A 57,671-nucleotide genomic window follows, 5' to 3' on the forward strand; every position below is an offset into this window, starting at 1 on the left:
CTCCTTTACTTAAATGTGAGGTTGAAAAACATTATAAATAGCTCCGTAAATTATTACTAAACTGTAGGTTCCCACCCCGGCTGATACTTGCGACCCCATAATTCCATTGCCTTTGGGTCTGATACTATATTACCGTTGGACTGGTCAATATTTAAAGTATGACCTACCCGTTGTGCAATATTTCCTAACTGCACCCAAAGCGTACTTTTAAAACCAACTGCTACATCTGCATTCGGAACTTTGGATAAACGAATACTATCTAAAAAGTTTGCTATATGTACACTATCAAGGCTCTCGCCGGGGCTCGATGTATTGCGGCCTTCAAGAACAGCATTTGACTTAATATCTTTTAAAACCTTTCCATCCTCGTTATAAATAATGTATCCGTCGTGACCGGTCAGCAGCACTCCCTTGTCTCCATAAAACAAAACACCGCGATCCAAACCTTCTGTCTTAAATTGGTTACAACTTCGACCTTCCCAAAGGACAGTAGCGCCGGGACAATCAAATGTAATAAGTTGCGTATCTGGCGTTTGCCAATCATCCTGGAAATAATATCTTCCCCCTGTGGAATTAACACGCAAGGGATAATCAATTCCGAGTCCCCAACGCGCAACATCTACTTCATGGGTGCCATTATTTAACGCCTCTCCCGTTCCCCAATGCCAGAACCAATGCCAGTTATAATGAATGAGGTTATCTTTATAAGGCATTCTGGGTGCAGGTCCTTGCCAAAGATCATAATCAAGGCCCCGCATTATTGGTGTTTCCCTACCAATACCGATTGATTTTCGTGAATTTGTATACCAGCATTTTGCAAGATGAACCTTCCCTATCGCACCTCCCTTCAATTCGTTAATACCTTCTGTCAGCAATTTCCATGACCGACGTTGTGATCCCATCTGCACTACCCTTTTATATTTTCGTGCCGCCGCTATCGCCATTTCTCCTTCATGCGGATTGTGTGATAATGGTTTTTCTACATAAACATGTTTGCCGGCAGCACAACAGATAATGGTAGCAGGTGCATGCCAATGATCTGGCGTAGCGATGTAAACTGCGTCCACGTCTTTATTTAGCAGGGCCTTTCTAAAGTCATTTTCACCTTTAGGCGCATCTTTTCCTGCTTTTACCACAGCATCAATTCCCTTTTGCCTAGCCTTCTCTTCTACATCACATATGTATATCACTTCTGTGTTGGCTTGTTTTGCAAACGTTCCGGCCATACCGGAACCCCGACCGTTAGAACCTATAACAGCTACTCTTATCCGGTCATTTGCACCAATAATATTTCCATAGCTTTTTGATGAAAAGCCTACACCAATACCACCAAATGCAACAGCAGTAGATCCGGCGGTCATATTTTTAATAAACCTTCTTCTGGAATTTTGCATCGGCATACCTTTAGATTTAAAGTTCTTTGATTTTTATATTCTTATACCAAACTTTATCTCCGTGTGCCTGCAGTAATATAGGAGAAGAAGTAGCTTCCGAAAAACCTTTAATATCTTTGAACTTACTAAGAGAAATCGCATGTTTAAATTCATTACTTCCCCTTTCATATTCTAATATTTTTGTTCCATTTAACCAATGCTCAACGTGATTACCCTTTGAAACAATACGGGCAGTATTCCATTGGCCTGCACCCTTAAAAGGTTTGTTAGCATTAGCAGGAATAAGGTCATAAAGTGCTCCTGTCTTACGGTTTCCGTTTACACCCAATTTTGCATCAGCATGCCTGCTGTCATCTATTATTTGAAATTCGCAGCCTAAATTAGTGTCAGGCAAAAGAAAATATTTTATGCCACTATTACCACCTTCAGAAATTTTAAAATCGACCGAAAGATCAAAATCTTTAAATGACCGGGTAGTAATTATATCACTTCCATGACCTTTTGATGGGTCGAATGATATTTCTCCATTCTCAGCGCTCCATGAAATACCCGGGGCGGTATCACGCGTGGCCAGTCTCCAACCATTAAATGTTTTTCCATCGAATAATGACTGATAATCATTTTCAGATTTTGTTTGGGCATTTGTAATACTGGTCGAGGCAAAAAAGAGTGCTACGAATAAATAAATTATCAATTTCATTTTGCTATTTTTTATTTCTGGATTTGAATGGCTTTCGAAGAGCTTTTATTTAAAGCATAACGGTGCTTACTGTTTTATTAAAGTATTTTTCTAAAATTAATAATTACAATTTTTGCTTTAAATATGAATTAATTCACTAAATATATTTCAGAAAAACCGAAATCTTTTCAAACAAATTCAAATACTGGTATAAAACCTCTACATATCGGTCGTTATCTTCTTGTAACTGGCAGTTAATCCTTTTATCAAAGACGAACTAAAGCCCTGGTGCTCCATTTCGTTGAGGCCGGCAATTGTACAGCCTTTAGGAGTAGTTACTTTATCTATTTCCTGCTCGGGATGAGAATTATGTTTTAGCAGAAGGTCAGCAGCACCTTTTACTGTTTGAGCCGCTATTAAAGATGCAACAGATGCACTAAAACCAATTTCAATGCCTCCCTGGATATTTGCCCGGATATAACGCATAGCATAAGCAGTGCCGCATGCCCCTAGCACGGTTGCAGCATCCATGAGTTTTTCATCAATAGTTATTGTTTTACCCAACTGGTCAAATGTATCTTCAACAAATTTTATCTGTTCGGGAGTAGCAGATTGATTACAAATACAAGTCATACTTTCACCAATAGCAATTGCGGTGTTGGGCATAGCACGAAAAACAGGTAGTTGTTTTTCTATAATCGAGTAAATATCTTTAATATAAACACCTGTTACTACAGAAACAAGCATGTGTTTGGTTTCTTCAAGAGAAGCTTTAATACCCAGCAACACTTCCTGCAACTGGAAAGGTTTTACCGCAACAATGATTACTTCACCAAACCGCACTGCTTCATTATTGTCGCTACTAACATTAGCTCCTTTCTCTACCAGGGATTTTAATGTATGCAGGTTTCGTTTTGTGATGAGAATATTTTCAGGTGAGCTAAAACCGCTGCTGATGAGGCCTTCGGCTATAGCTGTGCCTAAATTTCCGCCGCCGATGATTGCAATTTTTTTATTCATTTTTTATGATGGAGAATAATTAGGAATATGAATAACAACTTCTTGAAATAAGATTTTAATAAATCTTTCCCTTACTTAAATAATTTCTCACATAGTCTTTTACACCTTCTTCTAAAGAATAGAAATTACTGTCATAACCTGCTTCTTTCAATTTCTGCATATTGGCCTCAGTATAATACTGGTACTTATCACGAATATCTTCCGGCATGTCAATGTACTGAATATTGGTGTCCATGTCCAAACCGGCAAAAGTAGCTTTTACGAGGTCTTCAAATGTTCTTGCTTCACCGGTTCCTAAATTATAAATGCCAGATGAAAGATGACGGTTAACAGATAAGGAAGAACTTCCTTCTCCTGAACTAGCAACAAGCGACTTGTACTGCTCCATCATCCAGTAAATGACTTTTACGACATCTTTTACATAAATAAAATCTCTCAGTTGTTGACCGTCTTTGTAGCCTGCCTTGTGACTTTTAAAAAGTTTTACAACTCCATCTTTCTTTATTTGATTGTATGCATGAAAGATTACACTTGCCATTCGCCCCTTATGATATTCATTTGGACCGTAAACATTAAAAAATTTAAGCCCTGCCCAAAATGGAGGCGTTTTTTCCTGTTGAAGCGCCCATTTATCAAATTCGTTTTTACTAACTCCGTAAGGGTTTAGAGGGTGAAAATTAGCGAGGTCTTTCTCTTTATCATCATAGCCTGATTCGCCACCGCCGTATGTTGCGGCAGATGAAGCGTAAATTAATGGGACTTGGTTATGCGTACAATACTTCCAGACATTCTGCGAATATTCAACATTCAGCTCCTGGTGAATAGCATAATTAAATTCAGTTGTGTCAGTTCTTGCACCGAGATGAATAACAAAATCAACAGAAGGATTATTTCTTTCTAACCAATCAAATAAATTGTATCGTTCAACAATAGCTTCAAATTTTTTCCGTTCCCAATTTCGCCTCTTGCCTTCTACACCAAAATCATCCACTAAAACGAGGTTTTCATATCCTTGCTCATTCAGGTATTGCACCATACAGCTACCAATAAACCCGGCGGCTCCCGTTATTATAATTACAGGCTGGCTTGGGGATGGCAGAGGAGAACCAGCACTTGTGTCCTCCTCAAATAAAGAATAAACCTTTTTGTTACAACTAATATTCATATGTTAGAGTGGGAGGCTTATATTAAAATCCCTTCACTTCTCCCTTTTCTTTGTTAGCTTCATCTCTTATCTGTTCTTTTAGAGTTGGAGATTCTCCACTTATGTTTGAAGTGTCTCGTTTTACTTCTCCTGACGTTACTAACATTCTTTCTATTGCGGTATCATATAGCGTGCGCCATTCCTCGATATGTCCCCAATATTCTCCTTCCATATCTATGTTACTTTCAGTAACTATTCCCAAATACTCATATGGAATGTTTAAAGCATTTAATTGTGCCAAAACTTCTTCTGCATTTTTCAGTGTGCAACTTATAACTACACGGCTTTGCGCTTCACCGAACCAATAAGCATCTTTGCGAATATCAGTAGCACTTTGTTGTACATCGAAACCTAGACCACGGTTAAACCCGCTCTCAAGTAGTGCAGTAATTAGTCCGCCTTCACTTATATCGTGTACACTTTGAAGCAACTTGTTTTTGATTAATTGCTTAATGCTTTGATGTAACCTGTATTCTTCTTCTATATCAAAGTAAGGAGCGGGAGAATATTCTACCCGGTTCAGCTTATGCAGGTACTCAGATGAATTTATATCGTTGCGACTCTTCCCGATCAGATAAATAACATCACCCGGTTGTTTAAAATCTAATGTCATTCTATCTTCCAGGTTATCAAGAACGCCAACCATTCCTATTGTCGGCGTAGGGTAAACAGCGCCATCAGGGTTTTGATTATAAAAGCTGACATTTCCACCTGTTACAGGGGTATCAAACTTGCGGCATGCATCACCCATTCCCTTTACTGCATATACAAACTGGTAATACAATTCCGGGTCAAAAGGATTTCCAAAGTTGAGGCAATTGGTAATGCCCAAAGGCTCTGCACCTGAACAGACAATATTTCGGGCAGCTTCAGCCACAGCTATCATTCCACCTTTGTAAGGGTCTGCGAATACGTACCGACTGTTACAATCAACAGTAATGGCAAGTGCTTTACCTGTACCCTTTGCCAAAACGATTGATGCATCACTGGGAGCATTGGTGCTGAGGTTTGCAGCGCCTACCATGCTATCATATTGAGTGTAAATCCATCTTTTATTAGCTATGTTTGGAATTTGAATTAGCTTTTTAGCTACACTTTTTAAGTCGTGGGGAACATCAATACTATCCGGGTCAAAAGCTTTGATCTTTGAAAAATAAGCCGGTTCCTTATATTCCCTGTCATTTTGTGGAGCACCGCCACCAAGCACAAGACTTTCTGCATTTAATTCACCTTCCAACTCTCCATTCATATAAAAGCGGAGAAGGCCAGTATCAGTAACGGTTCCTATCTGCATACACGGCAGATCCCATTTTTCGAATATATTTAAAACACTAGCCTCTTTGCCCTTTTCAATAACAATCAGCATTCTTTCCTGGCTCTCACTTAGGAGCAGCTCCCATGCTTTCATATTTTTTTGACGGGTCGGTACTTTGCTGAGGTCAATCTCCATGCCCACGCCACCTTTGGCACTCATTTCAGCCGTTGAGCAAATAATTCCTGCTGCACCCATATCCTGCATACCTACAACCGCTCCCGTTTTTATTATTTCAAGGCATGCTTCCAGTAACTTTTTTTCCTGGAAAGGGTCACCAACCTGTACTGCCGGTAATTCTTCAACACTTTCTTCGGTTATATCGGCACTTGCAAATGAAGCACCTCCCATTCCGTCTTTACCCGTGGCGCTTCCTACGATAAATACCGGATTGCCAATGCCTTCTGCCGTTGCACTTATTGTTTCACCGTTTTTGACTATACCTACACTCATAGCATTTACTAGTGGGTTGGTATGATATCTTTCTTCAAAATAAACTTCTCCCCCAACTGTAGGTACACCAAAACAGTTACCATAATGACCAATACCGTGTACAACACCTGCTACCAAATGTTGTGTTTTTGCTTCGTTGAGGTTTCCAAAACGGAGACTATTAAGCGCCGCAATAGGCCGTGCGCCCATTGTAAAAATATCACGGTGAATACCGCCGACTCCCGTTGCAGCGCCTTGAAAAGGCTCAATTGCGCTGGGATGATTATGACTCTCAATTTTAAAAACAACACCAAATCCGTTTCCAATATCCATCAGGCCAGCATTTTCCTCGCCAGCTTTTACAAGCATTTTTTTGCCTTCGCGAGGAAGCATTTTTAGCCACTTTATAGAATTTTTATAGCTACAATGCTCACTCCACATAACACTATAGGCGCACAGTTCTGTGAAATTAGGCGTGCGGCCCATTATTTTTTTTATATGCTCAAATTCTTCGTCCGTAAGCCGAAGTTGCCGGGCAGTTTGTACGTTTATTTCCATAACGCTGCGAAGGTAAGAAAGTGCAGCATGTAAAACATGGGTGCACCTCCTTTACATCATCTACCTGTCAGAAGTTTTTAGTTAAAAAAAGGAAATAGTATGATAAGCTAAAGCAGAATGCTACCTTAAGTCTACCTTTAAATGTTTACATTTTGAATATCAGGTAGCTCGCTAATCAATACTTCAACGAGTAAAACTTTAGAATACTAAGAAATTCTTTTGCAAAAATGCACCACCGGGGGATAAAATAACTGGATGAATAATTAATGTATTTTCCTTCGCTTCAACTCTTCTTTTATAAGAGACAGTTCTCTACCCGTTTGCCCACTTACGCTGCTGTTCTCCTGGGCACGGCGCATCAGGTAGGGAATAACTTCTTTAAGGGGGCCAAAAGGCAAATACTTACTTACGGAAAAACCTGCCTTCGCAAGGTTAAAGGAAATATGGTCACTCATACCATACAACTGGGAAAAATGCAGATGTGGATGATTTAAAGGAAGACCTTTTTTTTCCATCAATTCTACTGCAAGTAAACAGCTTTCTTCATTATGAGAAGCAACTATACAAGCGATGTTTTCGATATTGTTAATACAAAATGCTACGGCGGCATTATAGTCTGTATCAGTGCTTTGTTTATTAATATGAATAGGCGACTGTACACCTTTTTGCGACGCCCTTGCACGCTCCTTTTCCATATATGCGCCTCTTACCAACTTAACAGCTAAAATAAAACTCTTTTGCCTGGCAATGCTATAAGATAACTTCAGGAAATGCAACCGGTCATGACGATAAAGTTGAATGGTATTATAAACAATAGGTTTTTCTTTATTGAATATTTCCATCATTTCAATAGTAAGCCGGTCAACAGGATCTTGTATCCAGCTTTCTTCTGCATCTACCAGTACACCTATATTTTTTTCTGCAGCAACACTGCAGATGCGATGCATTCTTTCTCTTACTCTTTTCCATTCTTCCTCCTCAGCTTCATTGTCGTGTATGCCAGACCTCAGCCGCGGCGCCTCATGCAGTCTCTGCAACAACTTAAATCTTGCAAAAGCTGTTATCTTTACGCTGACGTAAGGAATATGTGGTTGTGTAGCAGCAAAGTTTATAACGTTTATAAACTCCTGCGTAACACGCTCAAAGTTTTCCTCTCCTTCTTTGCCTTCAATACCATAATCAAGAATGACATCTACACCATATTTTGCAAGAGTATTTGCTACAACGGCTGTTTCCTCAAGCGTCTCGCCGCCTACAAATTGTTTAAAAATCGTATCACGAATAAGTCCTCTTACCGGCAAACCCGTTTTCATTGCAAAAGGGGTAAGTCGAACACCAGCGTCCACCACCCACTGATAGTTCATAGAAGTAAAAAGCAGCTTAGCTCTTTTCAGGTCTTTGACTGATTTATAAGCAAACGCATTTTCAGTATTGTCAAAAGAAATATTCATAGATATAGATGGAAATTCATTGCGAATATCGGCAGTTGATGCTTAATAAAAAATTCTTTACTACAATACTTTCAACTACTTGCTACCCTTCAATGGCTTTCAGATTTTGCAATCGTTTTATATTATTTTTTTTTCCCAAACCAACATTGTACTGCAATTAATGTTCCAATTAGCAAGAGTTTATTGATAATGAAAAGGCTGCATTTAATAAAAAGCACCCGGCTATTTTTTCTCCTCGATCAGTATTCGCCAAGCCCTTATGCTGCGCAAAGAAATATTCTTTATAGAAAAAAAACTGCTTTGTTACAAATCCCCGATCGATTGCCATTACAACAATAAATCGTGCTGGGTACTTCAAAAGTTCGAACTGCTTTATATATATTATCTAGAGATTTTTATCACCGTCATTTGTTCTTCGTAGCATCATCATTGCGACGCTCCTTTTAAACTATAGATCCACAGATCCATTATCATGCTTTTTGAGATATTTTGATTTTTTTAAATAAGTATTGTTCTGCCTGCAACCTGTTTTTATTCAACTAACTTCGCAAAAATTCTCTGAATGGAAGGAAGGAAAGCAAGCGACAGCTTTATTATAATGAATGAATTTGTATTACCAAATGATACAAACACTTTTGGCAACTTAATGGGCGGGCGGTTGATGTATTGGATGGATATTGCGGCAAGTATGGCTGCAACACGGCATTGCAACTTTCCTTGTATGACAGCGAGTGTAGACAATTTAAGTTTTAAAAACCCGATAAAACTAGGAAATGTTGTACATATAGAGGCAAAAGTATCAAGGGCTTTCCACACATCTATGGAAGTTCACCTGAAAGTATGGGGAGAAGACATGCTTCACCAACACCGGTATGAAAGCAATGAGGCTTACTTCACGTTTGTGGCACTAGATCCCGGAGGAAAACCCAGACCTGTTCCGCCAATTATTACCGAGACAGAGCAGGAAAAAATACTGTACGAGGGGGCACTTAGAAGAAGACAAGTGAGACTGGTACTCAGCGGAAAAATGATGCCGAATGACGCCAGTGAACTTAAAGCGTTATTTATAAAAGATTAAAATTAGACGAGAGTCTAAAAAATTTATTTTGCGAGGTAGAAGTTATTCAAGAGTATTATTGGTTGCAGGCAGTGAGGTAAACTTAAACTGACTCACCTTTACCAGATACCTTATTTTCTGCAGCTTTCATTCGGTGGTGCTTGCCTTGAAGCATAAATTTTTTACTTTGTTCGATGGCATCCATTACCTGCTCGAGTATTACATCTACCGGTTGTGAATAATCTATTACCAAAGGCTCTTTTATTCTAACTGTTAATAACGAACCTTTCTTTTTAAAAGCCAGGCCTTTTTTATTGAAAGCCCTCCAAAATCCATTTATAACAACCGGAACTACAATTGGCTTATGATTTTTTATGATGTACGCTGTTCCTTTTCTCGCAGGAGCAAAAGGCTTGGTAGTACCCTGGGGGAAAGTAATGATCCAGCTCGTCTGCAGTGCCCGTTCAATTTTTCGGGTGTCAGAAGGATCAAGGCCGCGTCTTACTTCTGTGCCTTCTGACCTCCACGTTCTCTTTACAGTCAGCGCTCCGCCCAAGGTAAATAATTTACTGATCCAGCTACCTTTCATCGTTTCTTCGGCAGCTACATAATAAACATTTGTAAAAGGATTTAATAAATAAATGGGAAAACCTAATCGATTTCGCCTGCGCCATTTTACAGCACAAAAAATATGCAGAAAAGTAATAACATCTGCAAAATATGTTTGGTGATTACTTACAAATAGAACATTGCTTTTTGGAAGATTTTCTATATTTTCAGTGCCTTCAATTTTGAGTTTATTCACCATAGCAAGCATGGGGTACGAGATGACGCCCACAATGAAATACACTATAGCACGTATTATTTTAACATGTTTTAATTTTTCCACCAGTTGGCTCATATAGTTGATTTAGGCTCCAGCAATCAATTGATGCAAAATAACGAATGTAAACGCAATGTTAAGAACTCAACGACTAAAATTTATTTTATGTAATTGCACAGGTTATTTAATCATTATTTAAATAAATAAAGTTATGAAAAGAATTATTACAGGCTTCGTTGTTTTTTTTAGCCTATACGGCTTGCATGCCCTAAGCCAGGAAACAATTAAACAGAAAACCATAAATGCATCAGGAATTGCCGAAATGGAAGTGGTTCCAGACGAAATTTACGTGCAGGTGCAGCTTAGAGAATATGATAAAAAAGGAGGCTCTAAAATAGACATAGAGTCAATAAAAAATAATTTTTTGAAAGCAGCCACAAGTATAGGACTGGGTGAAAATGACATCAGTGTGCAAGGTTACCAGGGTTGGGATGGAAATTTTTGGTGGTATAAAAAAAATAAGAAGAAAAACCCGGATATGAAAGCTAGCATAACCTACCAGGTAAAGCTATCGAGTACCAAAAAAATGGATGAACTTGTACAGAAGTTAGATGATGAGGCCACCGAAAATTTCTTCATTTCGAAAGTAAGCCACAGCAAACTACAGGAGTTTAAAAAGCAACTGAAGATACAGGCGGTTAAATCAGCAAAAGAGAAAGCGATTTATCTTGCTGATGCAATAAATGAAAAAGCTGGTGAAGCCCTTACTATAAACGAGCCTAATGAAATAAATCCTTTTCCTCAGCCCTTATATAACAATAGAATGATGGAGGCAAAAGTGGCAATGAATGGCGGAGACGAGCAAACTCCAAACATTGATTTTAAAAAAATGAAACTTCAATATGAAGTAAATGTTGTTTTTGCACTTAAGTAAATATTAGTTTTTTCAATACTTATCAAATAAAACAGTTTTTTAATTTTTACAATTCAAGAAATGACACGGTGAAAGTTATCTTTGCGCCCCCAATAAATATAATAGATGGATCTAAATACGGTAATTTTTGATATGGATGGTTTGCTTATAGACAGCGAACCATTGTGGAGCGAAGCTGCAACGGAAGTATTTGCATATTATGGAAAAAAAATGACTCCTGCTGATTTTGCATCAACGACGGGGTTACGTACAAGCGAGTTTGTCTCTTGGTGGCTACGGGATTATAAGTTTGATAATACAGAGCTGGAGAAGGCGGCAGAAAAAATAGTTGAGCTGCTCATTAAAAAAATTCGGCTACAGGGAAAAGTAATGCCGGGTGTTGAGTATATTCTTGATTTTTTTCATCAAAGAGGCTATAAAGTCGGGTTAGCTACTTCTTCTCCTATGCGGGTTGCTGACACTGTAATCAACCTTTTAAAAATAGAAAAATATATACAGGTAAAAACATCTGCAGAAAAAATGGCGTATGGGAAACCGCATCCGCAAGTTTATCTCGACTGTGCTGCCGCTTTACAATCTTCTCCTCTTGAATGTATTTGTTTTGAAGATTCAGTTAATGGGATGATTGCCGTAAAAGCAGCAAGAATGAAATGCGTTGTTGTGCCAACATATAGCCAGCAAAAAGACGAAAAATGGAGCATTGCTGATTTGAAAATTTCGTCATTAAAGAACTTCAGTTCACTGCATGTAAACCTTTTATAGGCTTTAAAAAAGAGTTTTGTTAAACGCGCTTTTTATTACTTACACAAGTCCAGCTATTGTTTTGAGAATTCCAATTTGTTACTTAAAAATGTTGATATCCATTACATTCTATTAGAAAAACAAAGTTGTTGTGCAATAGAAATAGAACGATTTAATGGAAATGCTTACAAGGCAATAATACTTTTTAGCTTATTAAAAAACGCTGCTACTGCTGCTCGAACCGGACTGGTTGCCGGAAGTGCCTGACTGACTACCACACGAGTGATTGTTTTGTCCTTGTGTTGATGTTGTTGTTTGTGTAGCCGGAGAAGAGGCAGTTTTAGCTGCTGCCGTAGTGTTGGCATTTGGTGTTTTTACATCTTTGCCGCAACTTGTTATTATAGTAAAACAAAAAATACCTGCGAAACCGTGTAAAATTATCTTTTTCATGGTTCTGATTTTGATTCAAAGTTTACTAATAATTTTTAATATATCCATGTTTTAAATGAAAATTATTTTATATTCAAAATCAAAAGAATAATGTGTTCGTTAACTGCATTACTTACTTTTCTTTATTACACTAAATTCACCATTAGCTTCTATATACACTTCATCTATATCATCAAGTGAAGTTGTATTTCCCTCCTTTCGAACTCCTTCCATGAGATCGCTTTTAGATAGCAGGCATGTTTTTAGGTTTGCCTCGTTAATGGTACCATTTCTATAAAGACATGTGTGTTGCCCTTTTACCATAACACCAAATGAAGGGTGATGGATAGAAACCATGAGATCAAACGTGTCATTAGTACCATTGTAAGACATGAAAGCACAACGGCAACAAATGGCGCTTCTCCTGTTACAGCGCGGCTTAGTACTGCGCCAAGCATAATAGTAATAACATTATCGAATGCAGAGGTTTTACCAAAGGTTTTTATACCTGCGATTCTTATTAATAGAAGGGCTATAATAAACATGACAACTGAACGGCAACTCATTTGCAGAGAATTAATGTCTTTACCCTGACCAAATATTTCTGTAATGATATCCATGTATCTTATTTTAAAAAAAGTCGTATTGGTGTTGGTATTGGCCCACATTCTTAAAACACAAAACCTTTCCGAGAGAGTTATTCAAAATTTATACCTTGTAAAACAACTCCTTTTATTTTGGGGTTAGAATTTTAGGGAATATTTCATACACGTCAATCGGTATAATATTATCGCCTTTGGCAAGAAGCCAGGCAAGTGAAAGCTGGGCGGGCGGGCGGCCTTTTTTTGTTGCAACCTCTGCAAAAGCTGTGCAAGATTTTGATTGTTTTCCTGGTATTCCTGCTGGCAGGTATAAAATACCACTTTGCACATTCATTCCCGCAACTAAAAAACGAAATAAACTAAGGACAATGCGGGCAGTATAAACATAAAACTGTCGGAACAAGACATAAAAGACATAGAAGATGTGATAGCAAAATATCCAAATGCCGGCAATCGCTTTAATGAGGAAAGCTGAAAATTGGCCGATAAAAGTTAATAGTTAACCTTTTACCTAAATTCATTTTATGAATACTACACCTTTTTACAGGCCGAAGGTTAACTTAATTCCTTCGTCAAAACTTACAGGATTGTATCCCAGTTCCCTTTTGGCTTTTTCAATTAACAGTCCTGATTTTTTGGCACGTTTTACAGGTTCAGGAAATGTTTCAGCGGTTACCTTCTCAACAAGTGAAGCATCTAACTGCAAAGCTTCGGCTGTTTTTACCGCCATTTCGTAAGGGGACACTACATCTTTTCCAGCAAAGTGATAAATTCCTTCTGCCTGTTTTGTAATTATTTTTTCGATTCCGCCGCAGATGTCCTTAGCATAAGTAGGAGTTCGTAATTGGTCAGTTACTACCTTAATTACCTTTTTCTGTTCAAGACTACTTTTAATCCACTGTAAAAATCCTGGTCTCATGCCTTCCCAAACCTGTCCATAAATAAATACCGGTCGCACAATTGTTGCTCTGATCGCACTTTCGGTTACCAGTTGTTCAGCAAGCAATTTGCTTTCACCGTAAAAATTTAGCGGATTAGTTACTTCGTCTTCTGCATGGGGGCCGTTTTCTCCAAATACAAAATCTGTAGAAATGTAAATAAAATGATCTGCATCGTTTTCAAGTAAAAATCTTGTTGCTTTCACATTAACCTGCCGGCAAAGCTGCCTGTTGCTATTGCATTCATCCGGCTTACTTAAGGCCGCATTGTGAATGATTACATCAGGCTTGTAATTACTTAACATAGTTCTCACCGCGTTCCTGTTGGTAAGTTCGGCGGCTGTGTATGTAATTTTATTTTCACGCCCAATTCTGCTTTCGCCTCTTCCTGTTGCAATAACTTCGCACCCTGCACGCTGCAGCGACAAGGTAAGGTGCTGCCCTAAAAATCCATTGGCTCCTGTAAGCAAAATTTTTTTCATAACGTAAATAATGATTCAGACCTTTAATTTTTTAAGTGCTTAACTTCAAAAGAAAAACAGCAATGTATAATTGTCTTTAAACCGGTTGATAGATTTATTTCAATTCGAACAAATATAACTTTAGAAAAGTTAGACAGGAGTAATGCTGACAAAAATTGCCACTTAAATTCTATCTATTTGAGCTCAGGTATTAATCACATTTAAAAACCAATTACTATGGATTTACAATTAAAAGGGAAAACAGTATTTATAAGCGGTTCAACCCAGGGAATTGGATTTGCAACTGCAAAAAAGTTATTGCAGGAAGAAGCAACGGTCGTTATAAACGGACGTAGCCAGCAAAGAGTAGACAAAGCAGTAGACGAATTAAAGCAGCAAGTGCCAGGAGCAAATGTTATTGGTATTGCAGCAGATTTTTCAAAAGTGGAGGAGGTGCAAAATATTGTAAAACAACTTCCTTCAGTTGATATTCTTATAAACAATGTTTCCATTTTTGAACCCCGATCTTTTGTTGAGATCAGCGATGAAGAATGGTTAAGATTTTACGAAATAAACGTTTTGAGCGGCATACGGCTATCCCGTCATTATTTCCCTAAAATGATACAAAACAACTGGGGAAGAATTATTTTTATCTCCAGCGAATCCGCTATTAATATACCTGAAGAAATGATCCATTATGGTATGACCAAAACTGCGCAACTTGCAGTGGCTCGAGGACTGGCTGAGCTAACCAAAGGAACAAATGTGACAGTAAACTCTGTGTTGCCTGGACCAACAAAAAGTGAAGGCGTGGCAGATTTTATTGATAACCTGGCAAAACACCAAAACAAAACCAGCAAAGAAATGGAAATAGATTTTTTTAAAACTGCCCGTCCAACTTCAATTATCCAACGGTTTGCCAGTCCGGAAGAAATTGCCAATATGATTGTTTACATAAGCAGCCCATTATCATCAGCAACAAACGGATCTGCGATAAGAGTGGATGGAGGGGTGCTAAAAACAATTATATAAAAGGTTATTGAAGAGAGGGAACTTGAAATATAGAATTTGACCATTTATGCAGTAGCCTATCGTCTTGCATTTAATTCTAACAAAAAAAAGTTTATAAAGAGTGTCAGTAAAAATCATAGCCTCGGCATTAGCAGAAAATAATGGCGATATATATAAAACTGAATTGAAAATAAATCAGCATTTGCTTATAGCTGATGAGTTGCAGGAGGTTGGAGGAAAAGATGAAGGACCCGCACCCGGGGATTATTTGTGTATGGCATTAGCTTCATGCAAAGCGATTACTTTAAGAATGTATGCCCAAAGAAAAAACCTGAAAGCAGATGTTATAAAAGTTAAAGCAAATCTTGTGAAAGGTGCTGATATAGAATCAGGTAACAATACTTTTTTTTGTGAAGTTGAAATACAAGGAGACATTACTGATGAACAGAAAAAAAGGATGTTAGAAATTGCTAAGGCTTGCCCAATAGACAGGTTGTTAAGGAAACCGAGTGATATTGTATCGGTATTGATTTAGTTTCAAATAAATAATCAAAGTAATTGATAACGTAATAGTCTAAAATAAAAAACCCCTGTAGACACAGGAGTTTTTTAAAAAAAATGAAAAATTATCTCATTAAACAAAAACTAAAGCAGACAACTATTTAACGAAGAAAAAAGAACTTTATTGTAAGGTTGTAAAAAAAAATTGATTTTCCATCATAAAAGCGAAGACTGTGTTTACAACTCACCTCTTACCCAATTCGATCACCTCACAGTCTTTTATATTTGCACCATCTATCGAAAACCGAACGAGTGTTCTTACTTTATGCCAACCTTGCTTACCTGCGGCACCAGGATTGATATGAAGGCATTTAAATTTTTCATCATACATAATTTTTAAAATATGTGAATGCCCGGAAATAAAAATCTGTGGTTGAAAAGCAGTTATCTCCGTTCGGGCAAGTGATGTGTATTTGCCGGGATAGCCGCCGATATGTATTATCAGTACTTTCACTTCTTCACACGTAAATCTTAGCACTTCAGGAAATCTGCTTCTTATATCGTTTCCATCTATATTTCCGTATACCCCTCTTAATGGTTTAAATTTTTCTAGTTGCTCGGCAACCGCCCAGGAACCAAAATCACCCCCGTGCCAAATTTCATCGCATTTGTCAAAATGCTTAAAAACTGCCTCGTCAAGGTAATCATGAGTATCTGATATTAATCCGATTCGTTTCAAGCTATAATTTTATTAAAATTATTAATTTACCTTTTTGCAATTTCAGTAATTTACACTTGTTACCTGCAAATAAATGATAGATATACAAGGATTGGTAAAATACATAATAAAAGCTGAATAAAGAGTTGCGGTAAAAGTGAGTGACACAACTATGGTAAATAGTTGTTTAAATGTTGGTTACCCTCAATGATATTATTACAATAAAATATTCGATTAAAAAAGAATAATACATGGTATAATAATTATTGCAATAATTAAAAAAATAATGAAATTTATCATTTTAAAACCATAACGTATGCTGAAATTCAATGAACTAAAGGTGGGAGACTTTATAATGGCAGAATTTGAAGGACAAATAAAAGAGGGGGAAATAACAGATGTAGATACCCTTGATAAAAAGGTTTGCGTTTTAACCGCAGACGGCCAGGAATTCTGGTATGAACCAAAACATTTGAAGCCTCTTATATTGGATGAAGCACAACTATTTAAACTTGGATTTCAAAAGCACGCAAACAGTGATGGTTCAGCAAAATATTCAAAAGGAGCGTTTAGAGTTCTTATACATAAGCCAGATGATTTTTCAAATTTTGAAATGTGGTACCGGGAAGATAAACGGCATATAAAGCAACCAATATATTTACACGATTTTCAAAACAAATATCTTGAGATGACTAAGATTCATCTGACTAAAGATTAGTTTTAAAAATAAGACTTTTTAATATAGCCCGTTTCTGCAAGCGGGCTTCTTTCATTTTTACACGCAGATAAAGAATGAATAAAAATTAATTAAAATAATTGATAATTCAACTCTTTTTGTTTTTACTATTGCAACTATCAAAACCAAGATTGAATGCACAAGGGCTGCCGATATTTATTTGTTGTCGCTATTGTTCTTTTTTATGCACTGCCAGGCACAGCCCAGGAATTTGGTGGAAATCCTTCTTCTATTAAATGGAGACAAATAAGTACTGATACAGCCCGGGTAATTTTTCCGGCGGGACTTGAAAGTGCAGGCGAGCGTGTGGCGTCAATAATTCATGATCTGCAAAAAAACCATGCGGCTACTATTGGAAACAGGCTAAAAAAAATAAACATTGTTCTGCAAAACCAAACTACTGTTTCCAATGCATATGTTGGTCTTGGACCTTATCGTAGCGAATTTTATCTGTTTGCTCCTCAAAATAGTTTTTCATTAGGCTCTTTAAACTGGGTTGATAATTTATCGATTCACGAGTACCGGCACGTAGAGCAATACAGCAATTTCGATGTTGGTTTATCAAAATTGGCAAGTATATTATTTGGACAGCAGGGGCAGGCACTGGCAAATGCAGCCGCGGTGCCTAACTGGTTTTTTGAAGGTGACGCGGTTTTTAATGAAACATCGTTAAGCCAACAAGGAAGGGGAAGATTACCGGCTTTTTTCAACGGTTATAAATCGTTGTACCTGGAGGGTAAAGAGTATTCTTATATGAAACTTCGAAATGGTTCGTTGCGACATTATGTTCCCGATCATTATGATTTAGGATACCTGCTAGTTGCGTATGGCCGTGAAAAATACGGGCGTGATTTCTGGAAAAATGTTACTCACGATGCTGCTGCCTTCAAGCCTCTTTTTTATCCGATGCAGGGTGCTGTCAAAAAATTTGCAGGCGTTTCTTTTAAAAGATTTACAACAAATGCATTCGCATTTTATAATAATCAGTGGCAGCAGGAAAAAGAGCAGGCGCCTAATTTTATAACACCAGTCCGAAAAAATGATGTTACAAATTATAAATATCCTTACATAGCTGCTGATGGTTCGTTAGTAGTTTTAAAAACAAGCTATCGCCATATTCCCGCCTTTTACAAAATCTTAGCAGATGGAAAAGAAAATAAGATTGGTGTAAGAGATATTGCAAATGATGATTACTTTTCTTATAATAATGGCAAAATTGTTTATGCCTCTTACAAAGCAGATAAAAGATGGGGCTATCGTGAGTATAGTGATATAAAATTAATGGATGCCACAACAGGTAAAACAAAGAAAATCACCAATAAAGAAAGACTTTTTTCACCTGATATCTCGCACGACTGTCAAAAGATAGTTGCAGTTGAAATGCGCCCCAACCAAGTCTCCACCTTAATAGTTGTAAATCAAAAAGGCGAAACATTATTCAGGTCAAAAGCTGCTCGCGGACTTGTTTATACTTATCCCAAGTTCTCAGCAAACGACTCTCTTATTTACTCACCGTCACGAAATGAAGATGGGAAAATGACATTGCTGAAAATAGAACTGGCAACAGGAAAACAAACAGTGTTGATGCCTTTCTCAAATGGAGTTATTGGTTTTCCAACTGTTCAGGGTGATACTATTTTTTTTACAAGTTCTTTTAATGGAAGTGATGAGATATGGGCGTTTATCGAAAGTAAGAATCAAATGGTAAGGGTTGCTAAAAACGCCACTGGCTATTACCAGGCAGTATATAATAATGCAGAAAAAAAACTCATTACTTCTAATTTTACTGCCGTTGGCTATAGGCTTGCTAGCATTAGCAATGACAGCTTACTTTGGCAACCTGTGAATACTAATACTGCCGCTTTACCGGATCTGTATGTTGCAAAAGCACTTCAGCAGGAAGACTCCGCCACACTGGAAAACATTTCTAATAGAAATTTTCCTGTTAGAAAATATAGCAAGGCTTTTAATTTGCTTAATTTTCATAGTATTCAGCCAACTTACAGCGACCCTGAATTTGCCTTAACTCTTTTGGGTGAGAACATTTTAAATACGCTTCGTACTGAAGTCTTATACACCTACAACCGAAACGAAAGCAGCCACCGCGCAGGCCTTACTGCTATTTACGGTGGATGGTACATTCAACCTACGATTAGCGTAAATCAAACCTGGAATCGTAATATATTTTACAATGCCGATACTACCTTTTTTTATAACGAGCTAAATGCAAATGCCGGTTTGCGTCTTCCTTTAAATTTTTCTGCAGGGCGGCAATACCGCTACCTTACACTAAACGGAACAATAAATAACCAGCAGGTAAAATGGAACGGCATCGGCAAAAATCTTCTTCAAAATAAAAATTTTAATTTCTGGCAGGTACAGTTACAGTACTCAGGGCAAATACAAAAAGTTGCACAACATATATACCCGCGATGGGCACAAACTCTTCTTGTACAATATAAAACTATTCTCAATAAATACTCAGCTAACCAATTTCTCGCTTCCGGTTACCTTTATTTGCCTGGCTTTCACATAAACCACAATATCGTTTTAACTGCCGCTTATCAGCAGCGAGATACATTAAGACAATATATATTTTCCAATAGCTTTCCATTTTCACGAGGGTATTCGTCTTTCGATTTCCCCCGCATGTGGAGGTTTGGCGCTAACTACCATTTTCCTTTGCTATATCCGGATTGGGGTTTTGGCAACATTGTTTATTTTAAACGTATAAGAGCAAATACATTTTTCGATAACACCTGGGTTAAAAGCCTTCTTACGAAAGACAGATTTTCTTTCCGAACCGTGGGTGCAGAATTGTTTTTCGACACCAAATGGTGGAACCAACAGGATGTTTCATTTGGCATTCGCTACAGTCGCCTGCTCGATTATAAAACCATTAAAATAAATCAACCCAACCAATGGGAGATCATCTTGCCCGTGGGTTTATATTAAGCGCATTAATCCAAAGAGTTTACAGCTTTACAAGCAGGATTATGATAAACCGGAAAATTACATGAGTTTGCAATAAAACAAAGTTCATTTGCCCGTTTATGTAATTCATTCGCTCTGCCTATCATTGAGGCCTCTGAAACGGTTACCTCTGGAGCTAATGTTACTTTACTAAAGTGACCACTACCATCTGCGGACTCAACCATCGTTCCTAAAGCATTGTCAAAATAATCCACAACCACTACGCCGGCTTCTGCACACAGATGCAAGTACCACAACATGTGGCAAGCGGAGAGAGAGGCTACAAATAAATCTTCGGGGCTGTACATGCTTGCATCGCCTCTGAAAGCCGCATCAGAAGAACCGGAAATATCCGCTTTACCCTTGGCTGAAATGACATGACTTCGGTCATATGAACGATAATTGCTCGTTCCTTGCCCTTTATTGCCAGTCCAGTTTATAGTAACTAAATATAAATGTTGATGGGGCATTAATAAAAATTGAAATAAATTATAATTACAATTGTAAAGATAAAAACCGATAAAGCAGTTTTAAAAGGAGCATGAATTAACTGAGCTTGATGTCGATTCTGCTTTTAACTTCTATCTTTTTTCGCATTTTTTCAACATTTACGTTTTTATAAAGGAAGGCTTTCTTATCAACACTTCAGAACCTTTGGCTAGAAAAACAGAATCTGGCTCTGCTGATAAATAAGGTACAAAAGCCTCACCGTACAAAGAAGCAACATCACAATCCAGTTTCCATTCTTTTACTTTATGCACCTGCCACATACTATGCTCCACACCGTATTCGATGGTTGTTTGTTCATTGTACTTATTATAACCCCAGTAATGCTCAAAAATAAATTCCTCCTCACTGCCGGCATGTATGTCAGAGAAGGAAGCTTCTGCAGTTACATCAATACTGTTCCACTTTTTACGATGCTTCCATTTGTAAGTTAAAATAATTTCATCTTTCTTTACGGACATTGCATGCATCATTGGTTTTGCACTGTAATGCTCCCGGTATAATAAGTTGGCTATTGTTGCAATTATTGGCCTTGGTACAATTTCAGAGTAAAAGACCACGCCCCTCTTCCAGGTCAGGCCGTCAAAATGCTTTACATAAAAACGAAGATTCACTTCTTCAAAGTTTGAATGGAAAGGCCATCTTAGACCTAACACTTTAGTATTGTTAAACATAAAACCAACAACACTTACCAGGGTTTTATTATTAAAAGTATCTAATTCAGTGGCAGGAGGAAGATGGGGCAATAAGATTTTGGAATCAATTTCGTAATTGAGCATTACAAGATTTTCCCATTTTGCACGCAAAAAAACGGGTCTTTTAGAATTTCTATTTATAGAATTATCAGTACTGCGATTATTATTGAAAATTGAAAACAAGATTTTGAGATTTAACGAATGAAGTTTTGAGAAAAAAAGGAAATTATTATTCAACTTTTATAAACAAAAAATTTAAAATAAAGTTTTTTCAAGATTTCTATTACAAAAGTTACTATCTGTACTATCCCGAAAAAACGTCAAATTATTGGTGACCGTATTTCCCGGTAATATTAAAAATAAACCTATTACGCTCCTATCAACCGCTACTTAGAAAATATTATAAATCTTGTTTTTAAACGATTTTGATATGTAGTTTGCTTACCGTACATTTGCAGCGGCAAGTCTTATACGACCAGCTCCTATTGAACTCCCCCAGGACAGGAATGTAGCAAGGGTAAATGGTTGTAGCGGTGCGATATAAGTAACTTGCCTTTTTTTATGTCTTCTTTTTTACTTCTCTGTTTTTTTCTGCTACTAAAAATGTTACTGTTTAAATAAATTTCCAAAATCAGTTTTTAGAGAATTGAAACAAACTGTTCTCAGGTGACCTATTTTAAAAATCGCAAGTATAAATAATTAAAGTAACTTTCGGGTACTTACTCATTTAAAAAAAGCCTGTTATGCCAACCATTATTGTTTGCACTAACTTTTCTAAAACATCACGTAATGCTTTAACTTATGCCTGCTCATTAATAAACAGTAAGAAAAATAAAGAGGCTTTTGATATTTTGTTGTTGCACATATTTACCATTCCCCCAAATTATTCAGGTGATGGAATCGCCCTCGTAACAATAAATAACAGCTTGATATATGTTGAAGAAGATCTGCACGAAGAACTGGAATGGGTTCATGAAGAATATCCTACTATAAATGTTATAGGCAAAGTAACAACGGGCCGGCTGCTCGAAGGCCTGGAAGAAGAGATACAGGAAATGAATGCTTCGTTGGTAATCATTGGGGCAGGCGGACATTACGGTGATTTATGGTCGTGGGATAACAGTATTTTAACTGCCTTACGCGATCTCTCGGTTCCCATATTAACTATACCACCCAATGTTACTTTTAGTCCGCTGCAAAATATTGCTTTTGCTTGCAATCTTAAAAGTGTAAGCAGATACACCCCCTTCAATGCTCTTAAAAAAATCATTCAATTTACTGAGGCTAAACTTCACGTGGTATATGTAGCTGGTGATGAAGTAAAAAAAGACCCTGCTGAAGCACAAAATGAATTATTTGTTCATGAAAAGTTGGATGAGCTTTCGCCCGTTTACCATACACTTTACGAAAGTGAAGTTGTAGGTGCTATTGGTCGTTTTGTAGAAAACGAGCACATCCAACTATTGCTTGTAATCCCGCGAAAGCATGGTATTTGGGACAGTCTTTTTCACAAAAGTTATACAAAAGAACTATCACGGTTAAACCGGCTTCCAATAATGGCATTGCATTAAGAAATTAGGCTGGAACATACCGTGGCAGAAAACAATTGCCTTTGCTAAAACATATTTATTTTATCGCCTCTTTCTTTATTTGTCTATACTGGTAAATTGAAAAGCAATAGCCGGATAATAAGTGTTCTTTTTTATAAATGATTTTGGAAGAAAAATTTCTACGCTGTCAGCTTGCTGCACCCACTTTACGTTTTCACCGGTTTGTAGTAATCGCATTTTCGTTCCTTTTTTTGGAATATTATTTTTCCATTTTATTGTCGAGGGCAGGGCCGAGTTCTCTTCAATGCAAAACAAAGCATATTTCACATTAGCCTCCTTACTCTTTGTAAACCATGTATTGCCATCTTTATAAACAGGCGTCGTACGTGTCTTATAAATAGAACTGCCATTTACTTTTATCCATTTTCCGATTTCTTCCATACGTTGCACAGCCTCTTCGGGTAATGTGCCATCAGGTTTCGGGCCTACGCCCAGTAGCAGGCTTCCACCTTTGGCTGCTACTTCTATTAAGGTATGAATGATTTTTGCAGAAGATTTAAATTTATCATTAGGAACATATCCCCAGTTATTAGCGAGCGTCATACAACTTTCCCAAGGGTGATCGAGCTGTATTTTTGGAATACTTTGTTCGGGTGTTTGATAGTTTTCGTAACGACCATGCACAGTACGATCAACGATTAATAATCCAGGCTGTGCCTGTCTTGCCATTGTAGCAATCGCCAGCATATCAATATCCTGGCTCCATGCCGGAATTGGTGCGCCCCATGCCCGGACTTCATCATTAACCGTTGGCAAGGGTCTTACCCAACCGCCATCGAGCCAAAGGATATCCATAGCGCCATAGTTGTGCATCAATTCACCTATCTGGTTAAAAGTATATTTCTTAAAGTTATTCCATCTCCACGGATATTTGCGGATGTCATAATTGGTGTTTCTATCCGGTGTTGCATACTTTGGCCACCAGAAATTTTCAGAATGCCAGTCGGGTTTAGAAAAATAAGCTCCTATCATAAAACCATTTTTTCTAAAAGCATCAAAAACATATTTAGCTACATCTGCTTTCGGATTGCTTGCAAACGGTCCATTAGATATTTTAAAATCCGTTTCTTTTGTATCAAACATGCAAAATCCATCGTGATGTTTTGTTGTGAAAACCACATATTTCATTCCAGCGTCTTTTGCAGCGTCAGCCCACGACTCCGGGTTAAATCTTACGGGGTTAAAATCTTTTTTTAAACCCCAATACCATTTTTTATAATCTTCATAAGCAATGGTGCTGTCCCGCTCTATCCAGTCTTCCGAGCAAATCGACCACGATTCAATTATCCCAGGTACCGCATAAAGGCCCCAATGGATAAGCATTCCAAATTTAAGATCCTGCCACTTATCTAATTTGTCTTTCACCTGTTGATCCGATGGCCATTCATATTCTGTTGATTGAGGATGAACATTTAATTGGGCATTTGAAGAGATTGCAAGCAGTGCAAAAAATGCTATCATTACTTTACTTACGCATTTACCCTTTATCGATTTTATTGCTACCATAGAAAGGCTATACTTTACTTGATGAATTGTGGTTGTTTATCTCAAACGTTTTAATTCTAATTACTTCTAAAAATTTAAAGTTACATGAAACTAAAGACACATTTTATGTACAAAAAAAGCTACCCGATATAGATAGCTTTTTTATTGCGTATACAGCTTGCTTTTATTTATTAATCATAATATGCTTTCGTTCAATTATAATATTATTTTGTTGCAGAACAATAATATAATTCCCGGTCGGAAGAGTGCCAGGAGTGCTTAAATTATACGTATGCATTCCCGCTTTCTGATAACCAAGCTCTTCATTTCGAAGCGAACGCCCATCCACGCTAATCAACCTCATTCTTACTTTGCCATCAGTCGCTAAATTATATTGTATTAATGCATTTGACCCCGTTACAGGATTCGGGCTAATTGTTAGCGAAGTCTCAATATCCTCCGCCTGTGCTACTATAGGCGCAACGGCTGTGGCGCTGCCAATATTTACCGTATAATCTTCCACTTCTCCATAGTTAAAGGTAGCACACGGATCGATAAATGAAGAGCCGTAACTCATTTGAATACGCAATCGCGTACTTCCTGTTTTAGCTGTTGAAGGAACAGTAAATGACAACGTTTTGGCCGTAGTACCATTTCCTCCTGCTACAGTCTCTCCCGGCCCGTTTAATGTGCCATCTCTATTGTAGTCTATATACACTGTCCAGTATTCGGTATAAGACGAACTTGTAAAGCCTGGCGTAAGTGTAATGCTGTAAGTCTTGCCTGCGGTAAGATTGGTTTTAAGGGCAGTATAGTCATTATAACCACTGTTATTAGTACTTGTATTGCTGATAGTACCAACTGCTACTTTTTTAATAAATTCATAAGCGGTGCTTGTACCTTTAGAAGCGCAATAAGTAATGCCGGTAACAGTTCCACTAGCAGTGCCAATACCTACTGCGTACCAGGCATTTTGCACTTGTTTTACTTCGTTAGATGTGTCGCCGTACAGGTCTTTAGCAGCCTGAATACATGCAATTCTCCAATCGGCATATTGAGACATACTGGTAAGGTAGGTAGTGTTGGTTCTATAAATTATCTTGTCTGCTTTGGCTAAGCCTATTCCGCTAACCGAATATTTTTTGCCTATATCGTTTGTACCAGAGCCACCTTTGACCAACAGGTAAAACATAAAGTTACCTACTCCACTGTTTGTATGCACACCATAGTTATCAGAGGACCCTGTAACCCAATAAGTGCCTTTGTACGTATCAGGCTGGCCATCTGCATTTGGGTTAGAGAAATCGCGTATTTCCCAACTCATATCATTACTTAATATCCAGCTGCTGTCATTCGGCTTTGTATAAAACTGTACTGATTTACCCATAATGTCGCTCATGCTCTCATTCATGGCGCCTGGCTCTCCGCTATAAGTCAGACCACTTGTTCTTTCTGTAACCCCATGCGTTAGTTCATGCCCTATAACATCAATACCTACAACACCTTTGCCATTAGAAGACAAATTACCATAATCCATTTCAGAACCATCCCAATAAGCATTATCTGGGTTATTAGGATCATTAACCCAGCTTATCAAAAGGTAGCCGGCGTTATCGATACTATTGCGGTTAAAATTATTTTTATAAAAATTATATGTGGAGACAACTCCATAGTGGGCGTCCAATGCCCATTGATCAACGTTTGAATATTTAAAATTGGCGGTACTGCTTGTATAGTCCGAGTGACTCCCATTGGCATGCAAAGTGATGATTCCGTTGCCTTTTGTGTAATCGCGCAGACGGTATGCCGAACCCGTAAAATCACTGTGAATAGTGTGTGCTCCGCTATATCCTGTATATGCAGTTCCCTTTGCATCAGAATGTTTTATTATCTGGTTTGTTCCCAGTATTTCACCGGATTGTGCATCTACATATACGTACTTGCGATCGAGCGGTACCAGGCTGTACACATCCACTTTGTAAGCCTGTGTAAGATGAGATGGATTTATTTCGCCTGGTCCGCTATACCAAACCTTTGAAGTACTGGGATAATAGGATGCATTATTTCCGTTCCTGAATTTTATCCTCTGTTGAAAATTGGAGTCCTCCCAGGCATATTTTTCTGCATGCACATAATTCAAAGCATTTTCAATAGCCTGCTCTGAAGAAAGAGAAAAAGAACGTTTTTCAATTTGCGGGTCAAATTCAGTGACAACAGTTCCGCTCAAAGATGTTAATCTTCCCTTCTCAGTATGCGCTATGTACATTGTATTCTCGATAGCAATGCCTTTATAGGTCTGATAATAGCGATAATGAATCATACCTAAATCATCCGTTTCGCTTTTTTGCAAAACAAGATCTGAATAAGCATCCAGGCCAAAAGCTATTTTTGCGTTCGCAGGATTGAAAGCTATCTGCAGATTTTTATCAAGCGTGGTAAAACTTTGCGTCAACCCTCTTTCTCCTCTTATCTGAAGACGAAGATCTTTTTGTGCAAAGGCACCTGTAAAAATAAAAAAAAGAGATAGTGTAAAAATTTGCTTTTTCATTCATGTTTTTGTTTTAGTATATTGTATATAGGCTATTGATTTCATTTACATACGTCCTGCATTCATCTAAAACTCCTATTTTGCCTTTATAGTATTTTCGCCAATCAATATTTTTACTCCATAAATAACTTTAAGAATGTGATAATATTCAACGAAAAATTTATAGATACCGATATTTTCGATTCTTTTATCGAGAAAATCAATTGCAGCTTTAATATAAACAAGTAGAATATTAGGATATTTAATGTTAATCGGTAGCAACTTCTGTAACAAAAAGAGCTGCTTGAAAAGAATAAGAATAGTACGAACTTTTTCAGTTCTTCTTTTTAAACTTTCTCGACAATTCTAACTAAACTCAGGCGTCATTTGATCTTTTAAGTATTTCTTATTTAGCTCTTTTAAGTATCTAAATAAATTGTTGAGCCTGGCTACTGATGCTATTGTCTATAGGCTTAACAAAACAGTGACTGTAACGCCTCTCTTGACCGAGAACCTTTTTGGTTCGTCAGTTAATTAATTTTAATTATACACTTATTAAAACAAAATATTGAACACCTTGTAAGTCCTTCTTCTATTGGTTTTCATCGAGGATGTTTTTCTTAGGAATGAAAATCAAAACCGCCAAAAACAATATTACTTCGACTATTACAATAATTATATAAGGTACTGAACCAGGAGAATAATGACCGGACAACCAGAAATAACAAATTGCACTAACTGAACACGCAACACCAACAAGCACAATTCCCCATTTTACAACTTCCATCATCAAATACAGTGTATATATAGGTCGGCTGGGCATTATAGGATCAGGATTTATTTTAACAAGCAAGTAGATGTTTTCTACGATATCAAATAGCCACGCTACAAGTTGTAACCATGCTAAAATCATAAATGCTTGTTGCGCCAACGGGGTGTCCATTCTTTCCGCAACTTTTTTACATAAAAGAAAAACAGATCCGTATGCACAAGGCATTGCTAAAAAATCAAAAAATAATTGACCTCTTATTGCTTTTAGTGTTTTTCCTGATTGCGAAGGAGGAAGCATATATACTCCCTTGATAATGTTTGCCAGTTCTAGAGGATTGGCAGCCAATTCAATATCAAATATACTAAACTTACGGATTACCACATCTTTTGTATAAAATTCTGATCCCAGAATAGTCATAACAATACTTAGAAGCAACATTAAACCAAATAAAAGACAGAAGACAAACAACTCGTTATGTATTGTAAGAGACATGCTTGTACCAGTTTAAGTAGTTGTCAAAATTTTTGAAGGCATGGGCATACCGGGCGTTTGCTCCTTCAGCAATTGCTTTCTCATCTCGTTTCTATCATTTTTATAATCATTCCAGTTAAACTTTATTAGAAAATCTGTAGCTGCCTGCGCACCGAGTACAAACATCTTTATTTTATCTGCGTCAGTCAGGAAAAAGTTGAGCCAGTTGAAATCTGGTAAATGAATTGTACCTATACCTTTTTTAAAAAATGCATTTTTAATTAAAAAATCTTTGTCGTAGTAAAAACGAATTGTATTAAACATTCTATAAAAGTATCCTCCAATGCTCCAACTTTCTGAATGTTTACTGGCATTATCAGGTTTTGTGTCATCGAGATCAATACCAAGAGATGGCAGTCGCGGTGTAATAACCCTGGGATTGTAAAACAAATTAATAGGAAAGTTAGACAATATGCCACCATCGACAAACCGCGCTGTTGTTGGTGGATCCTTTTCACCTAATTTTTGCCATTCGTCTTTTATTGCGTTTTCCTTGCATGGAATATCGTTTATAAAATAAGATTCAAAAAAAACCGGTATTGACATGGAGGCGCGTATAAAACCTGCGGGCTGAAGAGTATCTATATCTTCTTCTCTTCGAAAAAGATTGCACATAGCAGGAAATTGTATTTTGTTTTGTGTCACTAACTCAGATGCTATAAAAGTTACATCACCTTTAAGCCCGATCAGTCCTTCATCATTTGGCACTCTTAGATGAAGTCCCGGTATTGGAGCCTCTGCTTTAGCATTTAAGTCAGATACAGTCTTTACCCCGTTTGCAAGAAGTTGCTGCTTTATCCAGTCATAAAAATAATCGCCTGGATTGATGCCATAACCTGAGTTTTTAAGGCGCTTTAATAGAGTAGCTATGTAGGCAATGAGAATGGAAAGTAACAAAAGAAAAAAGCCGGTAAAAATAAAAAAAGCTTTGGTTACAACAGATATCCCGGGAAGAGCATGCTGCAAACCGAGAAAAACAAAGTCTGCGGCAAATAACAAGGCAAGTGTAAGAAGAATTCCCGTTATCCATTTTTTTACTTTAGCAGTAAAATCCTGCTCTGTAATAAAATTTTTAATTAGCCAACGAGCCGCGGGATGTCCATCTACAAGATTGAAAAAATTAAGTTTACATATTTCATCCAGTACCCGTATTGACTTGGCTTCTTCTTTTCTGCCTATTACAGTCATCAAAGCGGTATTAATGGCTCCAGCGCTAGTACCAGCGAGCCTGATAAAACGAATTCCCATCTCCTCGAGTATATAGGTGTAGCCAACGAGAGCTATGCCCAGTACTCCGCCACCTTTTTGTACAAGATTTGCATACTGACAACCTTTATCGTCTAACACATCAGATACAATGAACGGTCTGCTTTTAAATTCTGCTGAAAGCCTGGCCATACACTCCTTTACTGAACTATTATTTATAAAGTCATCAACCGAAAGAGGTGTATTTCCCACAGCCATAAAGTAAGTTTTCTAGAAAGACTAAAAATAACATTTTAAATCAATATTGTCAATAACGGTGGTTTAAAAATCCTAAATGAGGCAGAATGTATTACAACTATTAAACATTGATAATCAGACTAAAAAAGGCTTTTATTTCTTTCTTGTACAAAGACATTAACCAAATTTAAAATAAACAGAGACTTTTCTTCCTGTTTAGAAACCTGCTTGGTAAATGCTTTTGCAAACAAAGAATTTAATCATAAAAATTAAAATTTTTGAAAACTATATTTGCAATCCATCTTTAAGTAAATAAAAAAATGTCCTCAAATACAACTGATATTTTTGACGCATGCAGACAAGGTAACTTGCAGAGAGTGAAAGAACTTTACGAAGAAGATCGAGGTATAATTAACGCCGCAGATTTTAAAGGCTTTACACCACTAATACTCGCATCCTACAACAATCAACCGGAGGTAGTAGATTTTCTCTTAGAAAAAGGAGCAATAATTAATTCACCTGATGGTTCAGACAATTCCGCGCTGATGGGTGTCGCATTTAAAGGATATACGGAAATAGCTAAAAAACTTCTTGATATGGGTGCAAACGTTAATCAAAGAAATGCAAACGGAGCTACTGCCCTCACATTTGCTGCGACCTTTGGCCATCTTGCAATTGCAGAAATGTTGCTAAAAAAAGGAGCAGATATATACGTACCAGATGTAAGGGGCAAAAGCCCCTTAGACCATGCCCGAATGCAAGAAAACTGGGAAATGTATGACTTGCTGGGGCAATATACACCAGGAGGTTCTGAATAAAACGCAAAAGAGTAAGTCTGTGCGCTTTAGCTGCTAACGGCAGCAACTCCACCCTGATACAGCATTACGAGCTGCTTTTATTGCCCGGGCTATTAAAAGTGCCCTTGTCGAAAAGCTTAAGCATAGCGGGTAATAAAGCACCTAATGAGGTAATGATTGCTATCAATCTTTTAGAAGCTTCTTCCTGAGAAATAAAAATAAACACGGCTACGGCGATTATAATGATATAAAATACTGTTCTTACTATCGCCCAGGAACCTTTGTTTTCTGTACTTAATTTCCTTATTTCTTCAGACGTTTCTTTTGTAATCAAAAAATTTCGAAAACTCTGGGTCATTAATGTCAGGTTATCGTCCTCATCTTTTATCAACAGACCTTTGTTGTAGAGACCATATAAGGTTAATATTCTTTTGTAGTTAGTAAATCCATCGAGAGCAAAATCGTACAAAGTATACTTTTCTGTGTCGGTGCAGTCTTTCCATATGTTTTCATAAACAGGAACCAAGGCGAGGTGTATTTTTAAAATTCCCTCTCCCCCATCATTTTGCTTTAGAAGTATCCTTTCTTTTTTTCTAATTTCCGCAAAACTTACTTTATCAGGGGCAATAGAAAAGGTTTTACAAAAGTCACAAAGATTAATAATGTTGTACTTCTGTCTCACCCATTCCCTGTCCTGGCGGTCCGTAGTTATAGGGTCATCCCGATCGTTATTTACAAAATATCCAACAAGAAAAATCCTCGTGGCAACAGAATAAATAATCCTGTAAAAAACAATCAGAAACATAAGCAGAGACAACAAAACGAATAACCCGAGATAATTGCGAAAGAAATAATTAAATAAAGAGAACTTTGGGAACTCAGCGGTTAAAGAAAAAGAATCAGGGTTACGGTGGTCGGTTAAATTCTTGTAGTGCAGTTGTAAAGATTGAATATTCTTTTTCACATCAGATTTCTTCCAATAATAAAATGTATTGTGGCTGGTATCATCATAAAACTCATTGTGGTCTGGTGGAAGAAATAAGAATTTTGTAATAATCTTATAAAAAGGTGAACTGCGATCAATTGCGGGCGAATTTATAAATACCTCTTTTCGTAAAATATTATTATGTAAGTACAATCCTTTATCACGATAAAATTTCAGACTGTCAATAAAACGCGCTCCATCTTCTGGCGATAATAAGACCTTTGTTTGCCATTGTTTTGAATTAATTCCTGTTCTTCTTTGTTGTATTTTTTTTGCCAGGTCTACCTGGAAAGACGTTAGGTGGAGGTTTTTTTCTTCATGAAAAGCATAAGCAGTCAGAGTGATAGCAGGTATTACACAAATAACAGCGACAGATACCAACAGGGAAATAAGAAAATGATTTAAATAGTTAGAATTACATTCTTCGGGCTGATTGGAAAAGCTTACAAAAGTTCTCTTTCTACCAGAAAACATTGATTTAAAATCAGTACCTGCTATTATAAACATAATAATGGGCAATAACACAATTAAGATCCATATACTTACTGTCACATCATTATAACTGATATTGTGATGATTAAAAAAAAGAACATGTTGTAAGATTGAAAATAATAAGATGGACGATATATATAAAAAAAGGGCATTTTTTATCGAAAATAAAAACCTGGAAAAGAGTTTTTTCCTGAAAATTAATTGACCTTTTCTCTCACCTTTTGGCTGAAACCAATAAATAAATCTTTGTCCTCTTTTAATAATGTAATAACCCGTAACGGAAAATAAGGGCAGCAGGGCAGCAATGCACACCCCATAGATATAGGTATTTTCAGCAGATATAAAATGAGAAAAAAGATAAATAACCAAAACACTTATAATTAAATAAATATAGTTTTTCTTGTAGTATACCACCTTGCATGGTGATGGTTTAAGCCACTTAAGCGATCCGGGAACAAAAAACAATTTTGACATTCGTTTTCCCGAAATCATGATGCAGTAAGAGAATAAAGAAACAAATAAAAGGAGGATACTTTCGCAAACAAAAACAAAGGCAACAACATGAAAAGTAAAAAGATATTCGCCTCTTTTTCGATAATATGTAACAAGGTAATATGGTAATCCATCCAATGGTTTTACCATCATCTTTACCGGTTCATTATACAAATCTATATTGTTTATTAAAACACTGTCTTTATGGTTAACCGCGGTTAATAAGTCCTGGTTGTTGCTTGTCTCTTCAAACAGGTTTTCCCTGAGACTTCTTGCATTGTCTGAGTGGCACATTATCTCCCCGTTTTCATCAATTAAACAGTAACCATAACCCGCAGGCAAAACCGTATTGTATAGAGAATACATTTTGCCTGAAAGTCCCGTTACGGCTACTTTGTTTTCATCTGCTATTTTAACGTGGGCAGGAATGGCAATATTTATTGTGTAATCACCAGTCAGCCGCGACAAGGTTGGGTACAAACTAAAAGTATCTGAGGAACCGGGTAAAGAATAACCTCTATTGTACCTGATATCCCGGAAGTATGGCCTGTCAGATAATTTGAAATAGGTAGCTGGCTTTTTAAGGAAATTCCATGCTGCAATGTCATTTCCATTAACGTCCATCCAATGAACGTTTTCAATATTTTTATAATATTGAGGATAGAAGATGAAATCTTTTATGTCTATGGTATCTATCCCCGGCAGAGAGTCTATACTTTTTACTTTTCCACTATCCCTTATAAAAACGTTTAAAGGAGGATTATTAAGGATACTATCGAAATGCTTCGCCTGCAGAATTTCCTGTTTAATCTCATTGTAAAAATTATCGGTTATTTCGTTTTGTAGGGAAGACAATACTTCTTTAGAAAACCGGTCAGGATAATTATACAAAAAAATAGAAGTGCATATTAAGGTTACAAAAATTGGTATGATGAAAATGATAGCAATAATCAGTCGCACGTCGTCAATAGTAATGTTCTCATGAACAGATAAAACGTAAATCTTTAAAAAAGGCAAGGCGAGCAGCAGAAGTATAAGCAGTACCCCTATGACGATGATAAAATCTACGGGAATGGCCTGCGATTGCTGCCTGTATTTTTTCTCTGAAATAATGCCTGCCAATACAAAAGTTTTATCAGAAATAGTTCTCATCTTAAAAGGGATAAGAAACATTTTATAAGTAATTCCTTTGATGTCTACATCTCTTAATACAGGCGCTTCAAGATTGTTATTAAAAAGGGAATCAACATCAATGTTGGCAATATCTATGTTTGCTGATTTATACAAAATAGAATCGTACCTGTTTATATTTTTTTCTTCTTTGCTTGCCAGGTTATGTATTTGTTTCACAAGAAGAACGGCTTCAAATGTATTGGGATAAATGGCGATAAGAGGTTCCAGTATTTCATTTAATGGCTGCGCTTCTGTTAAAACGACTTTGTTATCTTGTCGTATTTCAGAGAACAGAGTGTCTTCTCTGCTTCTGCCTAAAGAGATAAAATTTTTAGATGAAAACAAGGAATCAATTTGTGAAGGGTTTCCTTTAAAAGAGCCTTTAAAAGTGTTGGCAAAGCCAGATGGAGAACTGTTTTTTAAATCCTTAATGCTTATTTTAGTGTCCTTTAAATAATGGGTGTTGAAAAAACGATTGATGCTAAAAGCTCTGAAATTTTCTAATCTTTCCGAAAAGTTACTGGTTATTTCATGTAATATTCTAAAGGTCCTTAAATTAAAATCTGCGTGTTGCTGAGGCAGAAATACGAGGTAATACATAGAAATAAAAGTGCCCGTTATACCAACAAACAGGGCAGCAGTAATAAGCCTGCGAACAACGGGTGAGTATATTCCTTTTTCAGCCATTAAAAATAAAATTTTTGAAGGTTGGTAAAAAAGGCAGTTTAAATATACGCATTATATAAGAAATGAAAGTTGTAACACACTTTTAAAAGCGAATTCTAAAAGAGTCTTATAATTGTTCTTAACTCTATAAAATTTATTACTCTTTAATTAACTTAATTTGTAGTGCAATAATCTGTTGCAATGCTACTTTGATAAGATTTGATATGAGATATTACATAATAGCAGGAGAAGCAAGTGGAGACTTACACGGCAGTAATTTAATAAAGCAACTGCACGTCCTTGATGCAAATGCAAATATACGTTGTTGGGGCGGAGACCTGATGAAGGCTGAAGGCGCAACAATTGTAAAACATTATAAAGACCTGGCTTTTATGGGATTTGTAGAGGTACTGATGAATTTACGTACCATTCTAAAAAACATTGATTTTTGTAAAAAAGACATTACTTCTTTCAAACCTGATATTTTAATTTTAATTGATTATCCCGGCTTCAATATCAGAATTGCTGAATGGGCAAAAAAGGAAGGAATAAAAACCGTTTACTACATCTCGCCCCAAATATGGGCGTGGAAAGAAAACAGGGTGCATACTATAAAAAAGTATGTAGATAAAATGCTCGTGATTTTACCTTTTGAAAAAGACTTTTATGGCAAATGGAATTACGAAGTTGAATATGTGGGTCACCCATTGGTGGAAGTTATTGACAATTTCAAATTGAAACACCCGAAAGAGGAAACTGTAGGAAAGAAAATTATTGCCCTTTTACCCGGAAGCAGAAAGCAGGAAATAAATGTAAAACTTCCGGTAATGCTGGAGGTAAGCAAAGCTTTTCCCGATTACGAATTTGTGGTAGCAAAAGCCCCTGGAATGGAAGATAGTTTTTATGAACCTTTTCTTATAAAGTATGGTAATGTATCTGCCCTCGCAGGAAAGACATATGATGTTTTGAACAAGGCTACGGCTGCCCTGGTAACAAGCGGTACAGCTACATTAGAAGCTGCACTATTCGGTGTGCCGGAAGTAGTTTGTTATAAAGGCAACCCTATCTCTTACCGCATCGCAAAATGGGTTATTAAAGTAAAATATATATCATTGGTAAATCTGATAATGGATAAGGCTGTCGTAAAAGAACTGATACAGGATGAAATGACTACAGAAAATTGCACAAAAGAGTTAAGAGAGCTGCTTGAAAATACTGATCGAAAAAAACAGCTGGAAAAGGATTATACAGATCTTAAAAACCTGCTTTCGCAGGGAGGTAACGCATCAGCAAATGCTGCTAAGATCATTTCTGATTTCGTAAAAAAGTAAATCATTAAAACAAAACATTTTTTTAAGATATAATCTAAGGATTAGTTTGAGAATAAAAAGTCTGGCTAAAAAAAATGGCCTCTCCGTGGAAACGGAGCGGCCTCTAACGATTGCTTGCCATATGAAAATCTTCGAATAATCTATCTTTGCGCTGACTTTTACAGCTTAGTTTGCTTTGAGAACTTATTTCAAAAATTTCGTTTTTTGTTTTTTCTCATCCTTGCAATACAAATGTAGGTCGGTATTTTACAATAAAATAAACAAAGTATTTATCGTTTCATTACCGCTAAGAGGTTAATGCTTTTGTTAAAACTCAAGCCAGTATTAGATTTCAACCTAATTTTCATAATGATGTCCAACCGATTTTCAGATACATTATTTCAGCTTATACACTCTCTGGAAAAGTCAGAAAAAAGGAATTTTAAGCTTTATATCAAAAGAAATTCGTCGAAAGAAGATCTTAAAATTATTCAGCTGTTCGATGCTATGGATAAATTGAGTGAGTATGATGAAAAGTTACTTCTTAAAAAACTTTCTTCTATAGAGAAGCCACAATTATCAAATTTAAAAACACACCTGTATAAACAGCTTCTGGCAAGTCTTAGAATATTAAAAACTTCAGAGAACATCGACCTTCAACTACATGAGCAACTGGATTACGCACGTATCTTATACAACAAGGGACTGTATCTGCAAAGCTTAAAAATTTTAGATAAATTAAAAGAGTTCGCCCGGTTTTACAACCAGGACAGCTTTTTAATACAGGTTATTTCACTGGAAAAAAAAATAGAGACTCTACATATAACACGAAGCATGCAAGACCGGGCAGACAGGCTGACGGCAGAAGCAAATGAAATAAGTGAGAGAAGAGCTACCATTACACAATTTTCAAACCTTGCATTACAATTGTATAGCTGGTATATAAAAAACGGGCACGCCAGAAACGAGGATGAAGAAAAAGATGTAAAAAAATTCTTTTTTGAGCACCTGCCTCCTAATGCACAGGATCAGAAAGGATTTTATGAAAAAATGTATCTCTTCCAAAGCTTTTGCTGGTACGCCTATATCCGCCAGGATTTTTTAATGTACTACCGCTATACGCAAAAGTGGGTAAATCTTTTTCACGAAGAACCAATAATGATAGACGTTGAGACAGGTCATTATATTAAAGGAATGCACAATTTACTAAATGCACATTTTGACCTTCGAAATTTCAAAAAGTTCGATGAAACCTTGCAGCAGTTTGAAAAGTTTTCACACTCTGATCCCTCCATGCGTCATGATAATTTTCGTATTCAAACCTTTGTCTACATATACAGTGCAAAAATTAATCAGCACTTTATGTGTGGCACCTTTCAGGAAGGCCTTGCCATGGTTCCTTATATAGAAGAAAAGCTGAAAGAATATGCATTATTTATAGACCAGCATAGAGTTGCAGTTATTCATTACAAGATAGGAATGTTGTATTTTGGAAATGAAGATTATGGTACTTCGATTGATTATCTTCATAAGATAATCAATAACAATGTTGATTCAATTAATGATCTGCAATGTTATGCACGATTAGTACATATGATGGCGCACTATGAACTGGGTAATTTTGAAATCATAGATTATTTGATAAAATCGGTCTACCGTTACATGGCAAAAATGAAAAAACTTACGGTAATTGAAGAGGAAATGTTTAAGTTTCTGAGAAGGTCATTTCGTATATCTCGTGAAAAAATGAAGCCGGAATTTGTGAAATTTTTACAAACAATAAAAAAATACGAAAAAGATCGTTTTGCAACCCGATCTTTTGCCTATCTCGATATCATTTCATGGGTAGAAAGCAAAGTGCATGGAAAAAAAATGAGTGAAATAATAAAACAAAAGTATTTAATCAGCACTCACAGAGCTTGACAGGACAGGAAGGAAAACGACTTGTTGTACCAAACAAGAATTTACAATAATTAGATGTCAATAACGATTTCCGCTGATTTTCTTAAAGAAATTTAAAAATGATTTATTACCCTCCAAAAATTTATAAAGATACTTTTCGCAATTACTTTTTATCGTAATTTTACTCCTCACCAAAGAAAAGGAGGTATTCATGCAATCTACAGATAAATCATGGAAACCTTCGGTTGGTATCGCCTAACCGGGTTTCTCCATTATAATGATCTGCTGACGCTATAAGCGTTGGGAGCCACTAAGTATACTTAGTGGCTTTTTTTGTTTAAAGGTCTCAAGTCAACATCCTTTTCCAGGTTTTATCCCTTCTATCGCTTTATTTCCGGCTGTTTCTGCTTCCTCTCCAGATAATCTCTCAGCCCCACTGGCTACGTCTACTGCCTCTCAGGATGCCCGTATCGTTACTTAGAATGTTTTTAACCGATTTACTTCTGCCCTATTGCTTGCCCCCGTGTTGATTATCATTTCCTAGTATCATGACTACATATTTCTATACCATTTATACAGACACAGTAATCACAGATTTCCCTTTTCCCCATTCCATTTTGTTCCGTTTATGTTTTTCTACATGTCTCATGAAAAGACTTTGATCTAAAATAATATCACTATACGATGCTTAACAAAAGCAGGCAGATTTCTAATAACTGTTAAACACTTTGAAGCAAGTATTTTTAAATTAAATGATACATCTACAAAATTTTGAGATGGCAAGAAAATTGAAATGATTAATTAATCTAATAAATAACTAAAAATACAAAGTATGAGTACTAACTTCAATCCACAACACCAGGAAGGACCTGTAGCTGAAGCTATAGAGGAACAAACGGCAAAATTGCCCTCCGATTTATTTTTATGGGCTGCCCTTGGTTCTATGGCAGTTTCACTGGGCTTTAAAATAGCAAATAAAAATGATAAAGCTTTGTTTGTAGGGCAATGGGCAGCACCTTTTTTACTACTCGGGCTCTACAATAAAGTTGTAAAACTTGAAGGACACGATTAATTAAAACCTTAATCATTAACTTCTCTATTACAGGTTTAAGTTTCTATTGACTTAAACCTGTATTTTTTCAAAAAGAAAAATCTGAGTTGCATTAAATTCAATAGAAAAAGTAAGGTCATTTGTCTTCGGTACCTAAATATTTTCATTTGCAAGCGGGCATGTTTTTAAGACAAAAACGTATTCATGTCATACCACCTCAAGCATCTTTTTTCAATAAAACACCTCTAAAACCAAATTATCCCCCATTTCATGAAACTTTTTTCTTTTAAAGTGCATCTAATACTGAAGAAATAAATGTTATTATGCCTTCTATTGTTTTAAAAACTTCTAACCAAACGTTATACTACTCCACTTTGGAAGCGGTAATTAAAAACCCTATAGGTAAAGTAAGTGCCACATTAATTGAATATATAATTACTACTGGTAAAGAAGATGCCTCTAACATTTTTTGCAAATTGTACAAAACAAAAGAAGGATTTTGGTATGATCCGGCAAGTCCAGAAGACCAGATAGACATTAAAACAAAGCATAACATAAAGGCCGCCATTGACGCTGCAGAAAATAAAAGTACTACGCCAAAGCCTTTTCATATTTAAATTTACATTGTAACAGCAAAGTTGGTGAAATCTTGCCAGGCTAGTATAGCCTGCCGGTTTGTTGACGATATAGCATTAACCATCCCGCAAAAAAAATAATCGCTATGAGAACTTTTGATGCTATTATAATTGGCTCCGGACAGGGAGGTACCCCCCTTTCAAAAAAACTTGCAAAAGCAGGTTGGAAGACGGCATTAGTGGAAAAAGATTTCATCGGCGGCACTTGCATTAACAATGGATGCACTCCCACCAAAACTATGATCGCTTCAGCTAAAGTTGCCTACACTATAGCAAATGCAAACGCGCTGGGAATTATAACTAACGGCTATTCTATTAATATAAATGAGGTTATTGCACGAAAAAGAAAGGTAGTAAATAGTTTTAGAAATGGTTCACAGCAAGGTGTAGAAAAAACTGAAAACCTTACTTGGCTTTTCGGCTCTGCATCTTTTATTGATAAAAAGAAAATACAGGTACAACTGAAAGATGGGACAACAGAAATAATAACGGCAGATAAAATTTTTCTTGATGTTGGCAATCGCCCTTCGGTTCCTTCTATTCCCGGGTTAGAACAAGTATCATACCTCGACTCAACCTCTATGATGGAATTAACTGAAATTCCATCACATTTATTAATTATAGGCGGTGGCTATGTTGGTTTAGAATTTGGCCAAATGTATCGAAGATTTGGAAGTGAAGTTACTATACTTGAGCAAGGTAAAAGATTTTTGTCAAGAGAAGATGAAGATATTGCAGAGGTAGTCGAAGACTTTTTAAAAAAAGAAGGTATTAGAATTGTAACAAATGCACAGGTAACAAAAGTCGAAAAACAGTCTGTGAAACTGCAATTAACAGTAAGAATAAATGATATTGATGAAATAATTGAATGCAGTCATGTTCTTGTTGCGGCTGGAAGAACACCAAATACTGATCTTTTAAATTTACCTGCAACCGATATAGCAATAAATGAAAGAGGCCAGGTAGTAGTGAATGAGAAGCTCGAAACTTCTGTAGAAGGTATTTATGCAATAGGTGATGCAAAAGGAGGTCCTGAATTTACCCATATCTCCTACAACGATTATATCATTCTTACTAATAATTTACTGTATAACAAAGCAGAAACTACGTTAGGTCGTATGATTCCATATTGTATGTTTACCGATCCACAATTAGGCCGTATAGGCATAACGGAAACGGAAGCACGCAAAAAAGGCTTGCCCATAAAAGTAGCTAAGCTGCCAATGGAGAAAGTAGCGCGCGCGGTTGAAACAGGAGATACCAGGGGAGTACTAAAGGCGGTGGTTGACGCCGAAACAGGCAAGATATTGGGCGCGGCCATCGTAGGCGAGGAGGGTGGAGAAATTATGTCTGTATTACAAATGGCAATGGCAGGAGGCATCACTTACAAAACCATTGCCGATATGATTTTTGCTCATCCGCTCTATGCCGAATCTTTAAATAACCTGTTTTTAAACCTGGAATAAAACTGGAAGCAGAAACAAAATAATCAGGCATCAAGGCTTTCGTCTTTAAGTTTAGCCCCTTGTTTAGTTGTCGCAACAGCATATTTTGACTTAAATTTCTCCAACAACTTTTTTTGTAAATGTGAGGGTAAAACAAGAAAGAGTAGCCGTTTTACAGCTACTCTTTCGTTAATAGAAATTAAACTTTTGGACTCTATTTTAATTTGATCATTTTGCCCATCTGGTTAAATACTTTTTCTTTAGCTACTGCATTTAATCTATAATAATAATTACCAGAGTTCGCAGGATTAAATTCTACTGTGTAATTACCTGATGTCTTATATCCATCTACAAGAGTAGAAACTTCTCTACCCATAACATCATATACTTTCAAAGACACCTTACTGTCATATGGCAAAGAGTATTGAATAGTTGTTGATGCGGTAAATGGATTAGGATAGGTAGTTACTTTGTATGTTATCACAGGTGCCGCCTTTTCATCTGGCAATGGTCTGTAATATTCATCAATGTTATGGTCACCTGGACAATAACCTAATTTGTCTCCATTACGTAAGTGCCTTTGTACTTGTCCTCTAGGAACACATTCTGTTTCGTGTCCATTCTCACATATTACTATTCTCTCCAGATTTTTTCCGCACCTTACATCAATTACGTTTATGGTAAACCTTCTTACAAGCCTGCATCCATTTTTATCGGTTATGACGACAGTGTAAGTCGTAGTTCTGGTTGGACAAGCCTGTATAGATGAACTTGTTGCTCCCGTATTCCATCTGTATGAATAAGGCGCAGTTCCACCACTTACAGGTGGTGCGGTTAAAGTAGCACATTGAGGACCATAACCTCTGTAAATAGTGAAGCGTTTTTGCCCTGGAACAGGAGTCTCAGGAGACATAGTAATATTTCCACCTCTTAAAGTAGATGAAACTTCCTTAATTGTTACCTGGCAGGTTCTTGTGAAGCAATTATCACTAACTGTTAAGGTATAATCACCTGGGGGCAGGTTGCTTATAGTAGGGGTTCTGCCTACAAAATTACCAGCAGAATTTACCCATCTATACCTGACGTCTCCAACTGCATTAGATACTGCACCCGCAGTGGCTGAGCCATTATTATTACCACAATAAGCGTCTGTCCAAGAACAGCTACCTAGGGTTAACTGACCTACTCTGATCCTGTAAACGTTTACATCGCTTGTACATTCATTTGCGTCTATTTTTCCATTGTTATTTGCATCTATAAATGCCCTAAATCTCATTGTTAACATACCCGGTTGAGATGTATTTACCAATGCTACAGTACCTTTAGCTCCTTCAAAAGCCCCAATTTTAGCAGAACAGTTATTGCAGAATGGTGCAGTTACATTACTAAGCTCAGTAGTTTGGTAGACCTTAAGCAGGGGATCACTAGAACCATTTGCATCCTTAAAGAGACCAAAAATTACATTATCAGTTTTGTTACAAACAGCTAAAAAAGCACGGTCTGTATCACCATCGTGATGAGTTTCGATAACTCTGTCATTAATGGTGGTGTATAAATGTATAGGTTTAGGCTGGTTAATCATAACCTGGCAGGTTTTTGAGAAGCAATTGTCACTAACAGTAAGGGTATATAGACCTGCCGGAAGGTTGTTTACAGTAGATGTTGTTCCAACGACTTTACCCAGCGAATCTACCCATTTATAGCTAACATCACCTACTGCATTAGACACAGTTCCTGCAGTTACAGAGCCATCACTACTCCGGTAACAGGTTGCATCTGTTTTTGTACAAGAACCAAGAGTAAGCTGTTTCGACACTGTTATCGTGTAAGTAACTAAGCCGTCCGGTGTACAAGCCTCGTTTCCATCTATTGCTCCATTCTTATTTGAGTCAATAAATGCTCTAAACGTCATTACCAATATGCCACTCTTGCTTGTATCTATCAAAGCGGCAGTGCCTTTTTGCTTATCAAAAGCTCCAATTGGTGCCGAACAGTTATTGCAGAATGGGGCAGTTACATTAGTTAGCTGAGTAGTTTGGTACACCTTAAGTCTCGGATCGGTAGAACCGTTTGCATCGGTAAATGGTCCGAAGGTGATATTATCGGGTTTGTTGCAAGCAGTGAATGCTACGCTAGCGTTATCTTTTGAGTTCGCAGTAGTACCGTTTATGTTCGTAACCAGGTTTAGAGAAACAGTTACGGTATAAATAACGGAATCACCTGCACATTCATTTGCATCTACAGAGCCATTATTATTATCATCAATAAACGATTGAAAAATCATCACCAAATAACCAGGCTTAGCTGCATCTATTAGTGCGGCGGTGCCTTTACTTCCTTCAAAAGCTCCAATCTTTGCTGAGCATTTAGTACAGAATGGAACTGTTACATTATTGCGCAAAATTGTTTGATAAACCTTAATATTAGGATTGGTAGAACCGTTCGCATCACTAAAGGCACCGAAAGAGATATTAGAGTTATTACAAACAGTTATTGAACCCCTATCAGGCACGCCATCATTATTAGAATTTACAGTGACGCCGTTTATTGTTGTAATTAATTTAGGACAAGCAACATCATTTCTTCCATCTTTTTTTCCTGCAAATACAATGACGGAAAAAAACATGTATAAAATAAGTAAAAGGTTTTTCTTTTCCATGATAACTATTTTTAAAAAATAAAAATGAATTATTTGAAATGTTTTAGGGAAAAGTACTCCTTACCTATAGAAAGTATTATTTCCAGAGGGATATCATAAAAAATGTCACGGCAAAAATTGACAGAAGTAACACTTGTCTTACCGGCGTCATTATTGCCCATAGATATGTAATTATGACTTTACATAATGTTATTTTTATCTGGAATAAAATGTAATTTTAAAAGTAGGGTACTATTGTTGGCTAAGGGGAGGAGAAAGGTCTTCGCTTGAAAGATTGCACCTGTAAAAGAAGGAATAAAGATTTTCCATACAACAGATTTAAAATCAAGGGTACTATAAAATTAATGTCGGGACATCTCGACTAATTAAAAAGATAAATATTGTATTATAGCCGAATAAGTTCTTAAGCGGTGCTTAGGAATACTACACCTTTAATAAGCTTTCGCCTTAATTTAGGATAGAGGATATGAAGTTAGTGTTTGTTACAAAAAGCAGATGGCAGTTAATTGAGCACCAGTGAACCAGCAAGAATAAAGATATAATATAAAATTTAAATATGCAATAGTGCTGTATATTATTTTATTTTTCACTGTAGTTACTGAATACAGAAGGAATTTAAAACGTGTACTAATCGCTTAATTGTTAATTGCTTTATTTATAAGGCCGAAGGAATATAGCAGAAAGTATAGTTTTTCCAATCACTTGTTAAAATGATTAATAAACTATCTGTAACGATAGCAACATGTCATTGTTTAATCATTATTATACTCACACTTCGACACCGATTATGCGGGCTATTACGACCTAAAACAATAGGTAGAGTTGAATAAATGGCCCTTCAAAAATATTTTTACCAGGTACTGCGACCACCTTTATTTAAAACAATATCAATTGTAATTATTGACAGAATTGCAATTGATATAACAACAAATCAAAGACAAATTAAGCACACCGTTCACTTTCTTAAAAATATATTTGTTTTTGATTTACCAAAAGGCCTTTTATAAACAGAAGAGGCTGCCTGAATACAAGCAGCCTCTTATAATAATCTTCAAAATGAAAATCGCTAACTCAACTTTTCAACCTGCATATAATTCAATTCCACAGGAGTTGAACGTCCAAATATTTTTACTGTTACTTTCAGTTTCTTCTTATCATCATTTACTTCCTCAATTACTCCATTAAAATCATTAAATGGACCTTCAATAATTTTAATTGTCTCTCCCACAATAAACGGCTCGTTCATTACAATACCCTGGTCATTCATCTCATCTACTTTGCCCAGCATTTTATTTACTTCAGCCTTGCGCAAAGAAATAATGTTTCCCTTTGCACCTTTTCCATCTGTTAAAAAATGCATTACGTTACTAACATTACTTATATGTTGCACCATATCATCTGTTAACTTACCATCGCTAACTTCGATCATTACATACCCTGGAAAATAGTTTTTCTCTCGCATTACTTTTTTACCATTCTGAACCTTATATACCTTTTCCATTGGTAAAAAAACCTGCTTAATTGTTTCACTCCAGCCACTGCGATTAACTTCTTTATCCAGGTACTCTTTCACTTTACGCTCCTTACCACTTACAACACGAAGAACATACCACTTCGTATCGTCATGCTGAGTCTCCTGCTGTGATTGTTCAATTGTTGATTCCATTATTTAAATAAAGAATAAATAGCCTTTAAAAAATTTTGTGATGCAAAGTCCATTATCCAAACAAGTGCAGTTAAGATAACAGTTGTAATCAACACTATTATAGTAGATTGCTGAAGTTGCAACCATGTAGGCCAGGTTACCTTCTCTGTTAATTCATGATAACTGCCACGAAAATAGTTAGATATTTTGTTCATTGTTTTAATTTGGAAACGTGAAAGTTAGTCAATTTGAAAAAAAACTACTCTTTTCAACCCATTGACAAGTCATCTTCAGATTGCTAAGCACGGGAACAAGGATTCGAACCCTGATCAAAGGTTTTGGAGACCTCTATTCTACCATTGAACTATTCCCGTAAAGAAAAAGTATCAAGATATTAGTATAAAGCGTCAAGATAAAACAAAATTACATCTTTCTCTTGATACTAATGTCTTGATACCTGATACTATAACTAAGTACTATTTTAAAATTTCAGTTACCTGACCGGCACCTACTGTACGACCACCTTCACGAATAGCGAATTTAAGACCTTTCTCCATCGCAATTGGTTGTATCAATTTAACAGTAAGACTAGTATTATCACCTGGCATTACCATTTCTGTTCCTTCAGGAAGTACACATTCACCAGTTACGTCAGTTGTACGGAAGTAGAACTGAGGACGGTATTTATTAAAGAACGGCGTATGACGGCCACCTTCTTCTTTGCTTAGTACGTAAACTTCACCTTTAAACTCAGTGTGTGGTGTAATAGAACCTGGCTTACAGATAACCATTCCACGACGGATTTGAGTTTTCTCAATACCACGTAAAAGAAGACCTGCATTATCACCAGCTTCACCTTCGTCAAGCAATTTCTTAAACATTTCAACACCAGTAACGGTAGAAGTCAAAGGAGCTTCCATTAAACCTACAATTTCAACGCCCTCACCAACTTTAATACGACCTCTTTCTATACGGCCAGTAGCAACAGTACCACGACCTGTAATTGAAAACACGTCTTCTACAGACATAAGGAATGGTTGATCAACAGGACGGGGAGGAAGAGGGATGTAAGTATCAACAGCATCCATCAATTCGTCAATTTTAGCAACCCACTTGTCCTCACCAGCTAAAGCGCCGGTAGCAGAACCTTGTATAATTGGAGTGTTGTCACCATCGAAACCATAAGAGCTCAACAAATCACGGATTTCCATTTCTACAAGCTCTAACAATTCAGGATCATCAACTAGGTCAACTTTATTCATAAAAACCACAATACGTGGAACACCTACCTGACGTGCAAGCAAAATGTGTTCTTTAGTTTGAGGCATAGGACCGTCAGTAGCGGCAACTACAAGAATTGCACCGTCCATCTGTGCAGCACCTGTAATCATATTCTTCACATAGTCAGCGTGACCAGGACAGTCAACGTGAGCATAGTGTCTGTTTGCAGTCTGATATTCTACGTGAGCAGTATTAATAGTGATACCTCTTTCTTTCTCCTCAGGTGCACCATCAATTTCATCGTAGTTTTTCTTTTCCGCTAAACCCTTTTTTGACAAAATATCGGTAATAGCGGCAGTTAAAGTTGTTTTACCATGGTCAACGTGACCTATGGTACCAACGTTAACGTGAGGTTTATCCCTCTTAAAATTCTCTTTTGCCATTTTATTTGTTTTTAGATTGTGGTTCTTTTAAAATTAGACCTGCTTTCAATGCGCGAAAATAGGCTTTTGTTTTCATTTCTTTTACTATCGCCAGTTAATCAACATTAAATCCTAAAAATATATTGAGGATTCCTTCACACCTTTTAACACCAATACTCCGCGAAGCAGAGTAGTTGTTTTATCTCCTGTCATTAAACACAGCCTGCGCGACAATAAGCAGAGCTGTTGATGAGAATTGAACTCACGACCTCTTCCTTACCAAGGAAGTGCTCTACCCCTGAGCTACAACAGCTTTTGAAAGTCATTGAAGTCGTGGTCATTAAGTCAATAAGTACAAATACTACTGACCCATTGACTTAATGTCTTATAACCAGTTTTGAGCGGAAGACGAGTCTCGAACTCGCGACCTATAGCTTGGAAGGCTATCGCTCTACCAATTGAGCTACTTCCGCTTTTTAGATTAAAAGATTTGAAACTGCCTCGATTCGAAAATTATAAGCACAATCAAATATTCAATCATTAATTAAAGAACTTTAAAATGTAGCACTAGAACTTTCTAATTACTTTCATTTTTAAAATTAATCGTGGGCAGAGTAGGGTTCGAACCTACGTACTCGTGAGAGAACAGATTTACAGTCTGTCGCCTTTAACCGCTCGGCCATCTGCCCGTATACACACATTATAGTATAACTAAAAAATCATACTATAATTATCGTGAGCCGAAGAAGGGAGTCGAACCCCCGACCTGCTGATTACAAATCAGCTGCTCTACCAACTGAGCTACTTCGGCAAATTAAAACTATTATTTTAAGAACTGATATAAGAAGGGAAATAATAAAATTACATCACAAACCTATACCCCATTTTTAAGCCATGTTTATTTTAGGGATGGCAAAGGTAAGGGAAAAGTTGTAATAGCAAAATATTGGAAAAAAAATTTTGAAAGAAAAACTTAAAAATGGAAAGCGTTCGTTATCTCAAAAATCAGGAAGACTTTTTTGAGCATTAGCAGGGTCAATTATTATATTAATTGAGTCGCTGCCTATAACTATATTTCTGACAAAAGCACTATCTATATAAGTTTTGCCTTCTACCATGTACTTATACTTGAGCAGAAGCCGATTTTGAGTTATTTCCCTTCGTTCAAATATCATAGCTTTCACCTCCTGCCGGTGACGACAGGAAAAGAAAGACATAATAATTAAAGCTGCAAGGCCGTACTTCATTCTATTTACAAAGATTAAATTATCATGCTTGCGAAACAAACATGTTTATAAATAATAATGATTGCATATCTTACTATTAATAAAATCAGGCTATCATTTAAAAAGAGCTGTTTATTGTAGGGCTATTAGAAAATTGTCTTTTAACTCTAAAAGCAATGCCAGTAAAACCTGTAGATTTTTATTTAAAACTTTCAGCACTTTAAAATAAACAGTTGTAGTATTGTGCTAATGAAAACAAGTATTTGAATTGGCATTTCTTACTGCCTTGTTAGCTTTTCTTCAGCAACTCGATAACCGTTTCCGCCTAAGTATCCATATCTTACATAAAACGTTCTTGTCGTAGGATCATAAGTATTATTACAACTTTCTGACCCCGACCAAGCTGGCGTATAACCAGGATTTGTAGAAGGCAAACCAGCACTGAACATAATATATGGTGCACCTGCAGAACCAGGGGCGGCAGTGATAGTAACTTTAGTTCCCTCAATTGTAAATAAAGCAATGTAACCAGCACCTCCCAGGTCTCCTAATCCCATCGTAATAGAATTAGCTCCTGCAGTGGCTCCTACTTTTGTCAGATTTGTAATAGGTCTGGAAGCCGTAGGGTGATACACATAGCCGTTAGAAGTATAAGTACCGTCCCATTCATTTTTTATACTAAATGCTACAATTCCCGTATTTAAATTTCCACTTATAATATAATTCGGCTTATCAACACTTTTTATAGTAAAGGCGAGCGCCCATTCTCCACCTAAGAAATCAGCCGTCTTTAATTTTACCTGCAGATATCCTGTTTTTGAGCCTTTAGGTATAGTTACAACAGAACCTTCATTTACAATACCATACATTGAAGAAGCAGGTATGACATAATTTGTTTCGTGGGCAGTATTATAATTCGAAACCAATGTTGTATCCAGAGCTAATGTAACATGAATATCTTCAGCGGCAACCGCAGTCGATACGAGATTAACAGGAATGAAATCAATTATGGTATCTTTATCTGACTTATCATATCCCTGAAGTAAGAAATTATCTGTCGAAGTTGCAGTCAAACTAATTTCTACAATATTCTGGTTTGGATTTTCAGAATGTAGTGATTGAATAACTCCGTTTTCAAAATCCTTATCTTTTAAACAACCTGAGAGGGCAAAAGCAACAATCACAACTAAAGTAGCTGACTTTCTTATTATATACAGATTCATAATATTAATTTTATATTACAGCTTAAGGTTGCCAGAAAATTTTAGAAGTAAATGGATTGATATTACCCTGTGCTTTTGCATTGTTTGCGTTCGTCGTATACTCACTTTGGGCATAAAGCAATCTTACAGGAAGTGTTTGGGAAACTTTTCCCGGATTAACCGATATGTATCCCTTGTTTGGTATCATATTCAATCTTCTCAAATCGCTATAGGCTTCTAAAGGATCAATTCCGGCCAGAGCTATATATTTCTGATAAGCTATAAATTTAGCTTTTTCTAACACTGACGTACCTGCATTATTCCAGTTAGCTATAACAGCGTTCTGAAGATAATTAGCAGCTTCGGTTTCAGCATTTTCTACCCCCAACCAAACAAATGACTCAGTAACAGCAGCTTCGTAAGCCGCTTTAGCATCACCCGGTATCCATCCTCTTGCAATTGCTTCTGCTTCTAAGAACATACTTTCAAAAGAAGGATAAATCCATTGATCCTGCTCAGGACTACTTACTAGGCCAGGTCCTATGGCCGAACTATTAGCCCCTTTGGGGTTGCCGGCAGCGAGCCCAAAAACAGTACCTGTGATAGGTCCACCGGCAGAAGGAGGAGCAAAAAATCTTGAAATCCTTTGGTCAGAAGTAGACGAAAGAAGATTAACAAAATAAGCGTTGGCTCTTGTGCTTGTATTAGCTTCTGCGCCTGTAGGTGTTAATCCGTAATTAGCGTAAAACGGAGACTGTTTATTTGTAGCATTTGAATATCCGGGATTTACGGTAACAGACTCTCCCTGGTGCAAAACACCTCCGTTAGCCTCAATTTTAGTTACCTCGACTCCAGGATTAAATCCGGAAACTTCTGATTGACGTATTAGTAATCGTAGCTTTAGTGTATTTGCAAACTTTATCCATTTTCCCTCATCTCCATGATTTACTATATCAACTTTTTCAAATGTGCTTCTTGGCTCTTTTCCCATATATGCAATAGCTGTATCTAAATTTTGCTGTAGCGATGCATATATGTCAGAGGCATTATCGTATGATGGTTGGGTGTACTTATTATTATTAAATGCCTGGCTATAGGGAACATTTCCATAAAGATCAACTAGTTCCTGCCATAGTTTCGCCGATAATATAATAGAAGCACCAGCCAGAACTGTATCACCTTGACTTAACGCTTTTACTTTTGTCAGGTACAAATCAAATAAAACGTTGTATTGATTTAACCACAACGTATTACCAAAATCAAAGCTAATATTATACGTAGTTTCTGTTTGATCAATTGCGAAATCGCCTGACTCACCCCAGTACCCTATCCAGGTATCGAGAAACTGAAAGTCGCGGCTGGCGAGCCTTGCCCCTGTGGCATGTGCAGCCTGAGGAAAGATCAATTCCGAGGTAATATTGTTTTCAGTAACCCTGTTCGGGTCATTGTTAATATCTAAAAAATCTTTTTTGCAACTTGATGATAACGTTATTGCAAGAATTATTATAAAAGAAAATGTCTTTTTTTCGTAAAACATTGCTATTATTTTATATACTAAATTAGAATTGAACTGTCAAAGAACCTCCAAACAAGCGCGATGATGGAGACTGATAGGCACTACTTAGTCCGTACGTGTTACCAGTGGAAGAATAGTTAAATTCTGGATCTCCCCACTGGTTAGATTTAGGAACAAAAAGAAATAAATTTCTTCCTACAGCACTAAGGGTTAATCTTTTAATAACCTTTCCATTACCAATCCAACGCTGAGGTATATTATAAGATATATTAACCTCACGAAGCCGCCATGAAGCAGCACTTGCATAATAGTTAGTCCCTATACCAGTATTGGTTGCAGAGCCGGTCCAAAATCCATAATTACCATCTTGTACCAGAATATTTGTGTTAGGGACATACTTAGCGCCGTCATAATAAACAGAATTTGGAAAAACAAATCGTTGACGGCCATATTCTGCACTTCGTGCAGAAATACCTGCAAAATCTTCGTCACTTCCCAAACCTGAGTAAAAGTTATGGCCGCTTTTGTAATCCCAGGTCATACTTATAGAGAAATTACCTACAGAGTAAGAAGGTGTAAAACCTAATACCCAAAGGGGAAGACTTCTACCTTTATTAACTAATTCCGCAGCTTGTGAAGGCATTCCCGTGACTGGGTCTACTATAACTTTTCCCGTTGTCGAATCTCTTAAATAATCTGTAAGCTGAAAGGCAAATGCAGGCCTCCCCACAATTGCTATATTATTAGCAGTAGGAGAACTTACTGAATTTTGTATAAAGTAATTATTTCCTCCTACAACAACAGGTATATTATTTAAAGTATTAGTAACCTCATTATTGTTATAGGTCGCGTTAAATTTAAAATCAATTCTACCCTTTCCTATTGAGAATAAAGGACTTAAACCTAGATCCATCTCCACTCCATAGTTTTTAAAACTAGCTGCGTTCGCAAGACCAAAGGTATAACCTGTAGTAGCTGACTGTGAGACCTGTAATATTTGGTTATTACAGTTTTGATAAAAATAGGTCGCGCCTACATCTATCCTGTTTTTAAGAAGTCCAAGCTCAACTCCTACCTCTTTTGTAATAACAAATTCTGGCTTTAAATTGGGACTAGGAATTGTTGCATTAGCTGTGTAGCCAACTACATTTCCGTAAGGAAACCCCGAAGGCGTTATACTATTATTAGACTGTTCAAAAGTTGCCTGAAGTGCATATGGACTAATATTTACATTACCGGACTTCGAATAAGCAGCTCTCACCTTTGCATAATTAATAACTCCATTATTTTTAATTGAAGGTATTGCGTCAGAAAGAATAAAAGAAGCATTAGCTGCTGGATAAAAAAATGAACGGTTTTGCTGTAGCAATCTGCTATCCCAATCATTTCTTCCAGTCAATTCAAGAAAGGCATACCCCTTATATCCTAACCCCAGTGTACCATAAGCAGAGAGCAAGCGCGTTTGAACATTATAGTTATAATTTCCGTCAGGATATAAATCGTTATTTACAGTTCCATAGGTAGGTACATTTGCATCGCCACTTCTTGTAGAAACATTATACAAGAAAGGCACTACCAAATTAGTTCCTCCTACAGCCACATCTTTAGACCGGTTTTGACGTATTGTTCCACCTGCCAAATACTTTATTGTGAAATCTTTATTTATATCACGCTCTCCACTTAAGAAGTAATCAAAATTTATTCTTGACGTAAAGTTTTCGTCATCTGCCACTGCCCCCGGCCGATTGCTAAACTGTGTAGGGTTTCGATTTTTAGCAGCCCAATCTGTTACAACAACTGGGGCAGTTGAGCTTTTCGAATTTGCAAACGCTAGATTTGAGCTTATTTTCACTGATGCTTTGATCCATGGAGCAACTTGATAATTAACGTCAATGTTTCCAATCAAATCATCTTCCCTGCCCACTGTACGCAAATTGCCAATAGCCCAGTAAGGATTAACAGCATACTCGTTATAATAATTTGAATATTGGGCAAATTTGCTATTTCTCCAATCTTTATAAGAAATGAGGGGAACATTATTAGCCGTTTGCATAACAAGGAAAAATAAACTACCATTATAGGAGGGAGATAAAGTAGGTAATGCATTTTCATTGATAATGTCATAGTTCTGCAATACATAGTTCAATCCGTAATTAACCGATAGCTTGCCATAAGTTTTTCCTCCATTAAATCTAAAACTTGTTCTCCTGTTTTTATCATCAGGTGTAAGCCCTTTTATATTAGCATCGTCGATGCCTGCATAAAAATCCTGGCCTGATAGAGAAATCGAATTTTGAAAAGTTAACCCGGTGTTCCAAAACTTAATTTTGTCTTTATAATGAGCATTAGTATATGGAAAATTCTGGATTGAACCATCTTCAAGAGCAACCCCAATTGGTTTCATAGTACCATCGAACGCCGGGCCATATTGCTGGTTTTCATAAGGAACGTATCCAAAGTTTCCATATTGATCTAAAACTTCGCCAGCACCAGCTCCAAAAGATTTCTGCAGTTTAGGAAAAAAAGCAACCCTGGCCAGTTGTACAGACGAAGTATAGGATACAGTAAGCGCATTCGCTGTTCCTCTTTTCGTAGTAACCACTATAACTCCATTAACAGCATCAGGACCATACACAGCGGCAGAAGCAGCACTTTTTAAAATTGTAAGTTCCTGTATATCAGAAGGAGGAATGGATGACAGATATCCTAAAGGAGTAGGAGCACCATCTACAACTAACATTGGCTGATTATTACCTGTAAGCGAGCGGATACCTCTAATGTTTATTTTAGCATTTTCAAAAACACTGCTATTTGTTGTGGTAACGGATAATCCTGATACCTTACCATTTAATGCCTGCTGAACGTTAACTGCCCTCCCCTGGGTAAGAACTTTGTTACTAACTGAAGTTGTTGCATACCCTAACTCTTTTGCCTGTCTTCTCACACCTAAAGCTGTAGTTACAATTGCTTCTGAAAGATTTTGGATTTGCCGTGCTAATGAAACAGAATAAGTGGTACCAGTAGAAACTTTTATTTCTTTTGCCGGAGTGCCTACTGCTGATACAACCAATACATCACCCGTTTTAGCACTTATTCTAAAATTTCCCTCTAGATCAGCTGAAGTACCCTTATTTGTTCCTTTTATCACCACAGAAGCGCCACTTACGGGCTGTCCATTTTCATCAAGTACTTTTCCTGTAATTTCCCGTTGTTGCGCAATTGCCAACGTTGAATAAAACATTAGCAATATAACTCCTTGAAATATTTTTTTCATTTTGCCTATAAATTTTTATAAAATACTTATGTGCTGAGCACTTTCTGTAAGAAGATAAATATAGGGATGTGCTTACATGACATATTACTCATACCAAATGCTGCATCTTATAAAAAAATGATTTAATATCGCGGGGAACATTAACCAAGGTTGGGCACGTAATAAAATTATTACCCTTGTCAATTATCTAACAACTACACAGCAATTGTTTTTTCCTAAAATTAGCAGATTGAGGCGTGGTAATTCTAAGATTTTTATAAGAGAAGCCAACAAGCAATTTGCAAATTCCAGAAACTGTGATTACAGAATTTAAGATTAAGGGACAGATTCTTTTTCAGAAAAAAAGTTAAATGAAAAAGAGGCTACCTCGGTGAGATAGCCTCTTTTTCAGAATAAATCTTTTACTATTCCTTAATACTTATCAAACCATAACTTTTGAGTTATCTGATCTTTTCCCACCGCCGAGGACGCTTTCTGGTAACTTCCCTTATTTAAATTTTGCTCAACTACAGGATAAGTCATCCTGGTAATTACAGCGGGAGTTTCCTGATCTGAAAAAAGAGCGCCAGTTGGAACCACTAACTTGGGATAATCTAAACGTCTCCATTGTGTCCATGCGTCGTAACCTCGATTGTATAATGCAATCCATGACTGAACACCGATTTTTTCTTTATAATCTCCTGCCGCAGTTGTGTATTTTACAATGGATTGAGATCTATAAGCTAAGGCATCAGCTGCAGTTCCACCCCATTCTTCAATGCTTGCATCAATAGCATTATTATAATGATCTTCTGCAGTACTTCCTACAGCAAATCCTCTTTCAAGTGCTTCCGCTTTTAAAAATTCCATTTCAGAATAGCTAAAAAACGTATGAGGGAATTCGGGCTGACTTAAAGTAGAAGAAGGAGCGGAAAAATTATTAAATGTAGCTCTAACTCCTGGTGTTTGACCTATATAGAAACTATCTGTTGTGATATCCTTGTTGAAATAAAAGGGAAGCCTAGGGTCATTATAAGCTTTTAAAGTATCTATAAACGGTTTAGCTCCCACGAAATCATGTCGACCGCTTTGTATCAGATCTTCCCATACCGGATTGGTATTTGGAGGCGAAGCCAAATAATGCATTTTTATATTCTCATTATTGCTTAGAATAACATTAGGAGCTGAAGCTTCAACCATGGTTTTTGCAGTAGTGGGATCTACATCTGCCACCAACATTCCCATCCTCATTTTTAATGAATTTCCAAATCTTTTCCAACCATCTATATCACCATTCAATATTACATCTGCAGAACCATAAGCACCAGCAGCAGGATCAAGTGCACTCAAAGCAGCATCGAGCCTGGCAGAGATTTTTGCAAACACCTCAGCAGCATTGTCATATGCAGGTTGCAGATTTTCAATATCAAGCGCCTCTGTATATGGAATATCACCAAAGCTTGTAACTAAAGTATAATAAGAATATACTATCAATATTTCATTGATAGCTTTACGATTCTTAATCTCTTCAGCAGTTAGATTCAATGTTTCTTTATCTGCCACAGTAGAAGCTTCGGTTAAATCTTTAATGACATCTCTGTACATATGAGCCCACCAAAAATCACTAATACTTCTTTGATTTAAATTGTATCTTGTTTCATCTCTATAAATTGTCTCCGTCCAATATTGAACAAAAAGCCTGAAGTTATTTGTATTAACATTTGTGCTTGCCATTCTATCGGAAAGGTTAACCGAAGCGTTGGAAAACAGATTGGCTGATGAAACTACAGCGGGCCGGGTTGGATTAATATTTAAGTCTGTTATGTTTTTCTTACACGACACTAATAAAAAAGTGCTTATAAAAAAACATGAATACAGTATTTTTTTCATGTATAGTAAGTTTAATTTCTCTAAAGTTTGATTTTTACATTAAAGCCAAAAGAACGAACGGCAGGATAGCTACCTATTTGAATTCCTTGCAAATTTCCTGCACCAAAGCTATCCTCCGGATCTGCATAAGGTAAATTTTTATGCAAAATAGCAAGGTTACGTCCTACTAAAGCAACATCAATGCCTTTAAAAAATTTATTTCGAAACATTTTAGCTGGTAATGAATATCCCAAAGAAAGCTCACGCAATTTTACATAACTGGCATCATAAGCAAATCTCTTATCGGGTGATGAAACATAACTATCAAAAGAACCGTAATCTTCGATACTGGCCCGAATTGTGTTAGGTTTACCGTCAGCGGTAACACCTTGCCTAATAATCCCACCACTTTTACTATCATTTGTAAGAGGGCTTCTTATAGGATTACCTAAATCATTATTAACTGCTGTCTCTTCATAGAGTCCTCCTGCTAATGCATAATACATATCAGTAGAGAACACTGAACCACCCTGCCGTACATCAATAAGACCGCTAAGAGACACTCCTCTATAAGTAAACCTGTTGCTAACACCACCAATCCAGTCAGGATTGACATTACCAATAGTGATATTATTTGTTGGGGTAATCATGTAATTCCCATTTTCATCAACAGTTTTTTGGCCATTAGTATAAATGTAATCAGTTCCATGTATTGTTCCATAAGGCTCGTTAAGTGAAGCATTTAAAGTTATACTTCCCTGGAAAGATCCTAAAACAATATTATCTATATCGCCATAAAGCTTGGTTACTTTACTTCTGTTTCGTGTCCAGTTAATATTAATATCCCATGAAAAGTCAGGTGTTTTAATTGGAGTGCCATAAACTGACAACTCAAATCCTTTATTTTGAACAGTTCCTGAATTTACATATTTTCTGGAATAACCTGTAGCAGTAGATACTGTTAGTGGAAGAATTTGATCTACGGTCTGTGCTTTATAGTATGTTGCATCAAAGCCCAACCTGGTTTTGAAAAAAGCCATTTCCAATCCTACTTCAAAACTTTTGGTCCGTTCAGGTTTCAGATTTGGGTTATTTTTATAACCGTTAACAGAAAATAACGCATTACCATTAAAAGAAGTTACTTCCTGCCCAGAATTATCATCAATGTCACTTACGTAATAATCATTGACAGTATATAAAGGAGCATCGCCGCCTACCTCGGCATAATTGGCTCTTAATTTACCATAGCTTAACCATGTAGGTTTTATTAACTGAGAGAATACAAAGCCGGCGGAAACAGAAGGATAATAGTAAACATTATTTGCTTCAGGTAATGTAGAGGAACGATCTCTACGAATAGTAGCATCTAAAGTATAAGTGTTTTTATAAGAAAAAGTTCCACCTGCAAATACGCCTTCAACTCTTTTTCTTCCTTCAAATTCAAGCGGCGGAGCCGGAGCATTAATGGAATTAGCTATAGTATAAAGTTTAGGTACACCTAACCCACCATTCGTATTTGCGTCAATATTTGATCTATACTGTGTTCGTGTATTAGATCCTAGAAGCGCTTTAATATTTATATCACTAGTAATGTTCCAATCAGCATTAGCTATCAAATCATAATTTATCTCATTATAATTTTGATTGTATCTCCTGTAGAAAGGAACACCAACACTGGTTACAGCTTTTCTTTCCTGTTCTAATTCAGAATAGCTGTCAAGGGATACTCTTCCTAAGATATTCAACCAACTTACAGGTTTGTAATTGAGATAAACATTTCCAAAATACCTGTCACGGCTGTCTGATTCATAGCTTTCATACCGTGTAAAATAAGGATTATCCCAGAATTCAGGTTGAAGTTCACCACTGGGGCCGTAGTGCTGATTCCAAGTTACGTTTTGTCGATTTCTAAAATAGGCATCTTTTAGTTCCTTTAAATCTACATTCACCTCCCACCATTGACGAAAATTTGTCATAAGATTTAAGGCGTTGGCACCATCGTATCCTGTTCCAAAACGCCCCAGACCATTAATTCTTGAGTAATTTGCTGATCCACCTGCAGTTAAATTATCCGTAATATTATAAGTAGCAGACACATTAAGTAAATCTTTGTTTATACTACTATTTGGTAGTACACCTTTTTCATTATTCCGGGTATATCCGAGT

The 57,671-nt window shown here is 36.7% G+C and carries 44 protein-coding genes, 5 tRNA genes and 1 other RNA gene (1 of these 50 only partly in view); 15 read left to right on the top strand and 35 right to left on the bottom strand.

Annotation, left to right across the window (positions count from 1 at the left end):
• Positions 1 to 56: 56 nt before the first annotated feature.
• The 6 genes from B154_RS0124505 to B154_RS0124530 form a co-directional block, all read right to left on the bottom strand.
• Complete coding sequence (locus tag B154_RS0124505; protein WP_245542654.1) at positions 57 to 1,361, bottom strand: Gfo/Idh/MocA family protein; 1,305 nt, start codon at positions 1,359 to 1,361, stop codon at positions 57 to 59.
• Positions 1,362 to 1,410: 49 nt separating this feature from the next.
• Positions 1,411 to 2,094 carry a 3-keto-disaccharide hydrolase gene (locus B154_RS0124510; RefSeq protein ID WP_018617007.1) on the bottom strand — a complete coding sequence of 228 codons (684 nt, stop codon included), beginning with the start codon at positions 2,092 to 2,094 and terminating at the stop codon, positions 1,411 to 1,413.
• A 198-nt stretch (positions 2,095 to 2,292) separates the two neighbouring features.
• Positions 2,293 to 3,093: a pyrroline-5-carboxylate reductase gene (proC, locus tag B154_RS0124515; RefSeq protein ID WP_018617008.1), complete on the bottom strand. Its 801-nt coding sequence runs from the start codon at positions 3,091 to 3,093 to the stop codon at positions 2,293 to 2,295.
• Between the two features lie 55 nt (positions 3,094 to 3,148).
• Positions 3,149 to 4,258 carry an ADP-glyceromanno-heptose 6-epimerase gene (rfaD, locus tag B154_RS0124520; protein WP_018617009.1) on the bottom strand — a complete coding sequence of 370 codons (1,110 nt, stop codon included), beginning with the start codon at positions 4,256 to 4,258 and terminating at the stop codon, positions 3,149 to 3,151.
• Between the two features lie 22 nt (positions 4,259 to 4,280).
• Positions 4,281 to 6,599, bottom strand: a complete 2,319-nt coding sequence (gene purL / locus B154_RS0124525) for a phosphoribosylformylglycinamidine synthase subunit PurL (RefSeq protein WP_018617010.1) — start codon at positions 6,597 to 6,599, stop codon at positions 4,281 to 4,283.
• Between the two features lie 263 nt (positions 6,600 to 6,862).
• On the bottom strand, positions 6,863 to 8,050 hold the full coding sequence (locus B154_RS0124530) for a proline dehydrogenase family protein (RefSeq protein ID WP_018617011.1): 1,188 nt from the start codon (positions 8,048 to 8,050) through the stop codon (positions 6,863 to 6,865).
• 562 nt (positions 8,051 to 8,612) lie between these two features.
• On the opposite strand from B154_RS0124530, the gene B154_RS0124535 reads away from it, so the two are divergent.
• Complete coding sequence (locus tag B154_RS0124535; protein ID WP_018617013.1) at positions 8,613 to 9,128, top strand: acyl-CoA thioesterase; 516 nt, start codon at positions 8,613 to 8,615, stop codon at positions 9,126 to 9,128.
• 82 nt (positions 9,129 to 9,210) lie between these two features.
• On the opposite strand, the gene B154_RS0124540 is transcribed toward B154_RS0124535, so the two are convergent.
• Positions 9,211 to 10,008, bottom strand: coding sequence for a lysophospholipid acyltransferase family protein (locus B154_RS0124540; protein WP_018617014.1), 798 nt, complete (start codon positions 10,006 to 10,008; stop codon positions 9,211 to 9,213).
• 133 nt (positions 10,009 to 10,141) lie between these two features.
• Here B154_RS0124540 and B154_RS0124545 point away from each other — a divergent pair, with 133 nt between their 5' ends.
• Both B154_RS0124545 and hxpB read left to right on the top strand, forming a co-directional pair.
• Positions 10,142 to 10,864 (top strand): SIMPL domain-containing protein, encoded by a 723-nt coding sequence (locus tag B154_RS0124545; RefSeq protein WP_018617015.1) that lies wholly within the window; start codon positions 10,142 to 10,144, stop codon positions 10,862 to 10,864.
• A gap of 105 nt (positions 10,865 to 10,969) precedes the next feature.
• Entirely contained in the window at positions 10,970 to 11,626 is a 657-nt protein-coding gene (hxpB, locus tag B154_RS0124550; RefSeq protein ID WP_018617016.1) for a hexitol phosphatase HxpB, read from the top strand.
• Between the two features lie 192 nt (positions 11,627 to 11,818).
• Here the strand turns inward: hxpB and B154_RS0124555 are convergent, their stop codons facing one another.
• The 5 genes from B154_RS0124555 to B154_RS0124570 all read right to left on the bottom strand — a co-directional run bounded on the left by B154_RS0124555 (position 11,819) and on the right by B154_RS0124570 (position 14,056).
• Positions 11,819 to 12,055, bottom strand: a complete 237-nt coding sequence (locus tag B154_RS0124555) for a hypothetical protein (protein WP_018617017.1) — start codon at positions 12,053 to 12,055, stop codon at positions 11,819 to 11,821.
• A gap of 108 nt (positions 12,056 to 12,163) precedes the next feature.
• On the bottom strand, positions 12,164 to 12,427 hold the full coding sequence (locus B154_RS32040) for a YetF domain-containing protein (RefSeq protein ID WP_083935022.1): 264 nt from the start codon (positions 12,425 to 12,427) through the stop codon (positions 12,164 to 12,166).
• Positions 12,352 to 12,654, bottom strand: coding sequence for a DUF421 domain-containing protein (locus tag B154_RS32625; RefSeq protein WP_051084346.1), 303 nt, complete (start codon positions 12,652 to 12,654; stop codon positions 12,352 to 12,354). The genes B154_RS32040 and B154_RS32625 overlap by 76 nt, the downstream gene beginning before the upstream one ends.
• A gap of 112 nt (positions 12,655 to 12,766) precedes the next feature.
• Positions 12,767 to 12,970: a hypothetical protein gene (locus tag B154_RS0124565; RefSeq protein ID WP_026260419.1), complete on the bottom strand. Its 204-nt coding sequence runs from the start codon at positions 12,968 to 12,970 to the stop codon at positions 12,767 to 12,769.
• A gap of 207 nt (positions 12,971 to 13,177) precedes the next feature.
• Positions 13,178 to 14,056, bottom strand: coding sequence for an SDR family oxidoreductase (locus B154_RS0124570; RefSeq protein ID WP_018617019.1), 879 nt, complete (start codon positions 14,054 to 14,056; stop codon positions 13,178 to 13,180).
• A 216-nt stretch (positions 14,057 to 14,272) separates the two neighbouring features.
• Here B154_RS0124570 and B154_RS0124575 point away from each other — a divergent pair, with 216 nt between their 5' ends.
• On the top strand, positions 14,273 to 15,067 hold the full coding sequence (locus B154_RS0124575; protein ID WP_018617020.1) for an SDR family NAD(P)-dependent oxidoreductase: 795 nt from the start codon (positions 14,273 to 14,275) through the stop codon (positions 15,065 to 15,067).
• Positions 15,068 to 15,167: 100 nt separating this feature from the next.
• Positions 15,168 to 15,581 (top strand): OsmC family protein, encoded by a 414-nt coding sequence (locus B154_RS0124580; RefSeq protein ID WP_018617021.1) that lies wholly within the window; start codon positions 15,168 to 15,170, stop codon positions 15,579 to 15,581.
• Positions 15,582 to 15,791: 210 nt separating this feature from the next.
• Here the strand turns inward: B154_RS0124580 and B154_RS0124585 are convergent, their stop codons facing one another.
• Complete coding sequence (locus tag B154_RS0124585; protein ID WP_018617022.1) at positions 15,792 to 16,286, bottom strand: metallophosphoesterase family protein; 495 nt, start codon at positions 16,284 to 16,286, stop codon at positions 15,792 to 15,794.
• Between the two features lie 295 nt (positions 16,287 to 16,581).
• On the opposite strand from B154_RS0124585, the gene B154_RS0124590 reads away from it, so the two are divergent.
• Together B154_RS0124590 and B154_RS0124595 are read left to right on the top strand one after the other, a co-directional pair.
• Positions 16,582 to 16,983, top strand: coding sequence for a hypothetical protein (locus B154_RS0124590; RefSeq protein WP_018617023.1), 402 nt, complete (start codon positions 16,582 to 16,584; stop codon positions 16,981 to 16,983).
• Positions 16,984 to 17,136: 153 nt separating this feature from the next.
• Complete coding sequence (locus B154_RS0124595; RefSeq protein ID WP_018617024.1) at positions 17,137 to 19,956, top strand: TolB family protein; 2,820 nt, start codon at positions 17,137 to 17,139, stop codon at positions 19,954 to 19,956.
• Positions 19,957 to 19,961: 5 nt separating this feature from the next.
• On the opposite strand, the gene B154_RS0124600 is transcribed toward B154_RS0124595, so the two are convergent.
• Both B154_RS0124600 and B154_RS0124605 read right to left on the bottom strand, forming a co-directional pair.
• Positions 19,962 to 20,444 carry an OsmC family protein gene (locus tag B154_RS0124600; RefSeq protein WP_018617025.1) on the bottom strand — a complete coding sequence of 161 codons (483 nt, stop codon included), beginning with the start codon at positions 20,442 to 20,444 and terminating at the stop codon, positions 19,962 to 19,964.
• A 138-nt stretch (positions 20,445 to 20,582) separates the two neighbouring features.
• Complete coding sequence (locus B154_RS0124605) at positions 20,583 to 21,359, bottom strand: YqjF family protein (RefSeq protein ID WP_018617026.1); 777 nt, start codon at positions 21,357 to 21,359, stop codon at positions 20,583 to 20,585.
• A gap of 275 nt (positions 21,360 to 21,634) precedes the next feature.
• On the opposite strand from B154_RS0124605, the gene ffs reads away from it, so the two are divergent.
• Positions 21,635 to 21,734: signal recognition particle sRNA small type (gene ffs / locus B154_RS31660), an RNA gene on the top strand.
• Between the two features lie 185 nt (positions 21,735 to 21,919).
• A complete protein-coding gene (locus B154_RS0124610; RefSeq protein ID WP_018617027.1) occupies positions 21,920 to 22,747 on the top strand; it encodes a universal stress protein in 828 nt (275 codons plus the stop codon).
• A gap of 75 nt (positions 22,748 to 22,822) precedes the next feature.
• Here the strand turns inward: B154_RS0124610 and B154_RS0124615 are convergent, their stop codons facing one another.
• From B154_RS0124615 to B154_RS0124635, 4 genes are all read right to left on the bottom strand, one after another.
• Positions 22,823 to 24,247, bottom strand: a complete 1,425-nt coding sequence (locus tag B154_RS0124615) for an alpha-L-fucosidase (RefSeq protein WP_051084352.1) — start codon at positions 24,245 to 24,247, stop codon at positions 22,823 to 22,825.
• A 208-nt stretch (positions 24,248 to 24,455) separates the two neighbouring features.
• Positions 24,456 to 26,819, bottom strand: a complete 2,364-nt coding sequence (locus B154_RS0124620; RefSeq protein ID WP_018617029.1) for a M4 family metallopeptidase — start codon at positions 26,817 to 26,819, stop codon at positions 24,456 to 24,458.
• A gap of 571 nt (positions 26,820 to 27,390) precedes the next feature.
• Complete coding sequence (locus B154_RS0124630; RefSeq protein ID WP_018617031.1) at positions 27,391 to 28,062, bottom strand: hypothetical protein; 672 nt, start codon at positions 28,060 to 28,062, stop codon at positions 27,391 to 27,393.
• Positions 28,063 to 28,074: 12 nt separating this feature from the next.
• The gene (locus tag B154_RS0124635; protein ID WP_018617032.1) at positions 28,075 to 29,565 is read right to left on the bottom strand and encodes a patatin-like phospholipase family protein; all 1,491 of its coding nucleotides are present in this window, start codon (positions 29,563 to 29,565) and stop codon (positions 28,075 to 28,077) included.
• A 299-nt stretch (positions 29,566 to 29,864) separates the two neighbouring features.
• Between B154_RS0124635 and B154_RS0124645 the strand changes: the two genes are divergently transcribed.
• Positions 29,865 to 30,362 (top strand): ankyrin repeat domain-containing protein, encoded by a 498-nt coding sequence (locus tag B154_RS0124645; RefSeq protein WP_018617034.1) that lies wholly within the window; start codon positions 29,865 to 29,867, stop codon positions 30,360 to 30,362.
• A 64-nt stretch (positions 30,363 to 30,426) separates the two neighbouring features.
• On the opposite strand, the gene B154_RS0124650 is transcribed toward B154_RS0124645, so the two are convergent.
• Positions 30,427 to 34,170: a hypothetical protein gene (locus B154_RS0124650; RefSeq protein WP_018617035.1), complete on the bottom strand. Its 3,744-nt coding sequence runs from the start codon at positions 34,168 to 34,170 to the stop codon at positions 30,427 to 30,429.
• Between the two features lie 203 nt (positions 34,171 to 34,373).
• Here B154_RS0124650 and lpxB point away from each other — a divergent pair, with 203 nt between their 5' ends.
• The 5 genes from lpxB to B154_RS0124675 all read left to right on the top strand — a co-directional run bounded on the left by lpxB (position 34,374) and on the right by B154_RS0124675 (position 40,513).
• The gene (gene lpxB, locus B154_RS0124655) at positions 34,374 to 35,480 is read left to right on the top strand and encodes a lipid-A-disaccharide synthase (RefSeq protein WP_018617036.1); all 1,107 of its coding nucleotides are present in this window, start codon (positions 34,374 to 34,376) and stop codon (positions 35,478 to 35,480) included.
• 348 nt (positions 35,481 to 35,828) lie between these two features.
• Complete coding sequence (locus B154_RS0124660; protein WP_342664138.1) at positions 35,829 to 37,382, top strand: hypothetical protein; 1,554 nt, start codon at positions 35,829 to 35,831, stop codon at positions 37,380 to 37,382.
• 811 nt (positions 37,383 to 38,193) lie between these two features.
• A complete protein-coding gene (locus B154_RS0124665) occupies positions 38,194 to 38,433 on the top strand; it encodes a hypothetical protein (protein WP_018617038.1) in 240 nt (79 codons plus the stop codon).
• 302 nt (positions 38,434 to 38,735) lie between these two features.
• Entirely contained in the window at positions 38,736 to 39,029 is a 294-nt protein-coding gene (locus tag B154_RS0124670; protein WP_018617039.1) for a hypothetical protein, read from the top strand.
• A gap of 104 nt (positions 39,030 to 39,133) precedes the next feature.
• Positions 39,134 to 40,513 (top strand): mercuric reductase, encoded by a 1,380-nt coding sequence (locus B154_RS0124675; protein WP_018617040.1) that lies wholly within the window; start codon positions 39,134 to 39,136, stop codon positions 40,511 to 40,513.
• 193 nt (positions 40,514 to 40,706) lie between these two features.
• Here the strand turns inward: B154_RS0124675 and B154_RS0124680 are convergent, their stop codons facing one another.
• From B154_RS0124680 to B154_RS0124755, 15 genes are all read right to left on the bottom strand, one after another.
• Complete coding sequence (locus tag B154_RS0124680; RefSeq protein WP_018617041.1) at positions 40,707 to 43,151, bottom strand: T9SS type A sorting domain-containing protein; 2,445 nt, start codon at positions 43,149 to 43,151, stop codon at positions 40,707 to 40,709.
• Between the two features lie 1,066 nt (positions 43,152 to 44,217).
• Complete coding sequence (gene nusG / locus B154_RS0124690; protein ID WP_018617043.1) at positions 44,218 to 44,817, bottom strand: transcription termination/antitermination protein NusG; 600 nt, start codon at positions 44,815 to 44,817, stop codon at positions 44,218 to 44,220.
• Positions 44,817 to 45,011, bottom strand: a complete 195-nt coding sequence (gene secE, locus B154_RS0124695) for a preprotein translocase subunit SecE (RefSeq protein WP_018617044.1) — start codon at positions 45,009 to 45,011, stop codon at positions 44,817 to 44,819. Before secE ends, nusG begins: the two co-directional genes overlap by 1 nt.
• A gap of 88 nt (positions 45,012 to 45,099) precedes the next feature.
• A tRNA-Trp gene (locus B154_RS0124700) sits at positions 45,100 to 45,170 on the bottom strand.
• A gap of 102 nt (positions 45,171 to 45,272) precedes the next feature.
• Positions 45,273 to 46,460 carry an elongation factor Tu gene (gene tuf, locus B154_RS0124705; protein ID WP_018617045.1) on the bottom strand — a complete coding sequence of 396 codons (1,188 nt, stop codon included), beginning with the start codon at positions 46,458 to 46,460 and terminating at the stop codon, positions 45,273 to 45,275.
• Between the two features lie 220 nt (positions 46,461 to 46,680).
• Positions 46,681 to 46,752 (bottom strand) — tRNA-Thr (locus B154_RS0124710).
• Positions 46,753 to 46,839: 87 nt separating this feature from the next.
• Positions 46,840 to 46,912, bottom strand: a tRNA-Gly gene (locus B154_RS0124715).
• Positions 46,913 to 47,045: 133 nt separating this feature from the next.
• Positions 47,046 to 47,128: transfer RNA gene (locus tag B154_RS0124720), tRNA-Tyr, on the bottom strand.
• Between the two features lie 49 nt (positions 47,129 to 47,177).
• A tRNA-Thr gene (locus B154_RS0124725) sits at positions 47,178 to 47,250 on the bottom strand.
• Between the two features lie 187 nt (positions 47,251 to 47,437).
• The gene (locus B154_RS0124730) at positions 47,438 to 47,686 is read right to left on the bottom strand and encodes a hypothetical protein (RefSeq protein ID WP_018617046.1); all 249 of its coding nucleotides are present in this window, start codon (positions 47,684 to 47,686) and stop codon (positions 47,438 to 47,440) included.
• Between the two features lie 257 nt (positions 47,687 to 47,943).
• A complete protein-coding gene (locus B154_RS0124735; RefSeq protein ID WP_018617047.1) occupies positions 47,944 to 48,888 on the bottom strand; it encodes a BT_3987 domain-containing protein in 945 nt (314 codons plus the stop codon).
• A 22-nt stretch (positions 48,889 to 48,910) separates the two neighbouring features.
• Positions 48,911 to 50,404: a SusD/RagB family nutrient-binding outer membrane lipoprotein gene (locus tag B154_RS0124740; protein ID WP_018617048.1), complete on the bottom strand. Its 1,494-nt coding sequence runs from the start codon at positions 50,402 to 50,404 to the stop codon at positions 48,911 to 48,913.
• Between the two features lie 22 nt (positions 50,405 to 50,426).
• Positions 50,427 to 53,657, bottom strand: a complete 3,231-nt coding sequence (locus B154_RS0124745) for a SusC/RagA family TonB-linked outer membrane protein (protein ID WP_018617049.1) — start codon at positions 53,655 to 53,657, stop codon at positions 50,427 to 50,429.
• Positions 53,658 to 54,068: 411 nt separating this feature from the next.
• A complete protein-coding gene (locus B154_RS0124750; RefSeq protein ID WP_018617050.1) occupies positions 54,069 to 55,526 on the bottom strand; it encodes a SusD/RagB family nutrient-binding outer membrane lipoprotein in 1,458 nt (485 codons plus the stop codon).
• 20 nt (positions 55,527 to 55,546) lie between these two features.
• On the bottom strand, positions 55,547 to 57,671 hold the 3' portion of the coding sequence (locus B154_RS0124755) for a SusC/RagA family TonB-linked outer membrane protein (protein WP_018617051.1). 1,106 nt of this gene lie beyond the right edge of the window; only the last 2,125 of its 3,231 coding nucleotides appear in the window; the start codon falls outside the window, past its right edge; the stop codon is at positions 55,547 to 55,549.

It is taken from the genome of Segetibacter koreensis DSM 18137 (assembly GCF_000374045.1).
Classification (GTDB): domain Bacteria; phylum Bacteroidota; class Bacteroidia; order Chitinophagales; family Chitinophagaceae; genus Segetibacter; species Segetibacter koreensis.

Excerpts from the sequence above, each read along its gene's own strand:
- B154_RS0124505 (WP_245542654.1), bottom strand. The coding sequence starts at position 1,361 with ATGACCGCCGGATCTACTGCTGTTGCATTTGGTGGTATTGGTGTAGGC.
- B154_RS0124510 (WP_018617007.1), bottom strand. The coding sequence starts at position 2,094 with ATGAAATTGATAATTTATTTATTCGTAGCACTCTTTTTTGCCTCGACC.
- proC (WP_018617008.1), bottom strand. The coding sequence starts at position 3,093 with ATGAATAAAAAAATTGCAATCATCGGCGGCGGAAATTTAGGCACAGCT.
- rfaD (WP_018617009.1), bottom strand. The coding sequence starts at position 4,258 with ATGAATATTAGTTGTAACAAAAAGGTTTATTCTTTATTTGAGGAGGAC.
- purL (WP_018617010.1), bottom strand. The coding sequence starts at position 6,599 with ATGGAAATAAACGTACAAACTGCCCGGCAACTTCGGCTTACGGACGAA.
- B154_RS0124530 (WP_018617011.1), bottom strand. The coding sequence starts at position 8,050 with ATGAATATTTCTTTTGACAATACTGAAAATGCGTTTGCTTATAAATCA.
- B154_RS0124535 (WP_018617013.1), top strand. The coding sequence starts at position 8,613 with ATGGAAGGAAGGAAAGCAAGCGACAGCTTTATTATAATGAATGAATTT.
- B154_RS0124540 (WP_018617014.1), bottom strand. The coding sequence starts at position 10,008 with ATGAGCCAACTGGTGGAAAAATTAAAACATGTTAAAATAATACGTGCT.
- B154_RS0124545 (WP_018617015.1), top strand. The coding sequence starts at position 10,142 with ATGAAAAGAATTATTACAGGCTTCGTTGTTTTTTTTAGCCTATACGGC.
- hxpB (WP_018617016.1), top strand. The coding sequence starts at position 10,970 with ATGGATCTAAATACGGTAATTTTTGATATGGATGGTTTGCTTATAGAC.
- B154_RS0124555 (WP_018617017.1), bottom strand. The coding sequence starts at position 12,055 with ATGAAAAAGATAATTTTACACGGTTTCGCAGGTATTTTTTGTTTTACT.
- B154_RS32040 (WP_083935022.1), bottom strand. The coding sequence starts at position 12,427 with ATGTCTTACAATGGTACTAATGACACGTTTGATCTCATGGTTTCTATC.
- B154_RS32625 (WP_051084346.1), bottom strand. The coding sequence starts at position 12,654 with ATGGATATCATTACAGAAATATTTGGTCAGGGTAAAGACATTAATTCT.
- B154_RS0124565 (WP_026260419.1), bottom strand. The coding sequence starts at position 12,970 with ATGAATGTGCAAAGTGGTATTTTATACCTGCCAGCAGGAATACCAGGA.
- B154_RS0124570 (WP_018617019.1), bottom strand. The coding sequence starts at position 14,056 with ATGAAAAAAATTTTGCTTACAGGAGCCAATGGATTTTTAGGGCAGCAC.
- B154_RS0124575 (WP_018617020.1), top strand. The coding sequence starts at position 14,273 with ATGGATTTACAATTAAAAGGGAAAACAGTATTTATAAGCGGTTCAACC.
- B154_RS0124590 (WP_018617023.1), top strand. The coding sequence starts at position 16,582 with ATGCTGAAATTCAATGAACTAAAGGTGGGAGACTTTATAATGGCAGAA.
- B154_RS0124595 (WP_018617024.1), top strand. The coding sequence starts at position 17,137 with ATGCACAAGGGCTGCCGATATTTATTTGTTGTCGCTATTGTTCTTTTT.
- B154_RS0124600 (WP_018617025.1), bottom strand. The coding sequence starts at position 20,444 with ATGCCCCATCAACATTTATATTTAGTTACTATAAACTGGACTGGCAAT.
- B154_RS0124610 (WP_018617027.1), top strand. The coding sequence starts at position 21,920 with ATGCCAACCATTATTGTTTGCACTAACTTTTCTAAAACATCACGTAAT.
- B154_RS0124615 (WP_051084352.1), bottom strand. The coding sequence starts at position 24,247 with ATGATAGCATTTTTTGCACTGCTTGCAATCTCTTCAAATGCCCAATTA.
- B154_RS0124620 (WP_018617029.1), bottom strand. The coding sequence starts at position 26,819 with ATGAAAAAGCAAATTTTTACACTATCTCTTTTTTTTATTTTTACAGGT.
- B154_RS0124630 (WP_018617031.1), bottom strand. The coding sequence starts at position 28,062 with ATGTCTCTTACAATACATAACGAGTTGTTTGTCTTCTGTCTTTTATTT.
- B154_RS0124635 (WP_018617032.1), bottom strand. The coding sequence starts at position 29,565 with ATGGCTGTGGGAAATACACCTCTTTCGGTTGATGACTTTATAAATAAT.
- B154_RS0124645 (WP_018617034.1), top strand. The coding sequence starts at position 29,865 with ATGTCCTCAAATACAACTGATATTTTTGACGCATGCAGACAAGGTAAC.
- B154_RS0124650 (WP_018617035.1), bottom strand. The coding sequence starts at position 34,170 with ATGGCTGAAAAAGGAATATACTCACCCGTTGTTCGCAGGCTTATTACT.
- lpxB (WP_018617036.1), top strand. The coding sequence starts at position 34,374 with ATGAGATATTACATAATAGCAGGAGAAGCAAGTGGAGACTTACACGGC.
- B154_RS0124660 (WP_342664138.1), top strand. The coding sequence starts at position 35,829 with ATGATGTCCAACCGATTTTCAGATACATTATTTCAGCTTATACACTCT.
- B154_RS0124665 (WP_018617038.1), top strand. The coding sequence starts at position 38,194 with ATGAGTACTAACTTCAATCCACAACACCAGGAAGGACCTGTAGCTGAA.
- B154_RS0124670 (WP_018617039.1), top strand. The coding sequence starts at position 38,736 with ATGCCTTCTATTGTTTTAAAAACTTCTAACCAAACGTTATACTACTCC.
- B154_RS0124675 (WP_018617040.1), top strand. The coding sequence starts at position 39,134 with ATGAGAACTTTTGATGCTATTATAATTGGCTCCGGACAGGGAGGTACC.
- B154_RS0124680 (WP_018617041.1), bottom strand. The coding sequence starts at position 43,151 with ATGGAAAAGAAAAACCTTTTACTTATTTTATACATGTTTTTTTCCGTC.
- nusG (WP_018617043.1), bottom strand. The coding sequence starts at position 44,817 with ATGGAATCAACAATTGAACAATCACAGCAGGAGACTCAGCATGACGAT.
- secE (WP_018617044.1), bottom strand. The coding sequence starts at position 45,011 with ATGAACAAAATATCTAACTATTTTCGTGGCAGTTATCATGAATTAACA.
- tuf (WP_018617045.1), bottom strand. The coding sequence starts at position 46,460 with ATGGCAAAAGAGAATTTTAAGAGGGATAAACCTCACGTTAACGTTGGT.
- B154_RS0124730 (WP_018617046.1), bottom strand. The coding sequence starts at position 47,686 with ATGAAGTACGGCCTTGCAGCTTTAATTATTATGTCTTTCTTTTCCTGT.
- B154_RS0124735 (WP_018617047.1), bottom strand. The coding sequence starts at position 48,888 with ATGAATCTGTATATAATAAGAAAGTCAGCTACTTTAGTTGTGATTGTT.
- B154_RS0124740 (WP_018617048.1), bottom strand. The coding sequence starts at position 50,404 with ATGTTTTACGAAAAAAAGACATTTTCTTTTATAATAATTCTTGCAATA.
- B154_RS0124745 (WP_018617049.1), bottom strand. The coding sequence starts at position 53,657 with ATGAAAAAAATATTTCAAGGAGTTATATTGCTAATGTTTTATTCAACG.
- B154_RS0124750 (WP_018617050.1), bottom strand. The coding sequence starts at position 55,526 with ATGAAAAAAATACTGTATTCATGTTTTTTTATAAGCACTTTTTTATTA.